Annotated in this window: 54 protein-coding genes and 4 tRNA genes (1 of these 58 cut by a window edge); 14 read left to right on the top strand and 44 right to left on the bottom strand. The window is 52.3% G+C overall.

What is annotated here, in order from left to right:
• A protein-coding gene (locus MED297_RS16840) for a cryptochrome/photolyase family protein (protein ID WP_008047059.1) crosses the window boundary here: on the bottom strand, window positions 1–1368 show its 5' portion. Its footprint begins 204 nt before the window's first position; 1368 of the gene's 1572 nt are visible here — the first part of the coding sequence; the start codon lies at window positions 1366–1368; the stop codon falls past the left edge of the window.
• 233 nt (window positions 1369–1601) lie between these two features.
• Here MED297_RS16840 and MED297_RS16835 point away from each other — a divergent pair, with 233 nt between their 5' ends.
• From MED297_RS16835 to MED297_RS16825, 3 genes are all read left to right on the top strand, one after another.
• Window positions 1602–2258 carry a response regulator gene (locus tag MED297_RS16835; RefSeq protein ID WP_008047057.1) on the top strand — a complete coding sequence of 219 codons (657 nt, stop codon included), beginning with the start codon at window positions 1602–1604 and terminating at the stop codon, window positions 2256–2258.
• Window positions 2259–2338: 80 nt separating this feature from the next.
• On the top strand, window positions 2339–3013 hold the full coding sequence (locus tag MED297_RS16830) for a TrmH family RNA methyltransferase (protein WP_008047055.1): 675 nt from the start codon (window positions 2339–2341) through the stop codon (window positions 3011–3013).
• A gap of 17 nt (window positions 3014–3030) precedes the next feature.
• Window positions 3031–4194, top strand: a complete 1164-nt coding sequence (locus tag MED297_RS16825; RefSeq protein WP_008047054.1) for a cation diffusion facilitator family transporter — start codon at window positions 3031–3033, stop codon at window positions 4192–4194.
• A 36-nt stretch (window positions 4195–4230) separates the two neighbouring features.
• On the opposite strand, the gene MED297_RS16820 is transcribed toward MED297_RS16825, so the two are convergent.
• The 9 genes from MED297_RS16820 to MED297_RS16780 form a co-directional block, all read right to left on the bottom strand.
• Entirely contained in the window at window positions 4231–4605 is a 375-nt protein-coding gene (locus tag MED297_RS16820; protein ID WP_008047053.1) for a DUF2914 domain-containing protein, read from the bottom strand.
• 141 nt (window positions 4606–4746) lie between these two features.
• Complete coding sequence (gene aroC, locus MED297_RS16815) at window positions 4747–5853, bottom strand: chorismate synthase (RefSeq protein WP_008047052.1); 1107 nt, start codon at window positions 5851–5853, stop codon at window positions 4747–4749.
• Window positions 5854–5872: 19 nt separating this feature from the next.
• Window positions 5873–6814 carry a 50S ribosomal protein L3 N(5)-glutamine methyltransferase gene (prmB, locus tag MED297_RS16810; RefSeq protein WP_008047051.1) on the bottom strand — a complete coding sequence of 314 codons (942 nt, stop codon included), beginning with the start codon at window positions 6812–6814 and terminating at the stop codon, window positions 5873–5875.
• A gap of 112 nt (window positions 6815–6926) precedes the next feature.
• Window positions 6927–7751, bottom strand: coding sequence for an alpha/beta fold hydrolase (locus MED297_RS16805; RefSeq protein WP_008047050.1), 825 nt, complete (start codon window positions 7749–7751; stop codon window positions 6927–6929).
• A gap of 263 nt (window positions 7752–8014) precedes the next feature.
• The gene (locus MED297_RS16800) at window positions 8015–8458 is read right to left on the bottom strand and encodes a SixA phosphatase family protein (protein WP_008047049.1); all 444 of its coding nucleotides are present in this window, start codon (window positions 8456–8458) and stop codon (window positions 8015–8017) included.
• Window positions 8455–8724, bottom strand: coding sequence for a DUF4389 domain-containing protein (locus MED297_RS16795; protein ID WP_008047046.1), 270 nt, complete (start codon window positions 8722–8724; stop codon window positions 8455–8457). The genes MED297_RS16800 and MED297_RS16795 overlap by 4 nt, the downstream gene beginning before the upstream one ends.
• A gap of 10 nt (window positions 8725–8734) precedes the next feature.
• Window positions 8735–9772, bottom strand: coding sequence for an NAD(P)H-dependent glycerol-3-phosphate dehydrogenase (locus MED297_RS16790; RefSeq protein ID WP_008047044.1), 1038 nt, complete (start codon window positions 9770–9772; stop codon window positions 8735–8737).
• A 9-nt stretch (window positions 9773–9781) separates the two neighbouring features.
• A complete protein-coding gene (locus tag MED297_RS16785; protein WP_008047043.1) occupies window positions 9782–10276 on the bottom strand; it encodes an STAS domain-containing protein in 495 nt (164 codons plus the stop codon).
• A 3-nt stretch (window positions 10277–10279) separates the two neighbouring features.
• The gene (locus MED297_RS16780; protein ID WP_008047040.1) at window positions 10280–11473 is read right to left on the bottom strand and encodes a response regulator; all 1194 of its coding nucleotides are present in this window, start codon (window positions 11471–11473) and stop codon (window positions 10280–10282) included.
• Window positions 11474–11617: 144 nt separating this feature from the next.
• On the opposite strand from MED297_RS16780, the gene MED297_RS16775 reads away from it, so the two are divergent.
• Complete coding sequence (locus MED297_RS16775; protein WP_008047038.1) at window positions 11618–11920, top strand: PilZ domain-containing protein; 303 nt, start codon at window positions 11618–11620, stop codon at window positions 11918–11920.
• An 8-nt stretch (window positions 11921–11928) separates the two neighbouring features.
• Here MED297_RS16775 and MED297_RS16770 read toward each other — a convergent pair whose 3' ends face one another.
• The 18 genes from MED297_RS16770 to MED297_RS22155 all read right to left on the bottom strand — a co-directional run bounded on the left by MED297_RS16770 (window position 11929) and on the right by MED297_RS22155 (window position 31528).
• Complete coding sequence (locus tag MED297_RS16770) at window positions 11929–12699, bottom strand: MlaA family lipoprotein (protein ID WP_083779465.1); 771 nt, start codon at window positions 12697–12699, stop codon at window positions 11929–11931.
• Complete coding sequence (locus MED297_RS16765) at window positions 12672–13091, bottom strand: hypothetical protein (RefSeq protein WP_008047034.1); 420 nt, start codon at window positions 13089–13091, stop codon at window positions 12672–12674. Before MED297_RS16765 ends, MED297_RS16770 begins: the two co-directional genes overlap by 28 nt.
• Window positions 13092–13162: 71 nt before the next feature.
• Entirely contained in the window at window positions 13163–13642 is a 480-nt protein-coding gene (locus MED297_RS16760; RefSeq protein WP_008047033.1) for a chemotaxis protein CheW, read from the bottom strand.
• A gap of 79 nt (window positions 13643–13721) precedes the next feature.
• The gene (locus MED297_RS16755) at window positions 13722–14561 is read right to left on the bottom strand and encodes a chemotaxis protein CheW (protein ID WP_008047032.1); all 840 of its coding nucleotides are present in this window, start codon (window positions 14559–14561) and stop codon (window positions 13722–13724) included.
• A 126-nt stretch (window positions 14562–14687) separates the two neighbouring features.
• Window positions 14688–15455, bottom strand: coding sequence for a ParA family protein (locus MED297_RS16750; RefSeq protein WP_008047031.1), 768 nt, complete (start codon window positions 15453–15455; stop codon window positions 14688–14690).
• 9 nt (window positions 15456–15464) lie between these two features.
• A complete protein-coding gene (locus MED297_RS16745; protein ID WP_008047030.1) occupies window positions 15465–16226 on the bottom strand; it encodes a flagellar motor protein MotB in 762 nt (253 codons plus the stop codon).
• A complete protein-coding gene (locus MED297_RS16740) occupies window positions 16223–16957 on the bottom strand; it encodes a flagellar motor protein (RefSeq protein WP_008047029.1) in 735 nt (244 codons plus the stop codon). The genes MED297_RS16745 and MED297_RS16740 overlap by 4 nt, the downstream gene beginning before the upstream one ends.
• A 74-nt stretch (window positions 16958–17031) precedes the next feature.
• Window positions 17032–18060, bottom strand: coding sequence for a protein-glutamate methylesterase/protein-glutamine glutaminase (locus MED297_RS16735; protein WP_008047028.1), 1029 nt, complete (start codon window positions 18058–18060; stop codon window positions 17032–17034).
• Window positions 18061–18126: 66 nt separating this feature from the next.
• A complete protein-coding gene (locus MED297_RS16730) occupies window positions 18127–20334 on the bottom strand; it encodes a chemotaxis protein CheA (protein WP_008047025.1) in 2208 nt (735 codons plus the stop codon).
• An 11-nt stretch (window positions 20335–20345) separates the two neighbouring features.
• A complete protein-coding gene (locus MED297_RS16725) occupies window positions 20346–21248 on the bottom strand; it encodes a protein phosphatase CheZ (protein WP_008047024.1) in 903 nt (300 codons plus the stop codon).
• A gap of 33 nt (window positions 21249–21281) precedes the next feature.
• Window positions 21282–21656: a chemotaxis response regulator CheY gene (gene cheY / locus MED297_RS16720; protein WP_008047023.1), complete on the bottom strand. Its 375-nt coding sequence runs from the start codon at window positions 21654–21656 to the stop codon at window positions 21282–21284.
• A 273-nt stretch (window positions 21657–21929) separates the two neighbouring features.
• Window positions 21930–22646 carry an RNA polymerase sigma factor FliA gene (locus MED297_RS16715; RefSeq protein ID WP_008047020.1) on the bottom strand — a complete coding sequence of 239 codons (717 nt, stop codon included), beginning with the start codon at window positions 22644–22646 and terminating at the stop codon, window positions 21930–21932.
• A gap of 22 nt (window positions 22647–22668) precedes the next feature.
• Window positions 22669–23493, bottom strand: a complete 825-nt coding sequence (locus tag MED297_RS16710; RefSeq protein WP_008047018.1) for a MinD/ParA family protein — start codon at window positions 23491–23493, stop codon at window positions 22669–22671.
• Between the two features lie 112 nt (window positions 23494–23605).
• Window positions 23606–24925, bottom strand: a complete 1320-nt coding sequence (gene flhF / locus MED297_RS16705; RefSeq protein WP_008047017.1) for a flagellar biosynthesis GTPase FlhF — start codon at window positions 24923–24925, stop codon at window positions 23606–23608.
• A 10-nt stretch (window positions 24926–24935) separates the two neighbouring features.
• Window positions 24936–27152: a flagellar biosynthesis protein FlhA gene (flhA, locus tag MED297_RS16700; protein WP_008047015.1), complete on the bottom strand. Its 2217-nt coding sequence runs from the start codon at window positions 27150–27152 to the stop codon at window positions 24936–24938.
• A 69-nt stretch (window positions 27153–27221) separates the two neighbouring features.
• Entirely contained in the window at window positions 27222–29561 is a 2340-nt protein-coding gene (locus MED297_RS16695) for a glycoside hydrolase family 31 protein (protein ID WP_161599313.1), read from the bottom strand.
• 156 nt (window positions 29562–29717) lie between these two features.
• Entirely contained in the window at window positions 29718–31373 is a 1656-nt protein-coding gene (locus MED297_RS16690; RefSeq protein WP_008047013.1) for an AMP-binding protein, read from the bottom strand.
• Entirely contained in the window at window positions 31370–31528 is a 159-nt protein-coding gene (locus MED297_RS22155; RefSeq protein ID WP_008047012.1) for a hypothetical protein, read from the bottom strand. The genes MED297_RS16690 and MED297_RS22155 overlap by 4 nt, the downstream gene beginning before the upstream one ends.
• An 89-nt stretch (window positions 31529–31617) precedes the next feature.
• Between MED297_RS22155 and MED297_RS16685 the strand changes: the two genes are divergently transcribed.
• The gene (locus MED297_RS16685) at window positions 31618–32520 is read left to right on the top strand and encodes an OmpA/MotB family protein (RefSeq protein WP_008047011.1); all 903 of its coding nucleotides are present in this window, start codon (window positions 31618–31620) and stop codon (window positions 32518–32520) included.
• A gap of 41 nt (window positions 32521–32561) precedes the next feature.
• On the opposite strand, the gene MED297_RS16680 is transcribed toward MED297_RS16685, so the two are convergent.
• On the bottom strand, window positions 32562–32957 hold the full coding sequence (locus tag MED297_RS16680) for a YbaN family protein (RefSeq protein ID WP_008047010.1): 396 nt from the start codon (window positions 32955–32957) through the stop codon (window positions 32562–32564).
• Window positions 32954–34261 (bottom strand): M48 family metalloprotease, encoded by a 1308-nt coding sequence (locus MED297_RS16675; RefSeq protein WP_040557475.1) that lies wholly within the window; start codon window positions 34259–34261, stop codon window positions 32954–32956. The genes MED297_RS16680 and MED297_RS16675 overlap by 4 nt, the downstream gene beginning before the upstream one ends.
• 153 nt (window positions 34262–34414) lie before the next feature.
• On the opposite strand from MED297_RS16675, the gene MED297_RS16670 reads away from it, so the two are divergent.
• A tRNA-Glu gene (locus MED297_RS16670) sits at window positions 34415–34490 on the top strand.
• A 25-nt stretch (window positions 34491–34515) separates the two neighbouring features.
• Window positions 34516–34591, top strand: a tRNA-Glu gene (locus MED297_RS16665).
• A gap of 46 nt (window positions 34592–34637) precedes the next feature.
• Here MED297_RS16665 and MED297_RS16660 read toward each other — a convergent pair.
• Window positions 34638–35081 (bottom strand): cyclic nucleotide-binding domain-containing protein, encoded by a 444-nt coding sequence (locus MED297_RS16660; RefSeq protein WP_008047008.1) that lies wholly within the window; start codon window positions 35079–35081, stop codon window positions 34638–34640.
• 125 nt (window positions 35082–35206) lie between these two features.
• Between MED297_RS16660 and MED297_RS16655 the strand changes: the two genes are divergently transcribed.
• Window positions 35207–35656 (top strand): dCMP deaminase family protein, encoded by a 450-nt coding sequence (locus MED297_RS16655; protein ID WP_008047007.1) that lies wholly within the window; start codon window positions 35207–35209, stop codon window positions 35654–35656.
• Between the two features lie 34 nt (window positions 35657–35690).
• On the opposite strand, the gene MED297_RS16650 is transcribed toward MED297_RS16655, so the two are convergent.
• Both MED297_RS16650 and glpK read right to left on the bottom strand, forming a co-directional pair.
• Window positions 35691–37733, bottom strand: coding sequence for a methyl-accepting chemotaxis protein (locus MED297_RS16650; RefSeq protein ID WP_161599312.1), 2043 nt, complete (start codon window positions 37731–37733; stop codon window positions 35691–35693).
• A gap of 164 nt (window positions 37734–37897) precedes the next feature.
• Window positions 37898–39397: a glycerol kinase GlpK gene (glpK, locus tag MED297_RS16645; RefSeq protein ID WP_040557474.1), complete on the bottom strand. Its 1500-nt coding sequence runs from the start codon at window positions 39395–39397 to the stop codon at window positions 37898–37900.
• A 293-nt stretch (window positions 39398–39690) separates the two neighbouring features.
• On the opposite strand from glpK, the gene MED297_RS16640 reads away from it, so the two are divergent.
• The 4 genes from MED297_RS16640 (at window position 39691) to MED297_RS16625 (ending at window position 44888) form a co-directional block, all read left to right on the top strand.
• Window positions 39691–40515 (top strand): carbohydrate ABC transporter permease, encoded by an 825-nt coding sequence (locus MED297_RS16640; protein ID WP_083779475.1) that lies wholly within the window; start codon window positions 39691–39693, stop codon window positions 40513–40515.
• A gap of 14 nt (window positions 40516–40529) precedes the next feature.
• Complete coding sequence (locus tag MED297_RS16635) at window positions 40530–41381, top strand: carbohydrate ABC transporter permease (protein ID WP_008047002.1); 852 nt, start codon at window positions 40530–40532, stop codon at window positions 41379–41381.
• Window positions 41382–41385: 4 nt separating this feature from the next.
• Window positions 41386–43491, top strand: coding sequence for an alpha-galactosidase (locus tag MED297_RS16630; protein ID WP_008046999.1), 2106 nt, complete (start codon window positions 41386–41388; stop codon window positions 43489–43491).
• 179 nt (window positions 43492–43670) lie between these two features.
• Entirely contained in the window at window positions 43671–44888 is a 1218-nt protein-coding gene (locus MED297_RS16625; RefSeq protein ID WP_008046997.1) for an ABC transporter substrate-binding protein, read from the top strand.
• Window positions 44889–44986: 98 nt separating this feature from the next.
• On the opposite strand, the gene MED297_RS16620 is transcribed toward MED297_RS16625, so the two are convergent.
• The gene (locus MED297_RS16620) at window positions 44987–46015 is read right to left on the bottom strand and encodes a Gfo/Idh/MocA family oxidoreductase (RefSeq protein ID WP_008046994.1); all 1029 of its coding nucleotides are present in this window, start codon (window positions 46013–46015) and stop codon (window positions 44987–44989) included.
• Between the two features lie 100 nt (window positions 46016–46115).
• On the opposite strand from MED297_RS16620, the gene MED297_RS16615 reads away from it, so the two are divergent.
• Window positions 46116–47210: a tRNA-queuosine alpha-mannosyltransferase domain-containing protein gene (locus MED297_RS16615; protein WP_008046992.1), complete on the top strand. Its 1095-nt coding sequence runs from the start codon at window positions 46116–46118 to the stop codon at window positions 47208–47210.
• 7 nt (window positions 47211–47217) lie between these two features.
• Here MED297_RS16615 and MED297_RS16610 read toward each other — a convergent pair whose 3' ends face one another.
• Entirely contained in the window at window positions 47218–49416 is a 2199-nt protein-coding gene (locus tag MED297_RS16610) for a YgiQ family radical SAM protein (protein ID WP_008046990.1), read from the bottom strand.
• 68 nt (window positions 49417–49484) lie between these two features.
• On the opposite strand from MED297_RS16610, the gene MED297_RS16605 reads away from it, so the two are divergent.
• Entirely contained in the window at window positions 49485–50429 is a 945-nt protein-coding gene (locus tag MED297_RS16605) for a Cof-type HAD-IIB family hydrolase (RefSeq protein WP_008046989.1), read from the top strand.
• A gap of 11 nt (window positions 50430–50440) precedes the next feature.
• Here the strand turns inward: MED297_RS16605 and MED297_RS16600 are convergent, their stop codons facing one another.
• The 9 genes from MED297_RS16600 to MED297_RS22340 all read right to left on the bottom strand — a co-directional run.
• Complete coding sequence (locus tag MED297_RS16600) at window positions 50441–51238, bottom strand: crotonase/enoyl-CoA hydratase family protein (RefSeq protein ID WP_008046988.1); 798 nt, start codon at window positions 51236–51238, stop codon at window positions 50441–50443.
• A gap of 288 nt (window positions 51239–51526) precedes the next feature.
• Window positions 51527–51602 (bottom strand) — tRNA-Gly (locus MED297_RS16595).
• Between the two features lie 44 nt (window positions 51603–51646).
• Window positions 51647–51722, bottom strand: a tRNA-Glu gene (locus MED297_RS16590).
• 78 nt (window positions 51723–51800) lie between these two features.
• Window positions 51801–52925, bottom strand: coding sequence for a hypothetical protein (locus tag MED297_RS16585; protein ID WP_008046987.1), 1125 nt, complete (start codon window positions 52923–52925; stop codon window positions 51801–51803).
• A 240-nt stretch (window positions 52926–53165) separates the two neighbouring features.
• A complete protein-coding gene (gene ihfB, locus MED297_RS16580) occupies window positions 53166–53456 on the bottom strand; it encodes an integration host factor subunit beta (protein ID WP_040557559.1) in 291 nt (96 codons plus the stop codon).
• A gap of 210 nt (window positions 53457–53666) precedes the next feature.
• On the bottom strand, window positions 53667–55349 hold the full coding sequence (gene rpsA, locus MED297_RS16575; protein WP_008046984.1) for a 30S ribosomal protein S1: 1683 nt from the start codon (window positions 55347–55349) through the stop codon (window positions 53667–53669).
• Window positions 55350–55646: 297 nt separating this feature from the next.
• Window positions 55647–56333 (bottom strand): (d)CMP kinase, encoded by a 687-nt coding sequence (gene cmk, locus MED297_RS16570; protein ID WP_008046983.1) that lies wholly within the window; start codon window positions 56331–56333, stop codon window positions 55647–55649.
• A gap of 130 nt (window positions 56334–56463) precedes the next feature.
• Window positions 56464–57357, bottom strand: a complete 894-nt coding sequence (locus tag MED297_RS16565) for a prephenate dehydrogenase/arogenate dehydrogenase family protein (RefSeq protein WP_008046982.1) — start codon at window positions 57355–57357, stop codon at window positions 56464–56466.
• On the bottom strand, window positions 57347–57671 hold a 325-nt coding region (locus tag MED297_RS22340; protein WP_008046979.1), incomplete at its 5' end, for an aminotransferase class I/II-fold pyridoxal phosphate-dependent enzyme. The genes MED297_RS22340 and MED297_RS16565, both read right to left, overlap by 11 nt.

The following is a 57671-nucleotide window of genomic DNA, read 5'->3' as shown; positions in this document are numbered from 1 at the left end:
ATAACATCCCCCGCAATAGTCCGACATACGCTGAATGTATTGACCACTCGCCGCATAAGCCTTTGAGCCCACCAGGCCGCCATCGGCAAACTGGCTCATGCCACGGGTATTCGGCATTTCCACCCACTCAATGGCATCCACGTAAATTCCCAGATACCACTGGTCGACCTGGTCCGGATTTATACCGGCCAAAAGGGCAAAGTTTCCGGTCACCATCAGCCTTTGAATGTGATGGGCATAGGCAAATGACAGGCTCTGCCCGATCGCCAATGACATGCAGCGCATACGGGTCTGGCCGGTCCAATACTGTTGCGGAAGATCTCGCTCAGCTTGCAGCGCATTCAACTGTCCGTACTGAGGCATATTGGCCCAGTACATTCCACGGACAAACTCCCGCCACCCTAAGATCTGACGAACAAAACCCTCGATTTGAGCCAAACTGATTTGTCCATCGGACTGCTCATAACAGTTCACCGCTTCACGAATCACCTGAGCCGGATGCAGCATTTTCGTGTTCAGAGCAAACGACAACCGGGAGTGATACAACGACCACCGTTTGGACTCCTCGGCATCAGCGGTCATCGCATCCTGAAACCGGCCAAAGTAAGGCAAACAGTGAGCACAAAAAAAGCTGAGCAAAGATTTCGCCTGCGTGCGCGTCACCGGCCAAAGACAATGCGGCATCGATTCTCCAATCGTGCGTACATGGTGACGAGCCAATCGTTTGCGCACCTCGCTCACATCATTCGCAAACACCAGAGGTTCGGGTAAATCGACCAGATCAGCGGCTTTCAGCTTTTTCCGGTTTTCCGCATCATAGTTCCACTGACCGCCAACAGGGTTTTCACCCTCCATGAGAACATTGAACTGACGCCTCATGTTTCGATAAAAGGCTTCCATCCGATGTGAAGTCCCAGCGTTAAAAAGCGTCGCCAACGCCTCTCGGTTCAGGAAAAAATGTTCCGAGTCCACACACTCATGTGCAATGCTCTGCTGCTCACAAAACAACCGCAGTTGTTGTTCAAGCCGGTATTCATCCGGTTGCTGATACTCGAATCGCTGAACCTGATGATCACGAATCAGCTTACTAAGGCAGTCGTCCAGACTGTCGTCGCCCTGAGTATCATCCAACGTCAAATGACGCACCTGGTGACCCGCTTTGCCCAACGCGTCAGCAAATAACTGCATCGCTAAGAAAAAGGCTTCTACTTTTTGAACATGATGCTGAACCACAGTCAGTTCCTGTGACAACTCAATGATGACGTAAAGCACTTCAGGATCACTACGTCGAAACCAGGAATGGTGAGCATTGAGCTGGTCACCGAGAATCAGGCGCAGGGTTTTATAGGTGGTTTGGTCAGAACGCATCAAACAGCTCTTATTGAGTACATTACAACCTAATACGGGCGTTTAACGGCAACGGTTTGCCTTCTCATCCCAAGGCAGGAGAGGATGTCAGCTTTCCTTTACCCGGCAATTCTGATAAAACACCCCTTGTTGTTCCCATGCGCAAATAACGTTTTGAGGTTCAACCGAGACACCGGCCCAATAACAATAAAATCCGCTGCCAACCTTGGGCAGCCTGAATCGATGCTGTAAACATGACTTCTACAATATTCTCGGATCAGCTTAATATCCTGATCGCTGATGACCATCCTTTGTTCCGGCAAGCCCTCTCCGAGGCGTTAGGCCAAACACGCCATACGATCAGTATTCAACAGGTGCAGACACTGGCCGATACGCTGGCCGCCGCCGATCAAGGCGATATCGATCTGATATTACTCGACCTGAAAATGCCCGATTGTGTCGGGTTAATGGGGCTGATCGAACTCCGGGAGAAACACCCGGAAACCGCCATTGCCGTCGTGACCGCGAATGAAAGCAGTCAAACCATGCGCAAGGTACGCTCCGCAGGAGCGGTGGGCTATCTGATCAAGTCCATGGAACTGGAATCGCTGGTCAATGCGCTGAACACATTGTTAGAAGGTGGACGCTTCTTTTCGCTTGAGGGCATTCAGGACCCACAGGACATCGATGACGACATTGATGCCATGAAGAAACTGGCATCGCTGACGCCTAAACAACAGCATGTCCTCAGTCTGATCAGCCGGGGTTATCTGAATAAACAGATCGCCTATGAACTCGACATCAAGGAAACCACGGTTAAAACCCATGTATCGGAAATTTTCCGCAAACTGGGCATTTTTAACCGCACCCAAGCCGCAATATTCAATCAGTACCTCAATGTGAATGAGTAACTAACCGACTCTCGGGCCCATCGTTACCTTTCTGGTATACTGGCGGGCCTTATATAACTACCCGTACAGCACCACCATCCATGCCTATATCCCGCTATCTGAAGTTTCAACAGGTTCTGAACCAACGTCAGAACGACATGACCATTCTGACCGACAAAGTCCATAAATCTCAAAACGTTTCGGCCATCATGCGCACGGCAGATTCTGTCGGTATTCCGACGGTACATATGGTCAAACCCGAACGCGGTCGTCTGGTCTATCACCACACCGCTGGCGGAGCGAGTCGCTTTGTTGATGTGATCGTTTACGAAACACTCAGCGAGGGAATTCAAAGCCTCAGAAACGCGGGTATGGCCCTGTATGCGGCGCACTGGTCGGACCGTGCAATCTCGTATCGTGAGGCTGACTATACCCGTCCGTTTGCCTTGATTCTGGGTGCTGAAAAGTATGGCATCAGCCCTGAAGCCGCGGACGCGGCCGATGAACATCTGATCATTCCGATGGTAGGTGCCTGCGAGTCCCTGAATGTCAGTGTCGCCAGTGGCATCATCTTGCAGGAAGCCATGCATCAGCGAATGGCACAACAGGCCTATACGCAGTTGCCAGATCAGGACTCAACCTACCACAACACGCTGTTCCGCTGGCTCCACCCCAAAATGGCGGCGTTCTGTGATGCTCGTCAATTGCCGTATCCTCAGCTGGATGAGGACGGTGATATGATTCCTCCACAAGGTCCGGAATATCGACAGTCCTAAACGAAGGTTCAGCAACTATGGCGGAAACATCAGACACGCAAACACGCTATCGCATCATTAACCGGGTCAACTGGCTTTGCACGCTGGTTGATACCCTATTGACGATACTAAAGCTTGGCGTTGGGTTTGCCATCCGCTCTCCAGGCCTGATTGCAGACGGATTTCACAGCCTGAGTGATCTGGCTACCGACATACTCGCACTGCTTCTTGGGAATGTTGCCAGTCAGGGTCCGGATCAGGACCATCCTTACGGCCATGCCCGCTATGAAACGGTCGGTACCGCGGTACTCGGTACGGTACTGATTCTGGTGGCCGGAGGCATAGCCATTGAAAGCATTCAGGCTCTGCTTTCCGGTCATTTCCCGGTGCCACACTGGACGGCGGTGATTGCCGTCCTGATCTCCATTGCCAGTAAAGAAGCGCTGTTCCAGTACACCCATCGAAAAGCCAAAGAAACCAACTCGGCCTTACTCGAGGCGAACGCCTGGCATTCCCGATCCGACAGTCTGTCATCCATTGTGGTTCTGGTGGGATTGATTGCCGGATTTGCCGGCTGGCCTTGGGTGGAATACATCGCAGCAATCGGCGTGGCGTTATTGATTGCAAAAATGGGGGCTGAACTGGCCTGGAATGCGCTGCAGGATCTGATTGACCGCGGTGCTTCAGAAGAGCAAACCAATGCCTATATGAACACGCTCAACGACATCCAGGATATCATCGACGTTCACAATATGCGCTCTCGGTTGATGGCGAACGACGTTTTTCTCGATGCCCATATCCAGCTGGCTCCCAGAATTTCTGTATCGGAAGCCCATCAAATCAATGATTATGCGGTCAGCCAGCTCAAAAAAACGCATTCGGAAGTCAAAGACGTGACCCTGCACATCGATTTTGAAGCGGACCAGCATCAACAAAAAACTCAACTCATGCCGAAACGCCATGAACTTCGCCAGCAGCTGGACACCGCAAGCATACCAGCGCCCGAGCGTATGGATTTGCACTATCATCAGGATCAGGTGTTTGTCTGCCTGATTTATCACAGTCAAAACCAGGCTCAGCTTGCCAGTGAACGAACGGCAGACCTGATCGAAACTGTCGAGTGGATTGGCGGAGTCCAGGTTCTACTGGAAATCAGCAACACGACACCACTGGATAACAATCAGAAAAAAGCCGGTCACTGACCGGCTTATTCTTAAGGTGAAGGTATCAACCGGATATCATTCGATCATGATGGAGACGGTATCGCTGGCAACCACCTGCCCTTGCTCATCGACCACTTCAACCGTCCAATCCCCATCCCACTCCGGCAACAGCTGTTTGGAAGAGTAAACGCGCCAGCGCGGGCCACCCACGTTAAAGGTTACATTGGCCATCTGTTCGCCATTGTACATCCAGCGATGCGTGACGACGGTTCCTTCGAAGCCTTTCAGCTCAGTGAAGTAATACATTGGGTTGATATTCATCGCATCCGTCAGCGCATCAACCGGCTCTCGGTCTTCAACGGCTGTCGTGAACTGATGACGGGCTACTTCGGGCTCGGCGAAAACAAAGCTGGCCATCAATGCAAAAACAACCAAACACAGTTTCTTCATGGTTTCCTTCCTTTTCTGTTCAGATTATCGATTGTCTGCAGACACTTCCGGTCGCAGTAGCCGGCATTGTAGACAGCTTCTGTGGGAAGCAACAGCGACGTCCATCAATCAACGGGTCTTGCCACCGTTACTTCGTAAACCTCACTTGACCGGGGCTTGTCCCGGAATGGGAGGGATCGGCGGTACCACACCCTGATTCTGAGCCCGATGACGCAAACAATGATCCATCAAGACCAGTGCCAGCATGGCTTCAGCAATGGGCACAGCGCGGATGCCGACGCAGGGATCATGACGGCCCTTGGTGACGACGTCCATATTCTCACCTTGACGATTGATGCTGCGCCCCGGAGTCGTGATCGAAGAGGTTGGTTTTAAAGCGATACGGACCAGAACGTCTTGCCCGGTGGTGATGCCCCCGACAATGCCTCCGGCATGATTGCTCAGGAAACCTTCCGTTGTCATCTCATCGCGGTGTTCCGTGCCTTTCTGGGTCACGACGTCGAAGCCATCGCCGATTTCCACACCCTTAACCGCGTTAATGCTCATCATGGCGTGGGCGATTTCTGCGTCGATCCGGTCAAATATAGGCTCGCCCCACCCAGGGATCATTCCGGTGGCGTGGACTGATACTTCAGCACCCACTGAATTTTCTTCCCGGCGCAGCTGCGTCATGTACTCGTCCAGAGCGACTAATTGTTCCGGATCACCACAGAAAAATGCATTCGTCTCAATCGCCGATGGGTCCGGACAGCCCAGTTTGATCGGACCGAGCTGACTGAGAAACCCCTGAATGCGAATGCCAAAGGTTTCCGCCAGGTATTTCTTTGCAATGGCGCCGGCGGCGACTCGCATGGCGGTTTCACGGGCTGAAGAACGACCACCGCCACGATAATCTCGAAAGCCGTATTTCTGGTCGTAGGCATAGTCAGCATGAGCCGGACGATAGGTATCGGCAATGTTTGAATAGTCTTTGCTGCGCTGATCCGTGTTTTCGATCAGCAAACCAATGGGTGTCCCGGTGGTACGACCTTCGAACACTCCGGACAGAATCCGGACTTCATCCGGTTCCCGGCGTTGAGTGGTATGCTTACTGGTGCCGGGTTTACGCCGGTTCAAATCGGCCTGCAGGTCCGCTTCGGTCAGCGCTAAGCCCGGCGGGCAACCATCAACAATGGCTCCAAGTGCTTTACCGTGACTCTCACCAAAGGTGGTCAAGGTAAAGAGTCTTCCGTAGGTATTTCCTGACATCGCTAAAATTCTCTTTTGCTTAGCCGGCTTTAAATGCCGACTGGTGTTGAATCAGATCGCGTTGACTGATGATAAAAACGCCATGACCACCCTGACTGAACTCCGGCCATTCAAACGGCACGTCCGGATAGGCCTCAATCAATGCCATGGCGCTGTTGCCAACCTCACAGACCAACCAACCGTCTTCAGTCAGGAAGTCTGGAGCCTGACTCAGAATGCGCCGGACAATGTCTAACCCGTCGCCACCGGCCGCCAGGCCCAATCGAGGTTCGTGACTGAACTCGGCTGGCATATCATCAATGTCTTCGGCATCGACATAGGGTGGGTTCGACACAATCAAGTCGTATCGCGTCTGCGGCAATCCATCGAACAAGTCGCCCTGATAGGCATTAACCTGATACTCGAGATCTTTCTGAGCGACATTACTCGTTGCAATATGAACCGCCGAGTCACTTAAATCGGACAGATCGACTAACGCCTCAGGAAAGACCCGTGCCATGGCAATGCCAATGCAGCCGCTGCCGGTGCAAAGATCAAGCAGACGTTGCGGTGCTGACGAAAGCCAGGGTTCAAAGCGAGCTTCAATCAGTTCAGCAATCGGCGAACGTGGAATGAGCACATCGGAGGTGACGTAGAAGGGTTCATGACAGAACCAGGCTTCCTGCAGCAGATACGCACTCGGCACCCGTTCAACCGTCCGTTGTCGAATGCGCTCGTACAAATGAGCTCGCTCAGTTTCTAGCAAAGCGGCCTGAAAGCAGCTTTCAGGAACATCCCAATCCAACAACAAACTTCTTAACACCAGGAAGCGAGCCTCGCTGTATGGGTCGGCAAAACCATGCCCATAAAAACAGGTGTAACGTTCCATTGTTGACGCCGCAAAGCGAATCCAGTCGGTAATGGTCCGCAACTCAGTCAATTGGCTCAGATCGGGAAATGGCTGTGACGGGGACGACCCCATGTTTGCTCCTGAAAACCGTAAAAATGGTCGGCAAGTATAGCGTGACGCTCGAACCAGAGCATCCCTGTTTCCTTCAATACCTTGGTGCCGGAACTGAAATACGGTTAAACAGTCATTCGAGACATTGCCGTACCCAGACCGCGACTTCGTCAGGCTGCTCCAGATGATTGTGATGTGACCCATTCATCTGATGCAGGTTTAGCTCGGGCACCGCTCGTTGACGCGCCTCAAAAACGTCCCGCATCGGTGCCCAGCGGTGCGTATCAAACAACAGCAGGTTTACCGGACAGCCGATCCTGGCAAGCCATCCAAGGACCTCTTCCTCCGACAACCGCCAAAGGCTTTCATCACGCAAACGACGGTTATAGCGATGAAACCAACCATGCTCAGATAGCCCGACGGCACGTCCGGCCATGGTCTCCGCCGCCGAACGACTGAGCGGAAACATGCCCTTCTCACGTGATGCAATCAAGGCATCGTAACTGTCGTAATACCGAATGGGAAAACGCTTCCCACGCGCATTGTAGAGCTTCTGAAATCGATCCAGGTTCTGTGCGGTTGAGGCTGTCAACGGTCCGAGACCGTCCAATGACAACAGGGATGTAATACGCGGATCCAGTGCGGCCAGCATCTGACTGAGTATGGCGCCCAGAGAATGCCCCAGAATCTGATAGGACGGCCAGTTCAACTCATCTAACGCCCGCCCTAACACCGGCAACCACTGTAAAATAAAGGTGCCTTCCTGTTCTGGCAGCGCCGAAGAAAGACCATGGCCTGGTAAATCCAGGCACCAGAGTTCGACATCGGGTAAAGCGTCTGACAATCGCCGAAAACTGTAGGCATTGTCGAGGAAGCCATGAAACGCCAGTAGGCGCTGCGGTCCCTGTCCAAGAATGACCCCACGGACCTGACCGTCTAATAAGGATATTTCTCGCATCAAATGAGCCTCATGGGTCGAAATTCTTCGGCATTGGGAAGGCCACAGGAAAAGATCGGGCAACGCGGTGTTTGCCGATTAGGAGTATAGGGTGACGACCCTGTCGAGACTCCGGCACCGAGTCGAAGACAATAGGTTGGCATGTCACAGACGAATGCAAAGTTCATGGTGGCTGTCATGAGGTCCAATGCGACTGATTTGCATTGACTCTATCAGATCGGTGTGCGATCAAACAGCCGTTTGAATAACAGAGTTCATCTGCCTCAGCGGACCCACAACAAGCGAGCGCACCCGGGCAGCCATTCGTCCGCCTCAAGACAAGCAACATCGGCCGTTCCCAGACCGATACCACGGGCATCGTTGCCTACCAGATCGGCAACCAGATAAGACAGTAACGGGTTATGAGCAACGATCAGTTGCTCTCGGACATCCGAACGAATGACCTCATTGATCACCGGCTCCAAAGGACAGTCCGGTGTCACCCGGTCATCGACCACCCGATGCGTCACCTGCATCCCCTCACCGACCAGAAGGTCAGCCGTTTGCAGAGCACGCAGATAAGGACTGACCACCAAGCGTTCGATCGCCGGAAACAGCTGGGCTTTACTGGCAACGGCCGCCCGCCCGGTCTGAGTTAGTGATCGGTCGGCATCACAGCGGGCAAACGACTCGGCTTCGCCATGTCGCATCAGATAGAGTTTCATCATTCCTCAGGCTCTGGCCAGTCCGTAAAGGGAAAGACTTTCTCTTCGGATTTAAACGTCAGATACGCCAGGATCTGAGCCTGAAACTGCTTCAGCGACCCGGCAAAGTTTAACAGTGACTCAATTGGCTCATCCTGAAACCAGAGAATAACCCATTGAATAATGGCGATCAGACCAGTTACAAACAGGCTGACTCGGAGGAAAATCCAAAACAGCACCATATAGAGCAGTCGGATCAGATGATGTTCTCGCTGTTCTTTTTGTTCCATGATTATTTCCTTAAATTCCGGCAGACATGAATTCTACATCCTGTGCCAGATCCCCGGACATCAGTTTACTGGCAATGGCTTCGATGGGCATGTCTTCATAGATGATTGAAAACAACCCTTTCACCAATGGCATATATATACCCAACTCGGCCGCTTTGTCATGGACCATTCGTAATGTATTGATGCCTTCTGCGGTTTCGCCGATCTTTTTAATGGCTTGTTTCAGGGTCAGGCCTTCACCAATGTAATAGCCCACCCGATAGTTGCGACTGAGCTTAGATGAGCAGGTTACAATCAGGTCTCCAACCCCGGCCAACCCCAGAAACGTCATTGGGTTCGCCCCTAATCGAACGGCAAAACGGGACATTTCCGCTAAAGAGCGGGTAATAATCGCTGCACGGGTGTTATCGGCCATCCCCAGCGCCGTTGCCAAGCCAGAGACGATGGCATAGATGTTTTTGATCGCACCGGCCATCTCAACACCATAGATATCCGGATTACCGTAGACCCGAAACGAGCCACAGCTCAACATTTCCTGTATGGATTGCCTCAGAGCCTGACTGTAAGAAGCGACAACCGTGGCGGAAATCTGGTTCTCAGCAATTTCCTTAGCCAGGTTTGGCCCTGAAATGACACCGATTTCATGGGTTGGTGCGGCCTCCTGCAGAATCTGACTCATCAGTTTAAAGCTGTGCGGTTCAATACCTTTGGTCAAACTGATCAGTCGTGCGTGATCCGCCAGGTACGGAACCGACTCTTCGACCACAGCCCGAAAAGCTTTGCTGGGTACGGCAACAAACACATAGTCCGCTCCACTGACGGCGCTTTTCAGATCAAGAGACGGGGTTAGGTTTTTGTGCAACTGATATCCCGGCAGATAGCGGGCGTTTTCACGATTCTGACGGATGTCCTCCGCCTGTTTCTCACTGCGCATCCACAGCGTCACGTTGTGGTTGTTCATTGCAGCAATGTTGGCAATGGCAGTACCAAAGCTCCCACCGCCGAGTACCGTCACCTGATAGGACGGATTCCCTGAGGATTCAGACACGTTTTTTCCTTAATTAACTTGATTTTCGATGCACTCAACCAGCTCTTTGAAGGCTTTGCGATTTTTATCATTGAGTGACATGAGGATTTTGTGAGCTTCAAGAACCTGCTCGGTCGCAGAGGATTCGTCAAGAGGCTGAATGTCGGCTTCCTTAAGACGGCCAACTTTGTTGAGTTCGGCATCCGACACAATCGTATACACGCGATCCCGGAACCCCATCGACTCCACCACACGTGTGATATCCGGATGACCGGACACCAGTAGCGGCACATGGCCCATCAATGGTGTGGACAGTCGTGAAATTTTGGCCAGCAAGCCCAGGCTGGTGCTGTCGATACCATCGGCCTCGGTGACGTCCACCGTAACCGATTCAAAACTTGGATCCTGAACCATGGTGTTCAGGCAGGTATCTATGGTGGTACACAATGTCATTCGCACATCACCCGTGAGCTTAACCACATAGTTGCCCTGGTGATTGGCCATCAATACCCGACCATTACTCATTGCTTACGACCTTTGCTGAGATTTCTCAACCGTTAAAACAGTAATATCGTCTGGTGCATCGGCGGTTTTACCGACCTGACGCGACCGGGCGAGATAATCGTGCATAGTATGAGTGGGGTCCGTGCCTAACTCAAGCAACCGTGCCTCTTTTTCCGATAAAGATGCCTCATCCATTAGTTCAAAGATCCCATCCGATAGAAGTGTCAATTGTCTGAACCCCTTCAGAGACACGTGCCGAGTCTCATACCCGGAATCGTCAAATAAACCTACGGCCAGACTTTCCGGTTGGATTGCCTGTCCGGCATGCTCGAAACTAATGACCGGTGCAGGAAAGTGAGCGGCAATGGCATAGTCCAAACGGTCTTCCTGAGTATCGATGACACCATAAAACATGGTGGCATGCTTACCAGTCTGAGTCTTCAGTAACTCCAGGTTGATCTGCCGCAACACCTGGCCCGGATTGGTCACAATGTCAGAGGTATCGTTTTCGAGTTCATCCCGATACCGGTCAATCTGAGTCTTGATAAGCAGCGTAATCAAGGCGGAACTGGCGCCGTGACCGGACACATCCGCAATGTAGAAGACCAGCTGGTTCGGGCCGAGCTCAAAATAATCGACCAGATCGCCACTCAGGTAGGTCGAGGGCTCCATGTCATGCCGAACGGTATAACCACCTTGCTGAAGCTGGAATCGCGGTAACAGCCGCTGCTGCACCGCCCGACCCGCCTGAAGATCCAGCTTCAGTCGATCGACATGGTCCTGCAGCTCCTGATTACGCTGTTCCAGTTCCTGTCGATAGCGATAGTTTTCTTTGAACAACAGACTGCGCTCCAGCGCGCGCTCGACTGAATGCTCGAGAACGCTCAGGTCTACCACAGGCTTCATCAGATAATCCGCGGCACCTAAGCGCAGCGCTTCCACCACGTCCGTCATGACCCCGGCGCCGGACACCACTATAACCGGCGTTTCGTCGGTCGACTCCATGATTCGGTTCAGCAGATGCAGCCCGTCCATACCGGGCATTCTCAGGTCACAGATCACCAAATCCGGCTTGGACTCTTCAAACCGAGTCAATCCCTCTGACCCGTTGGCGGCTTCGATAATGTGATACCCACTGTCTTCAAAATAGGCAACAATGGAGTCGCGTACTGCTTTTTCATCTTCGACAACCAGAAGAGTTGCGTCGTTAAGGGCCATATTGTCTGTGCCGCCTGATACTGATGGTGTATGCAGCACAAAGTTAGCCGTACTGCGTTCTGAACGCAACTCTTTGACAGCCCTCAGAGATTGCGATTAAGGTTAAGCCTGTGCGCACGATAACAACAAAGGTGGGTATCCTAAATGGCCATGAATGATCGACCTTACGATGAAAAACGAAACTTTATCCGTATGACCATGAATGCCTCGGCCGTGGTCACCATCAACAGCGACAAAACCGTTGAAGTCACCTGCATTGATCTCAGTGCCGGCGGCATGTCCATTCGCGCCAGTCAGCCGATCGCTGTGGGTACTGACATTCACGTCAACATCGCCTCGCCGAATGCACAGTTCAACGCCATGGACGCGGATGGCACCGTGATTCGTTGCGATCAGGCCAGCGACTCGGAATATGAAATGGGTGTGGAACTTAACAACATCGATTGACGTACAGCTCAGAACTCTTCGCTGAGAAACTCTTCATCGGTGAACTCATCGGCCTCTGAGCCGATGGGATCACTGTCGATAAAATCGTCTCGTTCAAGACGACCATCAGCAATATCGTACTCACGTTTCGACAAGTAAGCCTGACGGTACAATACGTAAGGATCACCGCTGAGCATTGATTCAGCCGACAACAGGTCAGCCCGGGTCTGCAACCCACCCAAGGCACCAATCCCGACCCTGGCTTGCCATTCCAGAGGCACGTGGGTTAAGGGACTGAGTAGCGGGTCGGCCAGAACCCCTGGACTGTCCCGCAGCGTTGATGGGCCCAGTAGAGGTAAAACCAGATAAGGACCGGAGTTCAGTCCCCAAACGCCGAGAGTTTGCCCCAGGTCTTCACGGGCTTGAACGATGCCAATGTCCGAAGCGACATCAAACAATCCGCCAATACCAACGGTCGAATTAATCAGAAAACGACCCGCCGACCGGGCGCTGCCATCGAGCTTGCCCTGTAAGCCATTGTGTACGAAATTGCGAATCTCGCCGAGATTGGAAAAGACGTTACGGACTCCGCGCTCGGCAAAGTCCGGCATGATAAAGCGATAAACCTTAGCCAAGGGTTTGATTGCGGTTCGGTCAAGGGTGTCATTGACCTGGAAAACGACCCGGTTCACGCCTTCGAAAGGGTCGTCTTCAGACTCTGCGAGTACCGGAACAGAAAGCAACAGACTCCCTAGCAGGAAAGCAACGCAGGTCAGGCACTTTGCGAATCGTTCAGCCATGCCGACAGCGCCTGTTCCGCTTTGGTTCGCTGATGAGACGGTGGTTGCTGATCAAACGACACCTCCTCAGTGTCCTTAATATGAGGTTTCACAACTGAGGTCGCGTTGGGCTGTTGTGCCAGCACCTGTGCCCGGATCGCCGTAAAGTCTGCGACTTTTTCGGGCTTTTTCAGACCCTTCTCAAGAGTGGCCAAGCGACGCCCAATACCGATCGCCCCTTGATTCACCATTTTGATTTCCCGCATCGAATGACGCTGGTGTTGGTCGAGAGCTGCCGTCAGACGCTGAATACGCCGAAACGCCAAACCAACCAACAGGGTTAGCAACAAGACCGTTGTCAGAAGTACAAGTTCAGTGACAGTAACAGATAAAAAACCGAATGAAAGGTTCATTTTGCAAGGCCTCGTTGAGAAATTGACACACTTCCCACTAATGCAGGAAATGCGCCACTCTCAATCAGACCTTACATGTCGGCAATTTCAGCCCACTCTTCATCGGTTAACAGGTTTTTGATTTCAATTAAAATCAACAGCTCGTCATTTTTATGACTCACACCCTGAATGAATCGCGCGTTATCTTCGTTACCGACATTTGGCGCCGTTTCGATTTCTGATTGTCTCAGATAAACCACTTCAGCGACCGCATCGACAAGAATACCAACAACTTGTGAGTCGGTTTCCAAAATCACAATACGTGTATTATCGGTAATCTCGGTGCCAGCCAGCCCAAACCGCTCACGCGTATCGACAACCGAAACGACATTACCCCGCAGGTTAATAATGCCAAGTACATAAGAAGGTGCGCCGGGTACTGGTGCTATTTCGTTATAGCGCAGCACTTCACGGACCTGCATGACATTAATGCCATAAGTCTCGTTTTCCAGCCGGAAAGTTACCCATTGCAGAATCGGGTCGTCACCAGCTTTAGCCGTCTGTGCTGTCATCGTACATCCTCCACACACATGATGGTTTACTATAGTTCACTATTTATCGGCTCGCAGTAGAGTTTCTTAAGGTTGCCAATCAACCTCTGAGTATCTGTGCAAACGCGTCCATGTCAATCAAAGCACACATCTGAGAAATGACGGTGCCGGCTAACCAAGGGCGAGAAGTTCGCCGTGAACGCCATTTAACTTCGTCCGGCTCAAGAGACACGGAACCTTCGATAACATGAGCACCAAATGCCCAATCGGAACCGTGCACTCCAATAGCATAGCCCAGTGTTTCCGCTTGTTCCGGATCATATCGCTCCGGCATAACCAGTGCGGCCGTGTCTACAACGCGAATATTCCGTTCACCGGCAACGGGTAACAATCCTAAAAACCAATCGGGCTGGTCGAACAATGGCGTCAGATCCCGCTCCAGCGGGTGAATGTTGCCGAGCAATAATAATGGAACCGCTAACTTGAGACCATTGACTGAAAACACCAAACAGTCAAAACGCTCTTGTCCCCAGGCTGGCCGACCGTTTTTCTGCCATACCGGAGGCCCTGGCTCGGCGGAAACCTGGACGTCAGTGATCACCTGATCCTGAACGGTCGTTGATTCGAGTTGAACAGGTTCTGGCTCAGGTACAGACTCCGGTCTGAACTCTGGTTCCGGCTCTGGCTTTGGTTCTGGTTGTGGCTCTGGTTCGGGTTCCGGCTCTGGCTCCGGTTGCGGCTCTGGCTGAGCGAACACCTCTTCCGAATCATCTATGGCCGGTTCAACCTCTGGCTCTGAGATCTCAGCGATATCGTCCAGCCGGGTTTCCGGCATAGAGGTCGCTTCGTGCAGCATATCGTCGAGATACGACATGACCGCCAGTTTGCTGGCGATTGAAGGCGCGCTTCGAGTTTTAGTTTTGGTGGGTTTTGACGACATGATCAGGAAACCCGGTTCCAAAAGCGATTCAGGGGGTATTTATCCGCCGCTTCCACGACCGGACTCCATCTCGCGCTCATCGAAAAACACGCCCTCCAGACCTGACAAAGACTGCGTCGACCCATGTCAGTTCTCCACAATATTTTTTAACAACAAGCGATACGCCCGCGCTGATCGGGATTCCGGATCTATCTGACTGATAGCTTTACCCTCCCGACTGGCATCGCGCAGACGGGTGTCTACAGGAATGGCCGTATGCCAAATGTGCCCATCGTACTGCTCACGCAAGGTTTTGAGCGTCTTAACCGACGCGGCGGTTCGCCGATCGAACATGGTGGGAATCACCAGATATTCCAGGTCTCTTTGCTGAGATCGCATGACCATACGAATGGTGTGAACCATCCGTTCAAGCCCCTTCAGAGCGAGGAACTCAGTCTGAACGGGTACTAATAATTTTTTGCAGGCTGCGAGTGAGTTAATCAACAACACCCCAAGCAAAGGCGGCGTATCGATCAAGGCGTAGTCATATTGATCCCAGAGCTTCGCCAGGGTTTTCGACACAACCAGCCCCATACCATCCTGTTGGCTGACATTCCGCTCAAGAGTTGCCAGCGCCGTCGACGCCGGAATCATGTCCATCCCTTCGATTGACGTGGGTAAGATGACATTCTCCAGGACATCGTCCGGGATTTTTCCACCGTGCATAAACAGATCGAACGCGCTGTGTTCCATCTCGTCCGGATTGTGTCTGAAATAGCTGGTCAATGACCCCTGCGGATCCAGATCAAAGACCAGGACGCGATGCCCCTGTTGGGCTAATAGTGCTCCCAACGACACCACCGAAGTCGTCTTACCGACTCCACCTTTTTGATTGGCAATAGACCAGACGTGCATAATTCACCTTTAATTCGATCTGGCTTCAGGATTCATCCCTGAAAAACCAGCAACGACGATTTGAATTCGACCCGGAGTCAGATCTCCTTCGCCCGACGGCTGATACGAAGAAAACGCCGCCGATGACAATCGCTCTCCGGCAACTCCTGCTCGCTGCAGATACTCAACAACGGCAACCGCTCGGCTGGATGAAAGCTCCCAGCCCCGGACTTCAGAGGCTCCACTGTAGCCCTCAACCCGCACCGGCAAAGCATTCCCCTGGAGCAATTTTGCCAGCTCGTAAAGAACCGCCTCTGCCTGATCATTTATATCGGCGGAATTGTCAGAAAATGTAATTGAATTTGCTAATTGAATTTCAATCCAGGACTCGTTACCACTGACACTGAAAAGCCGATCCTGAATCATCTGCGCATAGGCATCGCTCAGTTGCGCCTGAATATCAAGCAGAGAAGACTCCTGCGCATAGACTTCACTGTTGGCGTTGTCGATGTTCGTTCCCGGCAGGGGTTCGGGCCGAAAAAAGGGGTTAAACACATCCGGACCTGTCGGTGTGGCATTGAGTTCGATCGGGTCGACGCTACTGGGGCGAACATCAAAGATTTGCAACAACGTCGCGCTGACTTCCTGAAACTTATCATTCTGTAGAGAACTGATTGAAAATAAAAACGCAAAAAAGGCGAACAACAGCGTCAGAAAGTCTGCGTAAGACAGAATCCAACGGTGCTCCCGGTCCACGTTTCCGGCAAATTTCTGTCGACGTGACTGGTTCATAGCCGGTACTCCCGCAAACGCCTTTCCAGCATTCGTGGGTTTTCACCATCGAGGATCGACAACAACCCATCAAGTGCCATTTCTTCCTGCTGTGACCGGGTCATTGCCTCGCTGCGTAACCGACCCGCTACAGGCAGAAAAAACAAATTGGCTAAACCCACACCATAAATCGTCGCAACAAAGGCTGTCGCAATGCCCAACCCGATTGCCTGGGTATCTTCGATCTGAGTCATGACCTGTATCAGCCCAAGCACCGCACCGATGATTCCCATCGTGGGCGCATAACCACCAAGAGAGTCGAAAAAGTCAGCCCCTTTGAGCCATTCGTTTTCCCGCGCTTCCGTGGCAATGGTCAGATTATGGCGAAGCTTGTCCTTGTCAGCGCCATCGACAATTAACTGAAGGCCTAACCTGAGGAACGGATCGGGTTCTTTGCCTGACTCAGGATCCAAGCTGAGAGGACCGCTACGGCGGGCCAGTTGGCACCATCGAACCAGTTTGAGCAGAGTTTGTTCGGAATCCAGATGATTGCGCCAGAAGATGGCCGGAAACAATGTCCAGGCGGTACGCCATGTACGGGGAGCCGCCTGAATCATTCCCGCGGCCAAGGTACCGCCCAGTACGATCAGCGCCGCCGGAAAATTACTCAGCGATCCGGCCTGACCTCCTTCCAGAAGATGCCCGCCAAAAACCGCAAACCAAGCCAATAGCAGGCCTGCCAATGCCAACATGATGTGTCCACCCTGTATTCTTTAACTACACAGCGTAGCGTCTGGCCGACATGCTGCCATAGCAGGTGGCAACCTTAGCGGACAACTTCTGCCAGTCGCTTCGCGATTTCCGGCAAGGGAACGACCTCATCTGCCAGATTCGCTTTCACTACTGCAGAAGGCATGCCATCAATCACACAGGTGCGCCCTTCCTGCGCCCAGACGACACTTCCGGCCTGTTTTAATAAACGCGCACCTTCACGCCCGTCAGCACCCATGCCCGTCAACACCAGAGCCAAACAGTGCTTGCTGTAATACTTAACGGCGCTGCCAAAGGTTAAATCAACGCTGGGTTTGTAGTTCAAGCGAGCATCGCCTTCAAAAATCTTAAGCTTTCCTTTGCCGCTCAGCATCATTTGCATGCCACCGGGAGCGAGGTAGGCTTCTCCCGCTCTCAGTACTTCGCCGTCACGTGCTTCTTTTACCCGTATCCGACACTGTGTGTTCAAGCGCTCGGCAAACGCACCGGTAAACGATCCGGGCATGTGCTGGATCAGCAGAATCGGCGACGGAAAGCCAGCCGGCAACTGTGTTAGAACCTTCTGTAATGCAACGGGACCGCCCGTTGATGTCCCGATCAGGACCAGATCAAATTTCTGATTATATCGCTTGGTTGAAGCGGTCGACTTCGCCGGCGGTGCCGCAGGCGTTGTTTGTTGCGCCGAACTGGCCTTCGCCAGCGTCAGCAACTTATCGACCAGTACCTGTTTCAGACTCGAGTTACTGCCTGAGACGCGCTCATAACTCTTGGGCAGAAAATCGACAGCACCCGCGTCTAATGCATCCAGCGTTACGCGGGCGCCTTTCAACGTCAGCGATGAAAACATAAGAATGGGTGTCGGCTGCTGTCGCATGATCTCGCGCACGGCCGAAATGCCATCCATCATGGGCATTTCGTAGTCCATGGTGATCACGGACGGTTTCAGTCTGATGGCTTTCTCAATGGCTTCCCGACCGTTACTGGCCTCACCAACAACGGTCAGTTGCGGATGAGCATTGATGATGGCCTTGATCTGTTGACGAAAAAAAGAAGAGTCATCAACAATTAACACCCCAATGCCCATTAAAATCCTCTCCTGTTCATTGTCACCGGACCGATTTTACGTGCAGACACACGCGCCACCGACCTCTTAAGCTGCATGGGCTTTTAAAAGACTGGGAACGTCTAATATCAGCGCAATCCGGCCGTCGCCGGTAATGGTTGCACCGGCCATTCCGTCTGTACCCTGCAACATTTCACCCAGCGGCTTAATGACGACCTCTTCCTGGCCAATCAACTGGTCAACGACAAAACCAACGCTTTGCGTGCCAACCGAGACCACTACCACGTGCCCGCTCTGCCCATCGTCACCCGATCCGACATAGCCTCGAATGAGCCAGCGCTTCAGATAATAAAGCGGAATCGGTTTTCCTCGGACAATCACCACCTCGCGGCCATCAACCACATTGGTTTGTGAAAGATCCAGATGAAAAATTTCATTCACACTCACCAGTGGCAGCGCAAACGCCTGATTCTGCAACATCACCATCAGGGTTGGCATAATCGCCAAGGTTAGCGGCACCTTAATATTGATAACCGTGCCTTGCCCCATGGCCGATTCAATGTCGATGGTTCCGTTGAGTTGCGATATCTTGGTTTTCACCACATCCATGCCGACACCGCGGCCGGAAACATCTGAAATTTCCGTTTTAGTACTGAAGCCAGGAGCAAAAATCAGGTTAAAGCATTCTTTATCACTCAACCGGTCCGCAGAGTCCTGATCCATCACCCCACGCTTAACGGCGATGGCTCGCAGTTTATCGGGGTCCATGCCGCCGCCATCGTCAGAAATTGTCAGCAGAATATGGTCCCCTTCCTGCTGAGCTGACAGGACAATCCGTCCCATACGCGGTTTACCATTAGCTTCACGGACATCGGGTGCTTCAACGCCATGGTCCACCGAGTTGCGTACCAAATGCACTAACGGATCGGCCAGGGCGTCCACCAGATTTTTATCCAAATCGGTGTCTTCTCCAACCAGTTCGAGATTCACTTCTTTTTTCAGGCTTCTCGCCAGGTCCCGAACCACTCGTGGAAAACGACCAAACACTTTTTTGATCGGTTGCATTCGGGTTTTCATGACGGACGTCTGTAAGTCAGCAGTCACCACATTCAAGTTGCCGACGGCTTTTTGGAGACTCTCATTTTCAAGCTCGGCACCCAGACGAACCAACCGGTTTCTCACCAACACCAACTCGCCGACCATGTTCATGATGTCGTCAAGACGCTGGGTATCGACTCGTACCGTTGTGTCCTGCGAACTGCTGGACGGTTTTGCCGGTGCCTTCGCTGCTGCGCTATTACCACGAGGTGCTGCAGATTTCTCCGGTTCAACTTTTTCAGGCTCTGCTTTGGTTGCTGCCGGTGAAGCAGCGGGCACCTCTGCTTTGGGTGGCTCAGGCGGTGGCGTTGGTGCTTTGGGTTCTGACGTCGATTCCGCGCCATTTTCCACACTGAACTTGCCTTTACCGTGAAGTTGATCCAGTAAGGCTTCGAACTCGTCGTCTGTAATCTCGTCTGAGTCTGATGATGACTTCGAAGACGAGGCTTCTGGTGGCTCAGACACGGGCTGTGTTTCCGATGCAGAATCGGCCGAACCAACGGTCATTTTCCCCTTGCCATGCAGCTGATCGAGCAGAGCTTCAAACTCTTCTTCTGTAATTTCATCTTCGCCCCCTGCACTGCTGCCAGAATCCGCGGAGGCGGCGCCTGATTCCGCTGGGGGCTGCTCATCCGCCCCTTCAGTGATGGCATCGAGCAGTTGTTCAAACTCGGAGTCAGTGATGTCATCGCCGGGCTCCCCTCCGGCCACAGGTTCTTCGGCGGTGGTATCGTCAGACGCAGAGGGTTCAGCAGGAGCACTTTCAACAACGTCTGCGCCCGGTATGGGTTGCCCTTCGGTTTCGGCCTGAGGCTTTGCATAAAAATGGAGCACTTCAATCAGCTCAGGATCAGCCGGCGTTAATGCATCACCATGCTTAACGCTGCTGAACATATCGTTGACCGCGTCCAGCGCCTTGAGCACAGTATCCATTAAGTCGGAATCCACGACCCGATGGCCATTGCGCAGCGTATCAAAAACATTTTCCGCGGCATGGCAACAATCAACCAGCTCGGTCAGTTGCAGGAAGCCGGCGCCCCCTTTTACCGTATGAAAACCCCGGAAAATTGCATTCAGCAGGTCCTGATCTTCTGGTGCGTTTTCCAGTTCGACCAGTTGTTCAGATAACTGTTCAAGAATTTCTCCGGCTTCCACCAGAAAATCCTGAAGAATTTCGTCATCCGCTTCGAAGCCCATTTGCTTGCCCCTTAAAAACCCAAACTCGACAACAGGTCGTCAACGTCATCCTGACTGGCCATCACATCTTCCTGATCTTTATGTATTTGAGGACCATGACCCTTTGCATCTTTATCGGCTGGCACTTCGGTATCTTCACCTTTTGTGACAATTCCGGTAATCGCTTCTACCTGACTGGCCATAAAGACCAGATCCACCAAACTGGCTTCCACTTCTTTCACCAGGCCGGTCACTTTGTTAATGACCTGTCCGGTTAAATCCTGAAAGTCCTGTGCCAACAGTATTTCGGTCATGTTGCCCGATAGCTGGCTGGCATCAGAGTCCAGTCGTTTAAAATACTCGTCCAAACGCCAATACAGTTTACGAAACTCGTCCGGGGTCATATCGCGTGCAACCAATCGCTCCCACTCGCGCTTCAACTCCCCGGCTTCTTCCCTCAACGCATCGGCCATCGGCAGGCTTTCTTCGACGAGGTCGAGCGTTTTATTGGCCGCCTTATCCGTCAATTCGACCACATAGCTCAACCGATCGGTCGCGTCAGTCATTTCGGAAATTTCTTCGCCCTTGGAGGAATCGATATGAAAGTTGGTGATGGCGTCATGCAGCGCACGGGTCAGTCTTCCAACTTCCTGATACAAGCCCCGGTCCCGGACATTCTGCATGTCCTGCAATGTGACCAGTGCATCTTCATAATTTCCATCGGAGATCCGATCATGGAGCAACAGCGCTTTCTCGCGTAACAACTCCATAACATCATGCTCTGCCGACAGTTCCGGAGTCCGGGCGTGCTGCAGTTCAACCAACACATTAATGGCTGCATCAATATTGCCCGAGTCGACGTGTTCGACCAGGCGCGGCGCCCGTTCTTTCAGTAACGCCGTAAACTCTTCCGGTCCCTGAGTGACATCACTCATACCTACCCCCGTTTGTTTACGCAAAACACGGTATCAGCCGTCTACGCGCTCAAAAATCTTTTCGATTTTCTCTTTCAGAGCGGCTGCCGTGAAAGGCTTGACGACATAACCGTTAACGCCAGCTTGCGCCGCCGCAACAATCTGATCTCGTTTCGCCTCGGCGGTGACCATCAGGACCGGCACACTTTTCAGCCGCTCATCCGCCCGGATCTTCTGTAACAGCTCAATCCCGGTCATACCCGGCATGTTCCAATCGGTCACAACGAAGTCAAAATCTCCGCTCTGCAGCATCGGCCAGGCAGAGGTTCCATCATCCGCCTCATGTGTATTGGTAAAACCCAGGTCGCGCAGCAGATTTTTAACGATACGTCGCATCGTCGAAAAATCATCAACAACCAGAATTTTCATGTTTTTATCCAAGATGACCTCCTATAGCCTTATCCGGACAGTCGCTACCTTAGTTATAATAGACCCTGCATCAAACCTAGCCAGTTTTTACAAGCAAAGAGCCGTTAGCGGCACTCCACCAGACCTTGATGCATAGATACAGTTCACCTGCCCGTTACAACTGAGTGTTGTATCGACCTTAAAGTTAAAAAATTAACAGAAAAATGAAAATCGTCAGTGCCGGAGAGTTCCGGACACAACCGGGGGGAGATAGTAATGGGAACCGCCTTCGATTTATACCCAGTCACGCATTTTTGAACGCAGCCGCAACGTTGCCTGTGAGTGGATCTGACTGACCCTGGACTCACTAACCCCGAGTACGGCACCGATCTCTTTCAGGTTCAGCTCTTCTTCATAGTAGAGAGACAGAACGATCTGCTCCCGCTCCGGCAGAGCTTTAATCGCTTCAACCAGCTGGTCATTCATCTGACTGCTCTGATGACCAGAATGCGGGGCCATGCCCTCTGACGCATCCGGACGATTTTCGTGATGATCCGAGGGGCTGTTATCGACCAGTTCTTCAAAACTGAACAGTCGTGACCCCTGCGTGTCTTTCATCAGAGTGTAGTATTCATCCAAAGAGACGCCCAGTTCTTGAGCCACCTCATGATCCTGTGCATCCCGTCCTTCACGCATCTCCACGGTGTGGATGGCATCTGATATGCGACGGGAATTACGGTGAACCGACCGGGGGATCCAGTCACCTTTGCGTATTTCATCCAGCATGGATCCTCGAATCCGGATCCCTGCATAGGTTTCAAAACTGGCGCCTTTACTCTGATCATAATTGGCCGCTGCTTCAAACAGGCCAATCATCCCGGATTGAATAAGATCTTCTACGTGAACACTGTCGGGCAGACGAGCCAAGAGGTGATGCGCAATCCGCTTGACCAGAACGCCATAGTCTTCAATTAACTGTTCATAATTCGGACTGCGCTTCGTTTCATACATAGCATAACTCTGAACAGACATATCAGGCGGCTCCGGGACCCTGGATTAACCGCTCCACAAAGAACTCAAGATTGCCCTTTGGCGTGCTGGGCAGTGGCCACTGCGCCACGCGCTGTGCCAATGTTCGGTAAGCCACCGCCGCTTTTGAACGGGGATAGGCTTCGAGAACGGCTTTTTGCCGCTGTACAGCTTTGCGCACAGCTTCATCCATCGGAATGGAGCCACAATACTGAAGCGACACATCCAGAAAACGGTCTGTCACTTTAACCAGTTTATTGTAGAGCAACTGCCCTTCTTTCGGCGTTCTCACCATATTTGAGACGATTCTGAATCGGTTCATTCGGCAATCGCGGTTGAGTACCTTAATCAATGCATAAGCATCAGTAATAGACGTCGGTTCGTCGGTGACTACGACCAGGGCTTCCTGAGTTGCCCGAACAAAACTGGTCACCGTTTTTGAAATACCGGCTGCTGTGTCGATGATCAGAACGTCGATAAAGTCGCCCAGCTCGCTGAAGGCTGAAATGATACCGGCATGTTCTACTTCACCGAGATTCGCCATCTGCTGGGTGCCTGAAGAGGCTGGAATAATTTTAATTCCGGCAGGGCCTTCAACCATCACGTCGGATAATTGAGCTTCCCCATTTAAAACATCGGCAATATTCCGGTTGACGGACAACCCGAGCAATATATCCAGATTTGCCAACCCAAGATCCGCATCCAACAGCACTACACGCTTGCCCTGTTCGGCCAAGCCAATGGCCAAGTTCACCGAAACATTGCTTTTGCCGACACCACCTTTACCACCGGTGACTGAGACTACCTGTACTGGATTCAAACCGTTCATTACCTTCAATTTCCAAACTCCCGACAGTATAGATCAGCCTTCGAAATTTGCTGTCCGATTCCGGCATTTATACAAATGTCTTTCGACCACTGTTCCTGAGCACGCTCTTTCATCAGCCGACATCCGCCAGCCGGGTCGACTCCTGAGTCAAGCCCTTGACCAGACGACGCGTTAATTGGCGGCCATCGGCGACTTCAATGTCCTGCGGGATATTCTGTCCTGTCGTGATGTACCATAACGGCCATCGATTCCTCAACACCGGTTCCAGCGCGCCACCAAAGCTTGCTGACTCATCAACTTTTGACAAAACCACACCATGAAACCGGGGTCCGCGTAATTGACTGATAAACTGACTGACCGCCGACGGTGTCATCGTAGCCGGTAATACCAGTAACGACTGAATACGGTTTGCCAATGCGCCATTGGATGTTTGCTGATTCCAGTGCTTCAGCGCATCCGCGCTGCCGCTGGTATCGATCAACACCAGGCTTTTCGATGACAGGCGTTGCAATGTCTTCTGTAACGAATCCTGTTCGGTGAGCGGATAAAAATCAACACCCAGGATATCGGTCACCGATTTCAGAATTTCCTGCCCGCCAACCTGAAACCAATCCATCGAAACAACCGCAACCGACTCAGCCCCCTGCTTTTTCACAGCATGCGCGGCAAGTTTAGCAATGGTCGTGGTCTTGCCGGCTCCGGTTGGGCCGGTCAAGGCGAAGACACCACCTTGGCTCATTGGCTCATATAACGGCGCAGGCAACGCGGTCGCGATGCGCCCCATTAACTGACGCCAGTTGGTATCGAGGGACTCTTCACGATCATAATGCGTTAACAACTTACGGATAAAGGCGCCACTGAAACCCAGTGCCTGCAATCTTGCTTCAAGTCGTTCATATTGCACCGACATATTGACCGAAGGCGTCGGTTCTTTGAGCTGTTCTGTTTGTTCTTTGAGCAAAACCTTCAAGCCGTCAATTTCCTGACGAAGCAACTCAAAGGAACGTCGATCGGAATCGTTCGGTTTTTCATCGTGCCGATCGGGCAGTGATTCGACCCTGGTGGCTTTTGCTGGTGCTGGTGACTGATTCTGTGCTGGTTTGGACCTTGATTCTGCAGCCGTTTGGCTGGGTGTTTGACCAAAAGCTCGCTTGTTTTTATCCGACATAACAGAAAACAGCTGCTGCATGGTTTCCTGATCCAACGGCTGTGTCGACTCCGGATCCGCTTTAATGATATCCGAAGCAGGCGCCTCCTGCGGTGGCAGGCTGTCCACGTAACGGGCGTAGTCGGCCTCTTCGACACCGGCGACGATTTCCAGTCCGTCACTGAGTCGACGATTCGAAAGAATGACTGCTTCAGGTCCCAGCGTCTCAGAAATCGTCTTCAGACCGACCTGCATGTTTGCGACGGTAAAACGCTTAACTTTCATCCGTTAATCCTCATTGACCGCCAACGGTCGCCACAATGGTTATGTGTTTGTTGTCCGGAATTTCCTGAAAACTCAGAACTTTCAGATTGGGCACACCATGCCGAACGAATCGTGCGAGCAGCATACGCAGTGGTGCGGCCACCAGCAGGATCGCCGGCTTACCTTCGCTGTCCAGCTTCTGCACCATCTCTTGTAATGAGTTCTGCAGCCGATCCGCCATTCCTGGTTCCAGAGCGACACTGTCAAGATTTCCATCAGCGCCGGCCTGTTGAACAGTCTTATGCAACAGCTGTTCCAATCCGCGATCCAACGTCACCACCGGGATCTCTTTTTCGTTGCCGATAATGCTCTGAATGATCAGCCGAGACAGCCCCATCCGCGCTGCGTTGGTTAACACACCAATGTCCTGTGTCTTGGGTTGATGATTGGTAATGGACTCGGCAATCGTTCGCATGTCCCGAATCGGTACTTCTTCAATCAACAGGTTCTGCAGCACTTTGAGCAACTGACTGAGACTCAGTGAGTTGGGTACCAGCTCTTCCGCGAGTTTGGGTGAATGCTTGGCTAACAGATCGACCATTTGCTGAACTTCTTCGTGACCGAGCAGTTCATAGGCATGCTGAGACAACACATGATTGACATGCGTGGCAACAACGGTCGAAGCATCTACAACGGTGTAGCCGAGCGTTTGTGCTTTGTCTTTTTCAGTGGCTGCAATCCAGGTCGCTTCCAAGCCAAAGGCGGGGTCTACCGTTTTAACTCCGTCTAAGGGGCCGAACACCTGCCCCGGGTTAATAGCTAACTCTCGATCCGGATAAACTTCGCCATCGGCGACCGCGACACCCATCAACGTCAATTGATAGACGTTTGGCATCAGGTCGAGATTATCGCGGATGTGGATGCTCGGTACCAGAAACCCCAACTCCTGCGACAGCTTCTTACGAATGCCTTTGATGCGCCCGAGAACCTGACCACCTTGTGAACGATCCACCAGCGGAATCAACCGGTAACCGACCTCGAGGCCGATGATGTCCACCGGTTGCACGTCGTCCCAACTCAGCTCCTTAGTATCGGCAGGCGATTCAACTACGGGCGGCGGACCGTCCAGCTTACCGCCTCCGGCACCACCGGTTTTTGGCAAAGCACCGCTTTTCATCGGCAGTATCGGCTCACCGGTTTCCTGCTTCGCACGCATGTGGATCCACAAAGCCACCAGCGCACAGATCAACGCCAAACCCAGGAATACCAGGTGCGGCATGCCGGGCAGAATCCCCATGGCAAAGAGTACAAAGCCGGTTATACCAAGAGCACGTGGAGTGGCAAACATCTGGTGAATAACCTGGTCGCCGATTTCCTCACTGCTGCTGTTGCGCGTCACCATGATGGCGGCGGCAACCGACAGCAAAAGCCCCGGAATCTGGGCAACGAGGCCGTCACCAATGGTCAACAGCGCGTACTTCTGAACCGCATCGCCAAACTCCAGATCATGCTGCATCATGCCGATCAACAAGCCGCCTACGATGTTAATGAGCAGGATGAGAATACCTGCCACCGCATCACCGCGAACAAACTTAGAAGCACCGTCCATCGAACCATAGAAGTCCGCTTCCTGGGCAATTTCAGAGCGTCGGAGTTTCGCCGTATCGGCGTCAATGAGTCCGGCGTTCAAGTCCGCATCGATGGCCATCTGTTTACCGGGCATGGCGTCCAGGGTAAAGCGAGCACTGACTTCGGATACACGACCGGCACCTTTGGTGACCACCACGAAGTTAATGATCATCAGGATGGCAAACACCACCAGGCCCACGGCATAGTTTCCACCGATGAGCACTTCGCCGAAGGCCTCGATCACTTTACCGGCGGCATCGCCACCTTCGTGACCATACATCAGAACCACTCGGGTTGAAGCGACATTCAGAGATAAACGAAGGAGTGTTGCCACCAGCAAAATGCTGGGGAACACGGCAAAATCCAGAGGTCGTAAAACGTAGATGGTGACCAATAACACCACGATGGCCAACGCAATGTTAAAGGTAAAAAAGGTATCCAGAACGAACGTTGGGACGGGCAGCGTCATCAACCCGAGCAACATTAGGAGCATCAACGGGACACCGAGCAATCGTTGCCCGGCGACACGTGCACCGGCCCCGGTATTTCGCAGGACCGCCTGGCCGTCCACATTGCGTATTTGTTGTCCGGCAGAGCGAACGTTATCAAATAAAGCCATTCGTCAAAATTCAGTCAAATCATAGATTTAACGATGACTATCGCAAAGATCGGGCCAGTCCTGCTTACCTCAGAGCCAATCTCCCGGAGCGATGTAAACCACCCGGCAACGAAGGCCGTCCACAGTGAATCGGCCTTTGTGCTCCTGACCATTCACCTGAACTGGAATCCCCCGCCAGCTTTCTGGCACGCCCAACGTGACCTGTTGCCACTGCGGCTGATAGTGGGTGGCATCAACCGTCAGGTGACATTCGATCCGATCCGAAGCGCGACGATATCCAAAGGTCAGTCGAGCATAACGATTGCCTTCGACCGTTGAGGTCAAACCGTCATCATCCCGATACAACAACCGACCCTCCTGAGCACCATCAACTACGAGCAACCGTAACTCTTTTAACGGACGCGCAGTGGAAGCACGATAAGGCGCCAACGGCAGGATACTCCCGGCTCTTAAATAAAGAGGAATGTCATCCAGGCCGGTTTCAGCCAAATGATAGTTTCCTTCTACCAACCGGTTTTCCTGCACAGAAAACCAGTTTCCCTGATCGGGCAACCTTACGGCACGCGCCAACGTTGCTTCTCTCAAAATAGGCGCCACCAGCATTTGGGAACCGATAAAAAACTGATCACTGATATTGCCTGCGGCGGCGTCTGAGTCATACCAAAACTGAGGACGCATGACCGGTTCACCGGTCTCATTGGCATCACGCATCAACTGGTAAAGATATGGCAAAAGCTTGTAACGCCGATGCATCGCATGGCGAACGCGTGCCAGTGTGGGTTCGTCAAACGTCCAGGGCTCCTGTGCTCGCATACCAATGGAACAATGATTGCGCATAAACGGATAAAAACACCCAAGTTGCATCCAACGGGTAAAGAGCTCAGGACGGGTGTCGTCCATAAACCCTCCGATGTCGGCACCAGCAAAGGCGACCCCGGAGAGTCCGAGGTTCAGCAACATCGGTACACTGAGGCTCAGATGCTCCCAGGACGATCGATTGTCTCCGGTCCAGACCGCGGCGCTGCGCTGAATACCGGCATACCCGGCTCGGGTCAAGACAAAGGGGCGTTGCCCGGTCTGCTCGACAATGGCATTGGCCGTCGCTTGTGACATCAACAACCCATAAGCGTTGTGCACACATGCGTGATCGACCCATTCACCATCGATGCTGTGTTTAGCATCATCGTCCATGGTCATGCGGTCGTTGAAAACCGCCGGTTCATTCATGTCGTTCCAGATTCCCTGGACCCCCATATCGGTAAAATACCGATGCAGGTCCTGCCACCAATGACAGACGTCAGCTTGGAAAAAATCCGGCCAAACCGATTCGCCCGGCCAGACCTGCCCTTTCCATAGAGTCTGATCGGCATTGAGCACAAAAGCACCGCTTTGTACGCCCTGCTGATAAACACGATACTGAGGATCCACTTTCACACCCGGATCAACAATCGGCACGACACGGACGCCCTGCTCAGCAAGATCATCAATCAGCTCCGGCGCTTTACCAAATCGCTCTGGATCAAAGGTAAACACCCGATACCCATCCATATAGAGAATATCCAGATACAACGCGTCCAGGGGCAGATCATGGGTTTTAAACCCGTTCACAATATTCCGGACTTCCGCATCACTTTCATAACTGTGTCGGGACTGGTGATAACCCAATGCCCACTTTGGTGGTAAGAACGGACGACCGGTCAGCCGGGTATAAGCTTCGATCACTTCAGCTGCGGTTTCTCCGGAAAACACATACAAATCCAAGGCACCCGACGCCGCTGACAGGCACACCTCGTCTGTAAAAGTAAAATCGATGACCGTTTCGCCGGGATTATCCAACAGCAACCCCATCCAACCCTGATCAGTTTTCATCAACATAAAAGGAATGGATTGATAAAGCGCATCGGTGGCTTCGGTATGCGGGTCAAATACATCCGAGTTCCAGAAACGCCATCGTTTTCCCTGCTTGTTTAACTCACCGGTTTTTTCACCTAACCCATAGACAGGCCAGGCATCGGGAAAGGCCAGATAAAGATGAACCCACTGTTCAGAGTCCTGATAAAGCCCCCGGGACGTGCGCAAGCCTTGCCGATGCCGGTGCACGGCCACCTGCCAGTGCGCGTCGGGCAGCCATGACCATTCAATCAGGTTTGCCTCTTCAATCCGTTTCAGGGGCTCTGGTTGACTCAACAAGGCGAAGGATCGCGCGACGGGCGAACCGATGCAGACCCGCATCGTATCGGCCGCAATCTGTTGCGCCAGAATGGGATAATGATCATGTTGCAACCGGGTCGATAACCCGGAGGAAATGGGCACACCAAAATCGTCAATCCGTTTCTGGACAGGCCGCCCCTGACCCAGAACCAGCTCAGGTTGTACCGCCAGACTGGAGTGCTTTTGGAGTTCGGTCATGATAAACATCAACGAGTTGTATAGTTGACAAGCATGCTAAACCACCGTGTTCCCCAGCCAAAGGCGGAATCACTGTAAGGTTGATTGCGAGCAAGGTTTTCTGAGTTGGTACAGAAGAAGGTGGAGAACCGGCGACAACACCGGCTCTCCTGAGAATCAGCCCAGTTTGACTTCGTCTTCCCAAATCACGGCTTGGCCTTCAGCCGCCTGAGCGATGCGATTGTAGCGATCTTCAACAGCTGCCCGTCGGATTTTCAACGTCGGCGTCAAAAACTCATTTTCGATGGTCCAGCTGTCTTGAGCCACGATAAGACAGTCGAGCTTTTGGTGGCTTTCCAGCCCGGCATTCACTTCGTGCAACGTTGTCTCCAACGATGGGCGCAATAAGGCTTTGTCTGAATGCATCAGATGTTCCGCCAACACAACCACAGCGACCGGCTGTTTACGTCCGGATCCCATCACACAGATCTGTTCGATATCCGGATTCGATGCTAACGCCGATTCAATCGGTACCGGTGCAACGTACTTGCCTTTGCCGGTTTTAAACTCTTCCTTAACACGACCAATGATCTTAAACGCCCCGTTGTTCAGCAACTGAGCTTTGTCACCGGTACGAAACCAGCCATCCACAAAGGACGCTTCAGTGGCTTCCGGATTTTTATAGTACTGTTTAAAAACCGCGTCGCCACGGATCAGAATCTCACCCTGATCGGACAGCTTCATCTCCACGCAATCACAGGGTCGTCCAATGGTGCCAATCAGTTCCGGATCAAACGGCATGTTCGTACAGGACAAACCTGTTGTTTCAGACATGCCCCACCCTTCGCAGATATCAATCCCAATGGTTCGGTACCATTGCAGAATGCTGGGCGATATTGGCGCGGAACCGGACCCATACAGGCGGGCAGCATCAATACCCAAGCCTTTGCGAATCTTTCGGGCGACGAGCTTGCCGAGAACCGGAATCTTTAAGAGACGAGACAGTTTCTGAGCCGGCATTTTTTCGAACACACCCGTCTGAAAGCGCGTCCAGAGCCGTGGCACCGAGACGAACAAGGTCGGTTGTGCCACTTTCAAATCATCAACAAAGGTGTCGAGCGACTCGACAAAATAAAATGAGGCACCGGCATACAAACCAGGGCCTTCAACAACCCCGCGTTCGGTAATGTGCGCCAAGGGCAGATAAGAAACCATTCGGTCTTCACCGGACGCCTCAAAAGATCGGGCATGGGTATCACTGACGGAGGCATAATTAAGATACGTCAGGACCACACCTTTCGGGTTTCCGGTACTGCCGGATGTGTAGACAATACTCATGGTTTCATCCAGCGTTGGCGCATAGATGTGCTCCATGGGTTCCATATCACGAATCCAATCGCGCCACTGATGTTGTGCCGATACGGTGTCGTATGGATAGGCTATGACCGGGAGTTCACCAGTCAGCACGGCCGAAGCGGCCGCCTTATCGTCCAGTTTGCCGACAAAAACCGCTTTCGCTTCACTGTGCTCAAGAATATAGCGAATGGTTTTCTCACCTGCCGTGGCGTAGATCGGAACGCTGATCATACCGGCCATCATGATGGCCCAATCGGTGATGAACCATTCGGCGGAGTTCTTCGCCAGAATGGCCACCTTATCGCCCTTGGTTAATCCGAGCGACACCAGTCCGGTCGCGACCTGCCGGGCTTGAGTCTCGGCCTGTTTCCAGGTGGTTATTAAAAGCTTTCGATTCACCGGCTGATGCAAAAAAGGTCGATCCGGATGATTTTTGGTATGACGCAGCAATGCTTCCAGTGGTGTTGGGTAGGTCATAATTTGTCCATTTTTCTTGTAGTTGTTTTTTTGATGTCTCGCTCAGCCACTAGGGCCAGCACAGACATTGCCATTTTATAGTTGACCAAGGTTTGGGGTTCTGCAACTGCTTTCTCCGACCTTTGCACGATTTTTGAAATAAGAATGAAATTCATTACATAATCCTGACCGCCGAAGTCGATTGTCGAACTCCAGGCAAAGGTTCATACTTAAGCGATCGCGAAACCATGAGAACTCCCACGTTTTGACTCGCATTAGTGCCCCTCAAGCCCTGATATTTTCAATAAGTACGTTAATCGTCTCTCTTCTGGTCAATATCCTGCTTTATCAGAGCCATAACGATAAAAACGCAGAGCTGGCCGAACAGGCACAAACGATTACCGAGTTGAATGACCAGCTGACGCAACAACGTCAATTGAAGTCCACTCAGTTTGCCCGTCTCGATGAGATGACCGGACAACAGACGGAACTGGCAAGCATTATCCAACAGCTCCAGGGTGAGCTGAAAACCCTCAGCCAACAACAACAATCGTCGGCTGAAACGGCCCGACAGGCCCAGCAACAACTGGCAACAGCCCGCAGCCGTATTCAAACTCTGGATCAGGAGTTAAAGACCGCCCAACAGAGTCTGGAGCAAGCCAGAGTAACGATCCACAATCAACAACGGGCGCTGCGACAAACGTCAGCAACTCAGGCATCCGTATCAACGGAGTTATCCACAGAACTTGCCGCGCAATTGAGTTCGTATGACAGAGACATCAGCATCACGACAGCGGCCGACGGTACGACTCTGATCAATATCCCGTTAACACTGTTGTTTGCCAATACAAATCTGGACCTGGCAAACGACGCTGAGACTGTTTTAACGTCGTTATCCGAAGTGCTGAAGCAGCACCCGGACCGACGGGTTCAGGTCATCGGACACGCGGATGCACGACCCATCGTCTCGGATCTTGCTCAAACTTACCCAACCAACTGGGAACTGAGTTCCGCCCGCGCCAGTCGCGTGGTGACGTTTCTGATCGATCAGGGCGTTTCTGATCATCGCTTGCTGGCTTCCGGACGTGCCGCCAATCAGCCGGTCCGTGACGGTGCTAACGAAGAAGACTGGTCCGTAAACCGCCGGATCGAGGTACAGATTCAATAACCCCGGACGCTTGCCGGTACGATTCTGATGAACGGCTTCGCTCAGTCCGACTTCCGGGCGCTTGGAGGCTCTGGCTGAGTCGGCAGGCGCCCAATGATTACCGAACAGGTCAGCCACAGTGCGGCTAACAGAGCTTTTAAAGCGTTCGGATCGACAACGACAATTGACAGTCCAAAGGTCAACGCCACGATAGCCAGCGCTCGTCGTTTCGCCGTTTTTTCAATATACCGCCCGGTCTCCCAGTTGCGGATTAAAGAACCAAACAGGCGACTGTGAATCAGCCATTGGTGGAACCGGGGAGACGTTTTCGCGAAACAGGCGGCTGCCAGCAGCATGAACGGTGTGGTGGGCAACACCGGTATTACGACGCCCACCGCGCCGAGCCCAAAAGCGATCCAGCCACCCACAAACACCAGCGCATGAGTCAATCGGGTCAAGACAGATAACCCCAGGCCAGCAACTGACGATAAGCATGTTCGGCCTGTTCGCCCTGCTGAACCTGCTGCAAGAACGTGCGATAAGCCTCAGCAGCCGGGGGCTGTTGCCCCATTTGCTCGTAACTGTAGCCGATAAAAAAATCGACCATCGGGTTGCCGGGCAGTTTCAACTGATATTGACGATAAGCGGACAGTGCAGCATCTGGCTCACCGACATCAAGATAATTGGCGCCGAGCATGTAAAGGGGTAATGCTTCGGTTGGTTTCAATGTCTGAGCTTTCTGCAAATCGGCCACTGCAGATCGAGACCGCCCCTGCCCCATGTTCGATTTCGCTGAGATGATCCACAGCGCATAATCATCGTCCCGAATCCGACGCGCCTGGTCTAACGCTTGATCAGCTTGTTGAAACTCACCCGCAGAGACAGCCAGGTCAGCATTGGCCAGCGTTTTAATGAGCGTTCGCTCTTTTCGCAGCGCCGCGGTGTAATCCATATACCGCTCCCGGCCTAAGTCGCGACCTTGTTGATTCTGATAAACCGTCTGCACCTGCTCACGGGCATTGGCGACACGTTCAGCACTCATGGGATGGCTCGAGAACATAATCTGCAAAGCGCCAGGCTGTGCGTCGTGCAAAGTATTCAGCATCGCCATGAGCTCAATCATCCCCTTGGGATTGGCACCGGCAGCCACGGCATAGTCGAGACCCAAGCGGTCAGCTTCGCGCTCATTGTTGCGGCTGTACTTGGCCAACAGGGCCGTGGCGCTGATGGCACCAACGCCGGCGACCAGCGACTGAGCATTTTCGTTGCTCACAGCACCAGCCGCCAAACCAACAGCAGCCTGCGCCAAAAGCCCTTTTGTCGCTCGTTCGGCCGAGTGCCGGGCGTTCACATGTCCAATTTCATGTCCCAACAAGGCCGCCAGCTCGGCTTCGGAGTCGAGCTCCACCAAAATTCCACGAGTCACAGCCATACTGCCGCCAGGAAAGGTGTAGGCATTAACATGATTAGCATCAAGCACCCGAAAACTGTAAGGCATTTGGGGGCGATGACTGGTTCGGGTGATCGCAGCCCCAACCTGAGAGACGTATCGATTTAATCGGGTATCGTCGTTGGCGCCATAGTCCGCCGAAAACTGATGCGGGCTCTGCTGTCGATCGATCTCAATTTCCTGCTCTTCACTGACCAGGGAAAACACCGACTCACCGGTGACCGGATCGTACGCACAGCCAGACAATGCGGGCGGTACCACAACAGCCCCAGCCGCCAGTCCGGTAAACCACAAAAAATCTCGTCTTTCCACGTTCTTCGCTCCCTTTTTAAGGCCGTTTTTTCAACATACCAGTGGTAGAGAAAAAGTATACCGGGAATCATAAGTCACTGAATATTTTCGAAAAAATATTGCATTCATCGATCTGAATGGTAATATGCGCCCCGCTTTCGACATGAGCGATGTGTCCCGTTCGTCTAGTGGCCTAGGACACCGCCCTTTCACGGCGGTAACAGGGGTTCGAGTCCCCTACGGGATGCCACTTTCTGCTGATGTCACACCTATGCGTCCCGTTCGTCTAGTGGCCTAGGACACCGCCCTTTCACGGCGGTAACAGGGGTTCGAGTCCCCTACGGGATGCCACTTTCTCTTCGCTCACCAATCGGTGAGATTTGCCCGGTTCGACGTTTTAGCTGTCTTCATTCAGACGTTCGATCGTTGTCGCCAGTTTCAAGATAATCTGATCTTTAATCTTTTCTCGCGCACTGACGGCCAGTCGGTTCAGTAGTGTCTGATCCACTCTGAGTAATGCACACATTCGTGAGGCGGTTACGTAACTCGTCCGCGGCGTGTTCAACACAAAACCGATTTCACCAAAGATGTCTCCGGGTGTCAGTTCCGCCAGCAACCGACCACCCGGCTCTAGTTCAACGCGCACACTGCCGCTCAGTAGCACATAAAAACAGGTGTCCTTAGCGCCTTTCTCGATGACTGGCTCCCCGGGATCGGCCACAAAAATCTGCGCGGACCGGATAATCTGCTCTCGTTCATCAAGTGTAATGCGGTTAAAAAACGGGATTTGATCCATCAGGGTTAACAGCCGGCTGGACGGCAGTTGATGTGTCCGCTTCATGTTTGCAGATCCTCAGAAGACATCCCATTGAGCATAGCCCAGTCGAAAGACAACATCAGTGAACGGTTGCGCAAGTGCACACCCTCGAACACAATACCCCGACTTTTTTACCGGGTGGTCCCTACATGATTTCCAAATGGTCCGTACGCTTTTATCAGATGGCCAAACTGGTCAGCTCCTGGAGCAAAGACCCCTCGACCCAGGTCGGCGCCGTCATTACTGAACAAAACCGCATTGTGTCACTCGGCTTTAACGGCTACCCCCATGGGATATCGGACAGCGCCGAGACCGACGATCGGGAGATGAAGCTCTTAAAAACCCTGCACGCAGAAGAAAATGCCATTCTGTTTGCAAAACGGAATCTGGACGATTGCGACATCTGGGTCACCCACTTTCCCTGCCCGAACTGTGCGGCCAAGATCATTCAAACCGGCATCAGCACCGTACACTGTCCGGAGCAATCTGAGGACTTTTTGTCGCGCTGGGGTGAAAAAATCAAAATCAGTGAGGACATGCTCGCTCAGGCCGGCGTTACCATCGATTGGTTGCCGCTGGCCGACCTGGAGCACCTGTAGAATCAGGCAGCCCCGGTGAAGCTGCCCGCCTTGGTTACGGCCCCGTTCTGAAACGATGAACCGCCTTATCAAGGTCGGTGGCGACACTGCTGAGCGAATGCACACCGTCGGCCACCTGCTGCACAATTTGAGTGGTTTCCGTTGTCAGCTCACCAATGGCCTGCATCAATCGGCTCATCTCCTCAGTCGTCGCGCTCTGCTCTTCTGCAGCGGCAGCAATGGAGACATTGGCTGAACTGAGACTCTGCATCTGGGTCATAAAGGCGTTGAACTTATCCCCAGAGTCCTGCGCCGTTTTGGCGACGTTTTCTGTGGTATCTCGCGATAAAGAAATGGTCGATACCGCTTCAGTCGACTGACCCTGAATGCTGTCAATCTTCGCACGAATTTCTTCAGTCGACGATTGCGTCCGGTTAGCCAGGGTACGAACCTCATCGGCGACGACGGCGAAGCCGCGACCCTGTTCGCCAGCCCGAGCCGCTTCAATGGCGGCGTTCAGGGCCAATAGATTGGTCTGTTCGGCAATGTTCTGGATGGTTTCAAGAATGCTTTCAATGCTGGCAACGCCCTGATCCAGATTATGAATCACGTCGACGGCCCCCTGCATACGGCTATTCAGATCAGCAATCGACGAAACGGTCTGTGAAATGCCCTGATTGATCTTTCCTGCTTCGGCTTCGCCGGCCTGCATTTCCTGACTGGTGTGTTCTGCCGTTCGGGCCACTTCCTTGATCGATTCCGACATTTCACCGATGGAATGAACGGACTGAGCGACTTCCTGCTGTTGCTGACCGGTTTTCACCTGAGTCTGCTCGGCCAGTTCGCTGGTCCGATTGGCTACATCGTTCACGCGTTGCGATTGCGCGGCAATGTCCAAGACCACTTCACGCAGCTCACCGACCAATTGATCCATGGCGCGACTGATGTCGCCAATTTCGTCATTACCATAGCGATCCATCGTAGTGGTCAGGTCACCGTGCCCAACCTTCTGAATAAAACTGCGCAGCTTTTTCAGTGGACGACGGATGGACTGCACCACCAGAACACTGATGCCCACACTGACCAGAATAATAATGAGCACGGAGGCAATCAGGGTCAATTGTGCCGTTTCCCGACTGTCGTGAGCCTCATCCGAAGCATTGCGTGAGACCAGGGTCATCTGTGCCGCGATATCATTCAGCGAACTGACATTGGAGTTGAGCTGTTGTTGAATCTCTTCTAATCGAGAGCTTAACGACGCCCTCAACTGGAGATATTGGTTCTGTATCGGCCCGATACCATCACTAACAGTCACCGCCTCAACCAATGTGGACGTCAGCGAGGCGACTTCCTGCATGTTCTCCTGGAAAAACGCATCGTTGCGGGCAAAACCAAGCATGCGAAAGCCCAGCGCTCCATAATCGTCCGAGAACTCCCGAAACAACTCCTGTGCCGCCTGAAAATCACTCAGATTACTGGCGAACGTCATCTGCAATGCCAAACTGCCGCCACGCTCAACCAGGCTTTTGGTCTCATAGGCCAGCTCTTTGGCGGCAGGATCGAAAGATTCCCGCACAAAGATATCGAGCGCGACGGACAACTGTTCATTCAGTTCTATAACTTCCTGGCGCTTTTGTTCAATGAGTTGCAAGTCATTCAGATTTCGTTGATAGGCAGCCATGCTGGTTTCGACGGTTTCTAACAGCTCATTAAGCGATGCCTCCATTGCCTGCAACTGCTCCGCCACCTGTTCGATTCCGTCATACTCGATACGTGACAGCTGAGCAGTTACGCGTTCACCGTGTGTTCTGTATAGACGTTTCGCCGACTCGTAATCGGCCTGAATCCGCTCCAGTGCATCGACATCCCGTTCGTTAAAAAAATTAGAAACCAGTCTTGCCAGGTTCACAGATTCCACTTGAAGCCCGGCGACAGCCTCTTCGGCAGGAGCAACATCATCAACAATAATATCGAGTCGATATTGAATGGTTTGCATGGAACTCAGACTAACAGCGGTAATGAGCAACACCCCCAGACACACTGCGGCAAATCCGACGTACAACCTTGCGGCGACCGTCAGGCGGAGACCATTTTTCATCGGCAGGCCCTTCTCGTTATGTAATGGCATCGAGTCGGTCGGACTCGGTTAGCTTCCGAGTCCGACACGTATAGTAACTATAGCTGCACTCGTCGAAAAAACTTTAGAAGGAGGTCAACAGAGGCCTGATCTGCATCAGAACAGGTCTCATTACCTGCAGATAATCATCGATTGGAATCATGCCCTGAGACCACTTCGACGCCACGCACGGCCCTCTGCCAACCGATATACAGCTTCTCGGCGGTCATGGTCGACATACTGGGTTCGAAGGTTTTTTCCAGCTGCCAGATGTGCTGAATATCGGCAATCGATTCATACAATCCCAACTGTAAGCCGGCAAGGAATGCCACACCCATGGCTGTTGTTTCAGTCACTGCGGGCCGATCGACCTGATGATTGACAATGTCAGACATGAACTGCATCGCCCAATCATTGACAACCATACCGCCATCAACACGAATGCCTTTAAGCGCTGGTACGCCATCGCGCTTCATGGCTTCGATGAGATCTCGTGTCTGATAACCCACACTCTGAAGGCCGGCAGTCACGATGGCTGACGGGCCGGTATCGCGTGTCATTCCTACAATGGCACCGCGTGCATCCGGGTTCCAATAAGGCGCACCCAGCCCGGTAAATGCCGGAACCAGATAAACCGATTGCTGTTGCCCTATCTCTTCGGCCATCGACGAAGATTCCGAAGCATGTTTCAGCAGCCCGATCCCATCGCGCAGCCACTGCATCGTGGCCCCGGCCATAAAAATACTGCCTTCCAGGGCATAGGTGGTTTTACCGTTTAAGCGATAGCCAACCGTCGTCAACAACTTGTTCGTCGACTTGAGCGGCGAGTCGCCGGTATTCACCATCATAAAACAACCGGTGCCATAGGTACTTTTTACCATGCCCGGTTCAAAGCAGGCCTGTCCGAAGAGCGCAGCATGCTGGTCACCCGCGATACCCGCAATCGGGATCTCAGCATCGAACCATTGAGCGTCGGTTGTCCCGAAATTGTCTGCACTGTCCCGAACTTCCGGCAGCATGGACTCAGGTACGCCAAATAGCTGCAACAGTTCCGGATCCCACTGTTGTGTACTGATGTTGAACATCAACGTTCGGGAGGCATTGGTAGCATCAGTCGCATGCACGGTACCGTTGGTCAGGCGCCACAACAGGAAGCTGTCGACCGTTCCAAACAACAGTTGCCCCTTTTCGGCTTTCTCTCTGGCGCCGGACACATGCTTCAGAATCCAACGGAGTTTACTGCCGGAGAAATAAGGGTCCATTAACAGCCCGGTCTTGCGGGTTACGATGGCTTCAATGCCGTCTTTTTTCTGACGCTGACAAAAATCCGAGGTCCGACGATCCTGCCAGACAATGGCGTTGCACACCGGCTCACCGGTTTCTTTATCCCAAACGATGGTCGTTTCACGCTGATTGGTGATCCCAATCCCACGCACCCGGCTTACGTCCACCTGCGACAACACTTCTTTGCACACAGACAGAGTCGTGTTCCAGATGTCTTCCGGATCGTGTTCGACCCAGCCATTCTTGGGGAAGATCTGGCGAAACTCTTCCTGGGCACTGAACTGCACGTCTCCATTCAGGTTAAACAGAATTGCACGGGAACTGGTGGTTCCCTGATCAATCGCCATGATCAGATCGCTCATGGTGGCCTCCATTGTTGTGATTATTCTTGGAATATCCGCCCATCCTAATGGGCCGGGGTCACATCGTCCACGACTGAACGCGCCGGACAATAAGACAACCATCGTCTTTCGGGCACTTTGATTAACCCACGCTAAACTTGTCGAAAAATGCTTTTTTAAACGAAACACTTGAAAACGTTACCAAGCAAAACCATAATGGCCCAAAGCCTACATAAATCCAACAAATACAGGGCAAAAAAGTGCAGAAAAACTATACCCAAACCTGGTCTCAGCGGGCCGTACCATGGCTTTTCATGGCTCCTGCCCTGGCCTTATTTCTTGTCTATGTGATCCTTCCGATCATCCAATCAATTTCCATGAGTTTTTACCAATGGGACGGCATTGGTGATAAGGTTTTCATCGGTTTTCAAAACTATGTCGACCTCTATTACGACCCCCAGTTCTGGACAAGTCTCTGGAACAACATACTGTGGTTACTGTTCTTCATGCTGGCGGTTCCGTTTGGCCTGGGCATCGCCCTGTTTCTGAACCAACAGGTGCTGGGCATTCGTGCCGTTAAATCCCTGTTCTTCTTTCCATTTGTGATTTCTCAGGTCATCGTCGGGATTGTCTTCGCCTGGTTTTACGATCCGGGCTATGGTTTGCTGCAGGACATTCTTGCTCTGTTTGGCGCAGGTCCACTGCCGGTATTGGCGGATGAAGCTCTGGTCACTTACGGCATCATCGCTGCCGGCCTCTGGCCACAGGTGGCCTACACCATGATTCTATTCCTGACCGGCTTGAATAACCTCAGCCCAGAACAGATTGAAGCCGCCCGTATGGATGGCGCCAAAGGCTGGACCATGTTGTGGCACGTCATTCTTCCACAGCTACGACCGGCAACCTTCATTGCCATTGTCGTCACTATTATCGGAGCGTTGCGCTCTTTTGATCTGGTCGCGTCTATGACGTCCGGCGGCCCGTATGGCAGCTCATCCGTTCTCGCCTACTTCATGTATGAGCAGGCGATCTTCAACTACCGCATGGGCTACGGTGCGGCTATTGCCACCGTTCTGTTCCTGATCATGCTGGTGTACATCGCCTTTTTCCTGTGGCGCATGCTGCAGCAAGAACGATAACGGAGGAGTCAAAGATGTTTCCAACCCCTATAGAAAAGACGGCTCCGTGGACCCGCATCAGTTATAAAATTGCACTGCCCTTATCAATTATCCTGTGGCTGTTGCCACTGGCGGCCATCCTGATGACCTCGGTTCGGTCCATGGGTGACATTAATGCAGGGAATTACTGGGGCTTGCCCACTGAATGGAACATTGTCGAAAACTACACGTCAGTCTTTGCCAATACGGCAATGGGGCGTTATCTGCTCAACAGTGTGCTGGTAACCCTGCCGGTCATGGTCGGCTCGGTCTTCCTCGCGACACTGGCGGGTTTTGCGCTGGCTAAGTACAAGTTTCGCGGCAACCTGGCCATGTTCGCCCTGTTCATCGGAGGCAACTTTGTTCCTTTTCAAATCTTGATGATTCCGGTTCGGGACCTGACCATCCAACTGGGTCTTTACGATTCTGTCTGGGCTCTGATCATTTTCCACACAGCCTTCCAGACCGGTTTCTGCACCCTGTTCATGCGCAACTTCATTGTTGGGATTCCGGATGAGTTGATTGAAAGCTGTCGACTCGAAGGCGCCAGTGACTGGAAGATTTTCTACTCCATCGTACTGCCACTGGTTCGCCCGGCGTTGGCCGCTCTGGCGGTCTTGATTTTCACCTTCGTCTGGAACGACTACTTCTGGGCATTGGTGCTGGTGCAGTCTGATGAGGTTCGACCGGTGACCGCGGGCATCAGTGCGCTGCGTGGACAATGGCTGGCATCCTGGAACCTGATTTCAGCTGGCTCGGTGGTAGCCGCTTTACCACCGGTCATTCTGTTTTTCGCGATGCAACGTCATTTCATCGCGGGCCTGACACTCGGTGCAACAAAAGGTTAACGCCATGCGATATCTGCATACACGTCAAAGCACCCTGTTGATCCGAGACGATGTGTTCTGCCCACACATCGTCTACTTCGGTCCCAAACTGGAAGAGCCTCAAGATCCGGCGGCACTGGCTGTATTATTGGAACCGGCCATCATCCAGGGCGGAATCGATGAGCAACCGATTCTCAGTATTGCACCGAGCTATGCCGATCCGACCTTTATGAACCCGGCGATCCGGATTCATCAGGATCGTCAGGGCTGGGCGCCACAATGGCAGATCAAAGACGTTAACTCTGACCAGACAACGCTAAGTTATCGCTTGGTCGATCCAAAAACCGGTTTGGAGCTTCGCTGGACGGCTACCGCCTGTGTCGAAAACGATGTATTCAGTTTTGATGTCGACCTCATTCAGACCGGTGACCAGCAAGTTTCCCTGGAACAATGGCTCACGACTCTTCCGGTGCCCACGCCACTGACCAAAGCGACCACCTTTACCGGGCGCTGGATTCAGGAATTTCAACCTCGTCATCATCAAATTGATTTCGGCACATTGGAGTTCACCAATCTCAAAGGCCGCACATCTCACGATCACTTCCCGGGAGTGATACTCAGCAGTCGCCAAAGCGATGAAACCCATGGCGAATGCCTGGGGCTGCATCTGGGCTGGAGTGGTAACCATTGCCAGCGCATCGAGCGCAGTCAGAACGGTCTGACACAATATCAAGCCGGGGTCGCGTTCATGCCCGGTGAAATGGTGCTGAAACCTGGTGATACCTTTACCGCGCCGACCCTTTACGCCACCTACTCCACCTCCGGTTTGGCGGGGATTGCTGAGCACTTTCAATCATTCGTCCGCAATCACATTCTGACATTGACGGACAAACCCCGCCCGGTTCACATCAATACCTGGGAGGCGCTGTATTTTGACCATGACCAAACGGCTCTGGACAGTCTGGCCAAGGCGGCTCATCAGGTTGGTGCCGAGCGTTATGTACTCGACGATGGCTGGTTCCCGGCGCGTCGGAACGACACAGCGGGGTTGGGTGATTGGGTCATCGACACACAGGTTTATCCGGACGGTTTTACCCCGCTGATCAAAACGCTGAACGAGCAGCAGCTGAGTTTCGGCTTGTGGTTCGAGCCTGAAATGGTGAACGAAGACTCACAGCTGTTTCGCGACCACCCGGAATGGGTACTGGCGATCGATGGGCAGGTTCAAGCCAAAGGACGCAACCAGTGGGTGCTCGACATCACCCGGAAAGAGGTTCAGGAATATCTATTGAATCAGATCAGCAATCTGCTGCGTGATCATCCCATCGAATACATCAAATGGGACATGAACCGGGATCTATTACAGGCAGGTAATGCCCAGGGTACGGCGGCCTACTACGATTACGTCAACAGCCTTTATCACCTGCTCGACGAGCTGAGAGAACGCTTCCCACAGGTGGAAATTGAAAGCTGCTCTTCCGGTGGTGGTCGTATGGATTATGGTATTTTGCGTTACACCCAACGCTTCTGGCTGAGCGACTGCAACGATGCTCATGAACGTCAGATTATGCAGCAGTGGGCCAGTCTGTTCTTTCCGGTCGAGGTATTAGGCAGCCATATCGGTCCCACATACAGCCACACAACCAGTCGTTCACATCCGCTACCGGTCAGAGCCGGTACGGCCCTGTTTGCACACATGGGCATTGAATGGGACGTCCGGGAAGCAACCAACGAAGAACAACAGCAACTGGCAAACTGCATTGGGCTGTACAAAGAATGGCGTCACTTCATCCATTCGCAGATCCGTCGACCGATGACCGGCAGTGATGAAAACCAGATCGCCTTTTACGTTGGCAACGCCGACACCCAGCTCATCAGCGTTTTTCAACGTGAGGTTCCTGTCTCAGGTCGACCGGTGCCATTGAGGCTGAATGGCCTGATTAACAATGCCGACTATAGTGTCAGCCTGTTGCTGCAACCTGAACATACCGGCCACCTGATGAAACGCAAACCAGCCTGGATGACAAAGCCAGAAGAAGGGTTCCAGGGGAATGCACTGATGCAAATCGGCTTACCATTGCCGATTCTCGACCCGGAATCGCTGATTGTTATCAAGGTCGAAAAACGATGACGTATTGCTGTATGGCTGCACACTTGCAGTCGTCGCAACCGAGTTTGATCACATTGATCGAACCTGGCATGGGTTTGGAAAGTCCCATTAAAACTTTCCCTCACTATATTCGGAACGATTAATCCGGTTCCGTTGAACGTGACATTCATCGTCACACAACAATAAAGAAGGACGAGAAGATGACCCTGAAGAAAACCCTTATGACCGGTGCGTTAAGTGCTGTCTTTGCGACCAGCGCCCTTGCCGGAGAGCTGGTAATTAACTCCAACCAATCGGACCCGGCGCCAAAAGCCGCCTGGGCCGAAATCATTGCTCAGTTTGAAGCTGAGAACCCCGATATTACCGTTAAGGTTAATGAGTACGATCACGAAGGCTATAAAAGTGCCATCCGAAACTGGCTGGTGACTTCGCCACCGGACATCGTCTATTGGTTCGCTGGCAACCGGATGAAATACTTTGTCGATCGTGGACTGTTCGACGACGTATCGGATGTTTGGGAAGACAACGGCCTGTCTGACACTTTCGCGTCAACCAAGGCGTCAATGTCGGTTGATGGTAAACAGTATGGTGTCCCCTATACGTTCTACCAATGGGGCATGTACTACAACAAAGACATCTTCGATGAATACGGTCTGTCTGAACCGGAAACCTGGGAAGAGTTCATTGAAGTGTGTGAAACGCTCAAAGCCAATGGCGTCACTCCCATCACGATTGGAACCAAGTATTTGTGGACCGCGGCAGGTTGGTTTGACTACCTGAACCTGCGTACCAATGGTCTCGATTACCATATCGACCTGATGGATGGAAAAATTCCATACACCGACGAAGGTGTACGCAAAACATTCGCCAACTGGCAACAACTGGTTGATGGTGGGTACTTCCTGGAAAACCATGCTTCCTACAGCTGGCAGGAAGCTCAGGCGCCACTGTTCAACGGCGAAGCGGCCATGTATTTGATGGGTAACTTCCTGACGCCAAACCTGCCGGAAGACATTAACTTTGATTTCTTCCAGTTCCCGCAGATCGATCCAAGCATCGGCATGTTTGAAGATGCGCCAACGGATACCGTGCACATTCCGGCGCGAGCTAAAAACAAAGAAGACGCCCGTCGTTTCCTTGCCTTTATTGCTGAGAAAGCGCAACAGGAAAAAGTCAACGAAGTCTTGCTGCAACTGCCTACCAACAGTGACGCGCAACCAGCCGACGATAAATTCCTGAACCAGGGCTCGGCGATGCTGGCCGCAGCCGATGGCACTGCTCAGTTCTATGACCGCGATACCGATCCGGCCATGGCATCAGAAGGCATGAAAGGTTTTCAGGAGTTCATGGTGAACCCGGACCGACTGGACCGCATCCTGACGAACCTGGAACGGGTACGTCAACGCGTTTTCCGTTAAGTTCAACGGACAAAAAATAAGGGGAGCCATGCTCCCCTTTTTCGTCGTGCGCTTGTCAGATGTTTTTAAGGCACGATTTTGCTAGGTGTTCTGCACCGTCAATCAAACTTCACCGGTAAACGCTGACCCGACTCACTCGATTTCAGGGCCAGTTCTAATACCTGAATCACCCGTATCGAGTCATCAAGTGATACCGGGCTCTCACCGTCATTCTCAATAGCTTGCGCCAGCTGATGCCAGAACACACCGTAGTTACCCGGTTTGGTGGTAATAAGGTGGCTGGTATTTTCCTGATACAGAATGCCCCAGTTATCTTCCGGCTCCTGCCCCCAGCGATCATCCCGGATATCAACGCCTTTTTTCAGGGCGTCCTCCTGAACGTCCAGCCCATTTTTAATGTACGAACCTTCCGTTCCCTGCAAAAGAAAACGGGAGTTAGGTCCGGCCTGAAAGGAACTGCTGCCAAGGGCAACCTCAACATCAGGGTAATGCATCCAGATGTCAAAATTATCAACGACCACCGCACCCTCACGTTGTATGCGGGCACTCGCTTCAATACTGTCAGGCAAGCCAAACAGTACTAACGCCTGATCAATCAGATGAGGCCCCAGATCCCAGAGAATTCCAGCACCCGGAACGGCCTGCTCACGCCAACGCTGGCGAACCTGCGGCCGAAACCGGTCAAATCGACTGACAAGCCGCTTAGGTTCCCCGACTCGATGACTGTGTAGCAGAGACTGCAGTGTCAGGAAATCGCCATCCCAGCGCCGGTTTTGGAAAACACACAGCACACGGCCAGCCTGTTCGGCCAACTGCTTCAACGCAATGGCTTCGTTACTGGACAGGACAAAGGGTTTTTCACAAACCACGTGACAACCCTGTTGCAGAAAATGCTGGCACTGTTCGTAATGTAAATGATTCGGCGTGGTAATAATAACCAGATCGATCTCTCGGCAGTCCAGTTGCTGCCAATCAGCAACCACTTCTACACCCGGGTAATCTTCCTGCAATGCCGACCCTTTACCGGAGACCAGATGCGTCATCTGATAAGACGGATCAACGGTAATAAAAGGAATGTGAAAGGTGGTTGCGGAAAAACCACACCCGATAATGGCGGTTCGGATCATAGAACACCTAATGCAAAAAAGTTTATCCTAGCTTACTTAAAGCAGTCGACACTGTAACTTAATATGACATAGTGTTACGAGCGCCCCAAATGAGCATGAAATGAACACAAGCGACCAACCTACCATTCTGTTGCTGTCCGGTTACCACGCCTTGAGTCAGGCCCAATGGTGCAATCAGCTTGTCAGTCTGTGTCCACAATATCGCTGGCATACTCTGGCACTGCCGCCTCGTTATTTTTCCTGGCGCATGCGTGGCGCGCCGCTGTCGTTCAAAGCCCTTAATAACCCTCATCTGCACGACAACACGGATCTCATTGTAGCGACGTCCAGTGTCGACTTATCCGTCACCCAGAGCCTGTACCCCAACCTGCGAAACGTGCCCAGCCTGCTGTACTTCCATGAAAACCAGTTCGCCTATCCCAGAGCACACACGCCTCAATCCGTAATCGACTGGCAAATGGTTAACCTGTATTCAGCGTTGCGTGCGGATGCCATTCGATTTAACAGCGACTATAACCAGCGGACATTTTTCAGTGGCGTGCAACAGCTGACTCAAAAACTCCCGGACCTGGTGCCCAAGGCCTGGTTATCCGCATTAAAAACCAAGTCCGCCGTTCTGCCGGTGCCGATTACCTGTCCGCATGTCGATCGACATCACAACAAAGCTGTGCGTACGGTGCTCTGGAATCATCGTTGGGAGTGGGATAAGCAACCAGAGTTGCTCGAAGCGGTGATTGCACAATGTGATGCAGAGAACCTGGATATACAGTTTGCCATTACCGGCCAGCAGTTCCGCCGGGAGCCTCAGGCCTTCACAACGATTCGCCAACAATATCCTCAGCGCTTGATACATCTGGGCTTTGTCGACAGTGAGGCGGCATACCACGCCATGATCGATCAATGTGATGTCATTCTGTCGACGGCGATCCATGAGTTTCAAGGGATCGCCGTCATGGAAGCTGTCGCCCGTGGCTGTACACCTTTGCTTCCGGACGATCTGAGTTATCCTGACTTTTTTGCCGACGACTATCTGTACGCAAGACAAGAAACACTAAAAAACACGGCAGACCGCATTGTCCGAATACTGCGTCACTGGCAACAACAGGGCCGTCCCCCGGCGCCGGACATGCGAAGATACGCTGCGAATGCACTTGAGGCCGACTATACAGCGACGATCGAAGCGCTGCTGACGTAAACCCTGGTTACTTAGGCTTGTGCCGATGCTGGGACTTGTTTTTTTTAAGTTTTCGTACCGGCTTCGACACACTGTTGCGATGACGGGCTTTCGCCGGCGCCCGATAGCGTCGATCCGAACCGGTATCCTCCGGTGGCACCAAATGCTGTTCACCGTGGCCAATCAAATGCGCCATACCCAGTCGGTTCAGCGCTTCACGAATCATCTGCCAACCCTGTTTATCATGGTATCGCAATAGCGCTTTTTGCAGTTGTCGCTGCTCAATCTTGCGCACAATGCTGATTCGGCCACCTTTGTAAGAAACCTTCTTCAACGGGTTTTTGCCGGAGTAATACATTGCCGTCGCCAGGCTCATCGGCGAAGGATAAAACGTCTGCACCTGATCCACTTTCATGTTCTGACGTTTCAACCACAACGCCAGGTTCACCATGTCTTCGTCTTCACATCCGGGGTGCGCAGCGATGAAATAAGGAATCAGATACTGCTTTTTACCGGCCTGCCGGGAGAACTGATCAAACATCTGCTTGAACCGATCATAGGTGCCCATGCCCGGTTTCATCATCATTTTCAGCGGCCGGTCTTCAGTGTGTTCCGGGGCAATTTTCAGATACCCACCGACGTGATGCGTCACCAGTTCTTTCACATACTCCGGGTCCTCTACGGCCAGATCGTAACGGAGCCCTGAAGCGACTGCGACGGTATGAATGCCATCAACCCGTCGAACTTTCCGGTACAGTTCTGTGGTCTGTTTATGACTGGTTTGCAGGTTTTTACAGATGGTCGGATACACACAACTCAAGCGTCGACAGTTCGCTTGAATGTCGTCATCTTTACACTTGAGTGTGTACATGTTGGCGGTCGGTCCGCCTAAGTCCGACAAGGCACCACTGAAACCAGGCACCTTGTCTTTGATGTCTTCAACTTCCCGTAAGATCGATTCATGAGAGCGTGATTGGATGATGCGGCCTTCATGTTCTGTAATAGAACAGAACGTACAGCCGCCAAAGCATCCTCTCATGATGTTGATCGAGGTCTTAATCATGTCGTAAGCGGGAATGGGTTTGCCTTGATAACTCGGATGCGGCACACGCGCATAAGGCAGATCAAACACACCGTCAATTTCTTCGGTGGTCAACGGTATCGGCGGTGGGTTCACCCAAACTTCCCGGGTGCCATGCTTCTGCACCAGCGCATGTGCATTGTGCGGGTTAGCCTCGACGTGGAGCACCCGACTCGCGTGCGCATACAGAGCCGGATCATTCCGGACTTTTTCAAACGATGGCAACCGGATACAGGTGGTTTCCGGGTCCGAGTCATACCGGCGCTGAATCGGCATCGGAATGATGCGCACCGGTTGCTCGGCAACCTCCGCATCCGCAGTACCCGATTGACATGCCGATTGCCCGCTTTCACCGGCGGTGGTCAGAGCTTCACGCTGCTCATACGGGTTACTGACGTAAAACTCCGGGTGTTCAGACAGGTCCTGCGGCCAGTCAATCCGGCTGGAATCAACTTCTGTCCACCCTGTCGGTACCGCTTTACGGATGACCGTTGTCCCGCGAATCATCGTCAGCTCACCCACACTCCGGCCATTGGCCAGTTGAAACGCAACCTCAACCAGGGCGCGTTCCGCATTGCCGTACAAAAGGATGTCGGCGTTGGAATCGTACAGGACCGAATGACGAACTTTGTTACTCCAGTAGTCGTACTGAGCAATCCGACGCAGACTCGCTTCGATGCCTCCGAGAACAATCGGCGTATCCGGAAACGCCTGTCGACAGCATTGGCTATAGACCAACACCGCCCGATCCGGGCGTTTGCCGCCTTCATTGTTTGGCGTATAGGCGTCGTCATTGCGTACTTTCAGGTCCGCCGTGTAGCGATTGATCATGGAGTCCATGTTTCCAGCCGTGACCCCGAAAAACAGGTTCGGCTGCCCCAGCGCTTCAAAGTCGGTGGTCGAACGCCAATCCGGCTGGGCAATAATACCAACGCGATAGCCCTGGGCTTCCAACAACCGCCCGGTTACCGCCATGCCAAAACTCGGATGGTCCACATAAGCATCGCCCGACACCAGAATGATGTCGCAACTGTCCCAGCCCAGTTCATCCATTTCCTGACGACTCATCGGCAGAAATGGCGCGGGTTCGAAACAGCTGGCCCAGTGTTTCGGGTATTTGAACAGGTGCGGTGCGGTCTTAAACATGCCAGGGCTCATACAGAATGGAGCGCGAAGTCTAGCAGATCGCAGCGATAAGAGCGCATGCAACTGAGATGAAATCCGGGCTAATTCTCGCTCTAACGGTGACAGACTGGTGCGATGTCAATGCACGATCAGAATGGATCGATATACTGTCCCGCTTTTTCACAGCCACCGGGGACCAACGCACCATGAATGCCGCCGACATCCGCATGATCGTCATGGATATGGACGACACTCTGCTTAATGATCAACACCAGATTTCCGAAAGTAACCTGCAAGCCATTCAACGGGTAAGCGCACAGGGCATCACCATTGCTCTGGCGTCCGGTCGGCCAACCCCTGCGATGGAAAGCTACGCCGATCTGCTCGGTTTAACCCAGCAAGGTTATGTGATTTCCTATAACGGCGCCTATGTCACCGATTGGTCCACCCAGGAGCAAATCTATGAATGCAGCCTGACCAAAGCTGAATGCGATCTGCTGGTCGATGCTGCACATGAACAGAACAGCGATCTGCACACCTATGTCGATGGTGCAATCGTTACCACTCGGCACAACCCTTACACCGATATTGAAAGCAATCTGACCGGTTTACCCATTCGTCTGGTAGACAGCCTGAAAGCGGTGGTTCAGGGCACCGTTCCGAAAGTCCTGCTCGTGGCACCGCCGGAGCAGGTGACTGAAATGCGTCAGATCTTCGCTAAAACCTTGGGAGACCATTTCACGATCAGCATCTCCAAACCTTATTTTTTGGAGTTCACCAACAAGCAGGTTGATAAAAGTGCCGCCATTGATGTGCTTTGTGCACGACTGGGCATCGCTAAATCGTCCGTGATGGCGATTGGTGACAGCTACAACGATCTGACCATGCTGACCGATTGTGGCATCGGCGTCGCCATGGGTAATGCGCCGGATGACATCAAGGCCATCGCCAACTGGACGACCGCATCAAACAACGACCACGGAGTGGCCCTGGTCATCGACAAAATCCTCGAGCAACAGACCGATCTCGTCTGAATTTTAAGCGCTTACCGGCTCTCAAAGGGCCGGTTTTCACCCTTAATGCCGTTCGACATGGCAATGCGCTGGTTTTTCCGTCCTAATAACCGCAACTGATACATTCGCTCCCAGAACAACGCACGACGGTCGCCTGCTTTCCAGATTTTTGCGAACAAACCTTTGGTCACCGCCACCGCGTTAGGGGAACGTTCACTGATCTCTTCCGCCAGCTGAGTGGCGGCCGCGATCGGGTCATCAACACAATGCGTAGCCAATCCGTAGGCCACGGCATCGGCCCCGGAAATGATCCGGCCAGTCATGGTGAGTTCCTGTGCAATGTCGTATCTCATCAGGCGAGACAGCGCCACCGTACCGCTCATGTCGGGAATCAATCCCCATTTGATCTCCATGATTGACCATTGCGCATCGGCGGTGGTGAATCGGACATCACACCCCAACGCAATCTGGAGCCCGCCACCAAAACAATGTCCATGAACTGCAGCAATCACCGGCACGGGCAACGATCGCCAAATGTGCCCTACCCGCTGGAACATGTTGTCCTGCGACCAGGGTAACTTCAGGAAAAACCGCGGGATAATGTCTGGGTGTTTGGCCACATAGGGGAAGTCGAGACCGGCGCAAAAGGAAGCCCCTTCACCGGATAAAATGACGGCACGAAGCTGTTTGTTCTTTTTCAGCTTTCGGGCGGTCGCCACCAAGTCGCTCAGCATGGCCCGATCCAGCGCGTTGCGTTTTTCTGGCCGGTCGAGCCGCACATAAGCAATGCCTTGCTCAGTAATGGTGACCGATACACGATCCTGACTCATGGTGTTGCCCCTTCGCATCATTTACCCAACGATACTTACAGAGCCCGATGTGAACAGCAATCGACAACCAACATTCATGAGACAGAGTTTAAAACGAAGTTGCAAAAAGATGGATTACTCAGAACAATCATCGATAACCGCCTAGACCCAAATCCACGGGGCGCAGTACAGACTGGTAAACACAGCGATGAGGATGAGTGCGATTAAATGGGAAAACCAACTAAGGATGAAAAAATTTAGCAAGCACGGAAAAGCCCGGAGGTTAATCCAGGCTTTTTTCGTTTAATTTGGAGCGGGAAACGAGACTCGAACTCGCGACCCCAACCTTGGCAAGGTTGTGCTCTACCAACTGAGCTATTCCCGCTGATGAATCAACTTTCACTTTGATTCGTATTCTTGGTACTGAAGTGGCATCCCGTAGGGGACTCGAACCCCTGTTACCGCCGTGAAAGGGCGGTGTCCTAGGCCACTAGACGAACGGGACACTGTGTACCTCAAGAACGCTGCGTATATTACGGATATTTTTGGGCGATGCAACTTTTTTCTTATAAAAATCAATGAATTATGAAGCTTTTTTTATCTTCTGTTCAATTTTCAGCTCATACCTCGAAAACAGGGTTTCCCAAGATTCACATTGAGGACATTGCCAGACCAGCTTGTCAGAGTAAAAACCGCACTCTATGCACAGATAATCATCGGAATGCTCAAGACTGCGCTTCTCCCAACCGCGCAACAGGGGGGCAACCGCTTGCTGAACGTCAGAGCTTTGCTGATTCAGCCAGTACAACTGAACGGAATAAGAATCCCCTTGCTGAACCTCCTCCAACAAAGCCGCATTGATGTCATCGGCCAGGGCCGTCGCCTGAACTGAAGACAGTTCCAAATACACCTCAAGAATTCGCGCGCTGGGGTGCCGCTGATAGAGCTGCTGCAGAAACGTCAGTAACTGAGGCACACTCTGATTCATCAACGACAAGTGCTTTAACGGGCTCAGCACCAGGTCAACCCGACGGGGTTCACGGATCAGAATTTCCCGATAACTCTGTATGGCATCGCCAACACGGTTCAGCTCGGTATAGAGCTCGGCCGCAATAATCTCAGCCCGGGCACTTACGCCGAGACGTTGCGGCTTCTTCAAAGTTTTCAACAGCCGGCTCAGCGGCGTCTGCCGCCGCTGTTCTTCAATCATCTCACAGTACAAATTAGCGAGTCGCAAACCACCTGAGCCAGGAATACCGTAGTCTTCGACCAGCTCAACGGCCCGCGCCCATTCCTGCTCACTTTCGAGAATTGACAACCACAGCCGGAAGGCTCGATTTGAGATCTCATCATCCGCATGATCCAGAGCCTGCAACAGCACTTCTTCCGCATGGCTTAACACGCCGGCGGCGTAATAGTCCTGTGCAATCTCCAGAGATATTTCAGACACACTGTAACCATCAAGACGAGCGTTCAGAATGGCCTCGTGAACGGATACCGCTTTGTCGAACTCGCCGCGACGTCGGAACAACTCCGCGAGACCGAAGTACATTTCCACGTTATCCGTCGTCACCGGAAACCGATCGAGCCAGGTACTGACATCACCATCAAATGAGGTGAGATCGAAGTGGTATCGATCTAACAGAAAACGACGACTGCGATAACGGCTCGGTATGAATCGCTGTAGAAAAGATACAACCGTATACATGAAAACTTAACGCCGACGCACAAAGCGACCCATCAGCAGTCCGATAAAGACACCGCTGAACAGGAATGCAAAATAGATGATATAGGCCGGCATCGAAGGAAGTTGCCAGCTAAGGAATGAGAACTGGACAGAACTGTGATTACTCCACCCGACTAACCAACCGGTGGCGAGAATGTACAGAAACAGAATTATCCGGAGGAAACGCAACAGACTAATGCTCCATGTCTGGAAGTTGAATCGTTATTCTAACAGACTTTCATTAACGGACTCGCGCAGTTCCTTGCCCGGCTTGAAGTGAGGGACATACTTCCCTTCCAGTTCGACGGATTCACCGGTTTTTGGATTACGCCCGACACGAGGCGATCGATAATGCAGCGAAAAACTGCCGAATCCCCGAATCTCGATGCGTTCACCTTCGGCCAGTGCCTGCGCCATATGATCTAACATCGTTTTAATTGCCAACTCGACATCACGTACTGACAACTGCCCCTGACGATCGACAATCCGCTCTATCAGTTCAGATTTAGTCACAAATGAGCCCTCCAAGCGACTTTCTTTAAGCGCCTAATATTTAGACTAATTCAGAGGGCAAAATAACACAAGTAATTCTTTTTAAACGGGTTTTTCCTGACTACCCGGTAGAATGGACGCCCATAACAGACAAAAATGACAGGCCGATGAACCCGGCAGGCATAAAAAAAGCCGGCAGTTGCCGGCTTATTTTTGCGTGAATCAGGAAACTCAGTCGTTACCTTCTTCCAGTTTAGCTTTGATCAGGTCACCAATGGTGGTCGGACCAGACGCTTCAACCGCTTTATCTTTCAACTCTTTCACCGCTGCCTTCTCATCATCAAAGTCTTTCGCTTTGATGGACAGGCTGATAACGCGGTTCTTACGGTCGATGCTAACGATCTTCGCTTCGACTTCTTCACCTTCGTTCAGAACGTTGCGAGCATCTTCAACTTTGTCGCGAGAGATTTCAGACGCTTTCAGAACACCTTCAATGTCTTCAGCCAGAGTGATGACGGCCGCTTTCGCGTCGACTTCTTTCACTGTGCCTTTAACAATGGTGCCTTTGTCGTTTTCGGCTGCGTACTCAGCAAACGGATCCATATCCAGCTGCTTGATACCCAGAGAAATACGCTCACGCTCAGGGTCGATAGACAGGATAGTGGTTTCCAGCTCGTCACCTTTCTTGTACTTACGTACCGCTTCTTCACCAGACTCGTTCCAGCTGATGTCAGACAGGTGAACCAGGCCGTCAATGCCGCCTTCCAGACCGATAAAGATACCGAAGTCAGTGATTGACTTAATCTTGCCGGATACTTTGTCAGACTTGTTGTAACGGTTCGCGAAGTCTTCCCATGGGTTAACAACCGTTTGCTTGATACCCAGAGAAATACGACGACGCTCTTCGTCGATGTCCAGAACCATCACTTCAATCTCGTCGCCAACCTGAACGACTTTAGATGGGTGAATGTTCTTGTTGGTCCAATCCATTTCGGAAACGTGAACCAGACCTTCAACACCTTCTTCCAGCTCAGCGAAACAACCGTAGTCAGTCAGGTTAGTGACTTTAGCGGTAACTTTCGCTTCTTCTGGGTAGCGCGCCTTGATATCGACCCATGGATCTTCACCCAGCTGCTTCAGACCCAGAGATACGCGGTTACGTTCACGGTCGAACTTCAGAACTTTAACGTCGATTTCATCGCCAACCTGAACAATTTCGCTTGGGTGCTTAATGCGCTTCCAAGCCATGTCAGTGATGTGCAACAGGCCGTCAACACCGCCCAGATCTACGAATGCACCGTAGTCGGTCAGGTTCTTAACGATACCCTTGATTTCCTGGCCTTCCTGCAGGTTTTCCAGCAGCTCTTCACGCTCAGCGCTGTTAGAGGCTTCCAGAACGGCACGACGTGAAACAACAACGTTGTTACGACGCTGGTCGAGCTTGATAACTTTGAATTCCAGCTCTTTGCCTTCCAGGTGCAGTGTGTCGCGTACTGGACGGATATCAACCAGAGATCCTGGCAGGAACGCACGAACAGAGCTCACATCAACCGTGAAGCCACCTTTGACTTTACCGTTAATAACACCCTTAACAACTTCTTTTGCTTCGTATGCTTTTTCCAGCTCAGCCCACGCTTCTGCGCGCTTGGCTTTTTCACGAGACAAACGAGTGTCACCAAAACCGTCTTCAACCGCTTCCAAAGCCACTTTGACTTCGTCACCGACGGCAATTTCCAGTTCACCCGCGTCGTTGATGAATTGATTACGTGGGATAACGCCTTCTGATTTCAGGCCTGCGTGAACAGTAACCCAGTCAGAATCGATGTCGACAACGACACCGGTAACAATGGAGCCTGGCTCCATTTCAATTGTTTTTAAGCTTTCTTCAAACAGTTCAGCAAAAGATTCAGTCATTAAAATCGCTTCCTAAGCTCTATTCGTCACAGATTCTGTGACCGGCCGCAATCCAGCTCTTGCGGGTCTGTCTACAATCCTCCGCGTGCCGACGATGCTGGTCAGGTGGCAAACGAAGCCCAGTTCGAAACAGTGCTCAAAGCACCGAAACGTCTGAAATTAGGGTGGCGTATTATACGGAACAGTGGGCAAAACCCAAGAGATGAATGGCTTTTTCAGCCATTTTTTGAGCAATTTTTTGAAAAAAACAGGGTCGGCGCCCATCTTTCGGGATGAACACCTAAAAAACCGGTCAAATCAGCCAATTAAACCGCGTTCGGAGGCCAGAGCCAGAATGTACTCAACCACGGCAGGAATAGACAACTCGGTGGTGTCCAGTTCGATAGCGTCATCTGCTGGTTTTAATGGGGCTGTTGCCCGGTTTCTGTCACGTTCGTCGCGCTCGACAATATCCGCAAAGACCTGATCATAGTCGGCATCAAAACCCCCTTCGCTCAGTTGACTGACGCGTCGGCGCGCCCGTTCTTCCGCACTGGCGGTCAGGAAAATCTTCAGCGGGGCTTCCGGAAACACGACCGTTCCCATGTCCCGACCATCGGCAATCAGTCCTGGCAAAGTGGCAAATGCTCGCTGACGTTTCAACAACGCGTCCCGAACACGGTTATGAGCGGCCACGACGGAAGCATTCCGGCCCACTCGCTCTTCACGAATTGCCTCAGTGACATTGTCATTTTCAAGAATGACACGCGTGCCCTGTTCACTCTTTTCGAATCGAACATCCAAATGCTCGGCAATGACCGCAACCGCGCTCTCCTGAGAGAGCTCTACCCCATGATTCATGGCCGCCAAGGCGGTCAGTCGGTAAAGCGCCCCAGAGTCCAGAAACTGCCAACCCAGCTCTTCCGCCAATAGTGTACTGATGGTGCCTTTACCTGCGCCACCTGGCCCATCAAGCGTAATCACTGGAGGGTTTGTTTCGGTCATGAGAAGTCCTGCCTTTTTGTCAGCTATTGCAAAGCCCGCGCATTCTCACGATGTGCCTGCCCAGAATCAAGTAAAAAATTCGTCTAACTGACAATTTTGAACCGCTACCTGCGAGTCAAAATCAATGGTTTCATTTGGGTTCCGGACCTTTCTGGCGCTCTTCCATGATTTCTGTAAAGTAATCTCTGGCCGACTTGGCACGGGTAAACACGGTTCTAAGCAGATCGCCATCCCGATGCTCAATAGCCTCTTCTAACAAATGCAGATCGGCCTGAAAACGACGTAAGATTTTCAATGTTGCCTCACTGTTCATCAGGAAGATATCGTGCCACATCGTCGGATCTGACGCAGCAATACGGGAAAAGTCTCGAAAACCACCTGCAGCGTACTTAAAAATTTCCCGATTCTCCGATTCCCGTGCCAGTGTATCGACCAGAGAAAAGGCCAGCAAATGCGGTAAATGACTGGTTGCGGCCAACACTTCATCATGGCGCTCGACCGGCATCTCAACCACCTGAGCACCGCATTGAGCCCACAACGAACGCACCAACTCAATGGCCTCCGGAGTAGAGGCCGAGGTTGGTGTCAGAATGTGCATGTGTCGATCAAACAGATCCGCTTGCGCGGCGGTCACGCCGCTTTTCTCGGCACCGGCGATCGGATGCCCGGGCACAAAACACCCGGGTAACTCACCGAGCTCCTGTCGAACTGAGTCAACCACGGCCTGTTTAACACTGCCCACATCCGTTAAGGCGGTCAGTGTAGGAATCAGATGTCGGATACGTCGGACAGCGTCGGGCATGGCCATCACCGGTACCGCCAGAACAACAGCGTCCATACCAAGCACATCCGCCAAATCACCAACTGGCACATCAATGACACCCATGGCTTTTGCCGTTTCCGGCACAGTCGGATCCTGATCGTAACCATAGAGCTCCGCAAGCTGTTGTTGTTTCAGGGATTTCGCAAAAGAGGCGCCGATCAGTCCCAGGCCGATCACCAGCACTTTGGGTTTAGCGATCATTGCGCATCTCCAGATAAGCAGCCAATGCAGCCATAAAACGTGAGTTTTCCTCTGTTGAACCAATAGACACTCGCAGCCAGTCCGCCATGTCATAGCTGTGCAATCGACGAACAATGACGCCTTGAGAGAGCAGCGATTGATAGGCATCGTCAGCACGTCCGGGTAACTCAAAGGCGATAAAATTAGCTTGGCTTGGCAACGGTGTTAATCCGCTCTGTTGCAAAAAAGTCGTGATTCGTTGTCGTTCTTCTGCATTGGACCGTGCGCATTGGTTAAGAAACGCCTGATCGGCATAGGCCGAGACAGCCGCTCTC

This window comes from Reinekea blandensis MED297, assembly GCF_000153185.1.
GTDB classification, from domain to species: domain Bacteria; phylum Pseudomonadota; class Gammaproteobacteria; order Pseudomonadales; family Natronospirillaceae; genus Reinekea; species Reinekea blandensis.
This window is presented reverse-complemented; position numbering and strand designations above follow the sequence as displayed.

Bases quoted from the DNA above. Each gene is read 5' to 3' on its own strand.
- MED297_RS16835 (WP_008047057.1), top strand. From the start codon at position 1,602: ATGACTTCTACAATATTCTCGGATCAGCTTAATATCCTGATCGCTGAT.
- MED297_RS16830 (WP_008047055.1), top strand. From the start codon at position 2,339: ATGCCTATATCCCGCTATCTGAAGTTTCAACAGGTTCTGAACCAACGT.
- MED297_RS16825 (WP_008047054.1), top strand. From the start codon at position 3,031: ATGGCGGAAACATCAGACACGCAAACACGCTATCGCATCATTAACCGG.
- MED297_RS16820 (WP_008047053.1), bottom strand. From the start codon at position 4,605: ATGAAGAAACTGTGTTTGGTTGTTTTTGCATTGATGGCCAGCTTTGTT.
- aroC (WP_008047052.1), bottom strand. From the start codon at position 5,853: ATGTCAGGAAATACCTACGGAAGACTCTTTACCTTGACCACCTTTGGT.
- prmB (WP_008047051.1), bottom strand. From the start codon at position 6,814: ATGGGGTCGTCCCCGTCACAGCCATTTCCCGATCTGAGCCAATTGACT.
- MED297_RS16805 (WP_008047050.1), bottom strand. From the start codon at position 7,751: ATGCGAGAAATATCCTTATTAGACGGTCAGGTCCGTGGGGTCATTCTT.
- MED297_RS16800 (WP_008047049.1), bottom strand. From the start codon at position 8,458: ATGATGAAACTCTATCTGATGCGACATGGCGAAGCCGAGTCGTTTGCC.
- MED297_RS16795 (WP_008047046.1), bottom strand. From the start codon at position 8,724: ATGGAACAAAAAGAACAGCGAGAACATCATCTGATCCGACTGCTCTAT.
- MED297_RS16785 (WP_008047043.1), bottom strand. From the start codon at position 10,276: ATGAGTAATGGTCGGGTATTGATGGCCAATCACCAGGGCAACTATGTG.
- MED297_RS16780 (WP_008047040.1), bottom strand. From the start codon at position 11,473: ATGGCCCTTAACGACGCAACTCTTCTGGTTGTCGAAGATGAAAAAGCA.
- MED297_RS16775 (WP_008047038.1), top strand. From the start codon at position 11,618: ATGGCCATGAATGATCGACCTTACGATGAAAAACGAAACTTTATCCGT.
- MED297_RS16770 (WP_083779465.1), bottom strand. From the start codon at position 12,699: ATGGCTGAACGATTCGCAAAGTGCCTGACCTGCGTTGCTTTCCTGCTA.
- MED297_RS16765 (WP_008047034.1), bottom strand. From the start codon at position 13,091: ATGAACCTTTCATTCGGTTTTTTATCTGTTACTGTCACTGAACTTGTA.
- MED297_RS16760 (WP_008047033.1), bottom strand. From the start codon at position 13,642: ATGACAGCACAGACGGCTAAAGCTGGTGACGACCCGATTCTGCAATGG.
- MED297_RS16755 (WP_008047032.1), bottom strand. From the start codon at position 14,561: ATGTCGTCAAAACCCACCAAAACTAAAACTCGAAGCGCGCCTTCAATC.
- MED297_RS16750 (WP_008047031.1), bottom strand. From the start codon at position 15,455: ATGCACGTCTGGTCTATTGCCAATCAAAAAGGTGGAGTCGGTAAGACG.
- MED297_RS16745 (WP_008047030.1), bottom strand. From the start codon at position 16,226: ATGAACCAGTCACGTCGACAGAAATTTGCCGGAAACGTGGACCGGGAG.
- MED297_RS16740 (WP_008047029.1), bottom strand. From the start codon at position 16,957: ATGTTGGCATTGGCAGGCCTGCTATTGGCTTGGTTTGCGGTTTTTGGC.
- MED297_RS16735 (WP_008047028.1), bottom strand. From the start codon at position 18,060: ATGGGCATTGGGGTGTTAATTGTTGATGACTCTTCTTTTTTTCGTCAA.
- MED297_RS16730 (WP_008047025.1), bottom strand. From the start codon at position 20,334: ATGGGCTTCGAAGCGGATGACGAAATTCTTCAGGATTTTCTGGTGGAA.
- MED297_RS16725 (WP_008047024.1), bottom strand. From the start codon at position 21,248: ATGAGTGATGTCACTCAGGGACCGGAAGAGTTTACGGCGTTACTGAAA.
- cheY (WP_008047023.1), bottom strand. From the start codon at position 21,656: ATGAAAATTCTGGTTGTTGATGATTTTTCGACGATGCGACGTATCGTT.
- MED297_RS16715 (WP_008047020.1), bottom strand. From the start codon at position 22,646: ATGTATGAAACGAAGCGCAGTCCGAATTATGAACAGTTAATTGAAGAC.
- MED297_RS16710 (WP_008047018.1), bottom strand. From the start codon at position 23,493: ATGAACGGTTTGAATCCAGTACAGGTAGTCTCAGTCACCGGTGGTAAA.
- flhF (WP_008047017.1), bottom strand. From the start codon at position 24,925: ATGAAAGTTAAGCGTTTTACCGTCGCAAACATGCAGGTCGGTCTGAAG.
- flhA (WP_008047015.1), bottom strand. From the start codon at position 27,152: ATGGCTTTATTTGATAACGTTCGCTCTGCCGGACAACAAATACGCAAT.
- MED297_RS16695 (WP_161599313.1), bottom strand. From the start codon at position 29,561: ATGACCGAACTCCAAAAGCACTCCAGTCTGGCGGTACAACCTGAGCTG.
- MED297_RS16690 (WP_008047013.1), bottom strand. From the start codon at position 31,373: ATGACCTACCCAACACCACTGGAAGCATTGCTGCGTCATACCAAAAAT.
- MED297_RS22155 (WP_008047012.1), bottom strand. From the start codon at position 31,528: ATGAATTTCATTCTTATTTCAAAAATCGTGCAAAGGTCGGAGAAAGCA.
- MED297_RS16660 (WP_008047008.1), bottom strand. From the start codon at position 35,081: ATGAAGCGGACACATCAACTGCCGTCCAGCCGGCTGTTAACCCTGATG.
- MED297_RS16655 (WP_008047007.1), top strand. From the start codon at position 35,207: ATGATTTCCAAATGGTCCGTACGCTTTTATCAGATGGCCAAACTGGTC.
- MED297_RS16650 (WP_161599312.1), bottom strand. From the start codon at position 37,733: ATGAAAAATGGTCTCCGCCTGACGGTCGCCGCAAGGTTGTACGTCGGA.
- glpK (WP_040557474.1), bottom strand. From the start codon at position 39,397: ATGAGCGATCTGATCATGGCGATTGATCAGGGAACCACCAGTTCCCGT.
- MED297_RS16640 (WP_083779475.1), top strand. From the start codon at position 39,691: ATGGCTCCTGCCCTGGCCTTATTTCTTGTCTATGTGATCCTTCCGATC.
- MED297_RS16635 (WP_008047002.1), top strand. From the start codon at position 40,530: ATGTTTCCAACCCCTATAGAAAAGACGGCTCCGTGGACCCGCATCAGT.
- MED297_RS16630 (WP_008046999.1), top strand. From the start codon at position 41,386: ATGCGATATCTGCATACACGTCAAAGCACCCTGTTGATCCGAGACGAT.
- MED297_RS16625 (WP_008046997.1), top strand. From the start codon at position 43,671: ATGACCCTGAAGAAAACCCTTATGACCGGTGCGTTAAGTGCTGTCTTT.
- MED297_RS16620 (WP_008046994.1), bottom strand. From the start codon at position 46,015: ATGATCCGAACCGCCATTATCGGGTGTGGTTTTTCCGCAACCACCTTT.
- MED297_RS16615 (WP_008046992.1), top strand. From the start codon at position 46,116: ATGAACACAAGCGACCAACCTACCATTCTGTTGCTGTCCGGTTACCAC.
- MED297_RS16610 (WP_008046990.1), bottom strand. From the start codon at position 49,416: ATGTTTAAGACCGCACCGCACCTGTTCAAATACCCGAAACACTGGGCC.
- MED297_RS16605 (WP_008046989.1), top strand. From the start codon at position 49,485: ATGAAATCCGGGCTAATTCTCGCTCTAACGGTGACAGACTGGTGCGAT.
- MED297_RS16600 (WP_008046988.1), bottom strand. From the start codon at position 51,238: ATGAGTCAGGATCGTGTATCGGTCACCATTACTGAGCAAGGCATTGCT.
- MED297_RS16585 (WP_008046987.1), bottom strand. From the start codon at position 52,925: ATGTATACGGTTGTATCTTTTCTACAGCGATTCATACCGAGCCGTTAT.
- rpsA (WP_008046984.1), bottom strand. From the start codon at position 55,349: ATGACTGAATCTTTTGCTGAACTGTTTGAAGAAAGCTTAAAAACAATT.
- cmk (WP_008046983.1), bottom strand. From the start codon at position 56,333: ATGACCGAAACAAACCCTCCAGTGATTACGCTTGATGGGCCAGGTGGC.
- MED297_RS16565 (WP_008046982.1), bottom strand. From the start codon at position 57,357: ATGATCGCTAAACCCAAAGTGCTGGTGATCGGCCTGGGACTGATCGGC.